The sequence below is a fragment of the Pseudomonas frederiksbergensis genome (assembly GCF_003732705.1).
GTDB classification, from domain to species: Bacteria; Pseudomonadota; Gammaproteobacteria; order Pseudomonadales; family Pseudomonadaceae; genus Aquipseudomonas; species Aquipseudomonas frederiksbergensis_F.
This window is the reverse complement of sequence record NZ_MOBR01000001.1, coordinates 1-57,221: the sequence shown is the minus strand read 5'-3', so window position 1 is coordinate 57,221 and position 57,221 is coordinate 1. Positions and strand designations below refer to the sequence as shown.

51 protein-coding genes are annotated in these 57,221 nt (G+C 59.5%); 28 read left to right on the top strand and 23 right to left on the bottom strand.

The genetic code is table 11. The features are described 5' to 3' along the window. Nucleotides 1-181 precede the first annotated feature (181 nt). Nucleotides 182-517 carry a DUF2834 domain-containing protein gene (locus BK667_RS00285; RefSeq protein WP_123596471.1) on the top strand — a complete coding sequence of 112 codons (336 nt, stop codon included), beginning with the start codon at nt 182-184 and terminating at the stop codon, nt 515-517. A gap of 130 nt (nt 518-647) precedes the next feature. Here BK667_RS00285 and BK667_RS00280 read toward each other — a convergent pair whose 3' ends face one another. Both BK667_RS00280 and BK667_RS00275 read right to left on the bottom strand, forming a co-directional pair. Then, the gene (locus BK667_RS00280) at nt 648-1,571 is read right to left on the bottom strand and encodes a magnesium transporter CorA family protein (RefSeq protein ID WP_123596470.1); all 924 of its coding nucleotides are present in this window, start codon (nt 1,569-1,571) and stop codon (nt 648-650) included. A gap of 7 nt (nt 1,572-1,578) precedes the next feature. Beyond that, on the bottom strand, nt 1,579-3,153 hold the full coding sequence (locus BK667_RS00275; RefSeq protein WP_123596469.1) for a RimK family ATP-grasp domain-containing protein: 1,575 nt from the start codon (nt 3,151-3,153) through the stop codon (nt 1,579-1,581). Between the two features lie 92 nt (nt 3,154-3,245). Here BK667_RS00275 and rimI point away from each other — a divergent pair, with 92 nt between their 5' ends. Further along, the gene (gene rimI, locus BK667_RS00270; protein ID WP_123596468.1) at nt 3,246-4,343 is read left to right on the top strand and encodes a ribosomal protein S18-alanine N-acetyltransferase; all 1,098 of its coding nucleotides are present in this window, start codon (nt 3,246-3,248) and stop codon (nt 4,341-4,343) included. Nucleotides 4,344-4,461: 118 nt separating this feature from the next. Here rimI and BK667_RS00260 read toward each other — a convergent pair whose 3' ends face one another. Together BK667_RS00260 and BK667_RS00255 are read right to left on the bottom strand one after the other, a co-directional pair. Continuing rightward, a complete protein-coding gene (locus tag BK667_RS00260; protein ID WP_123596467.1) occupies nt 4,462-5,613 on the bottom strand; it encodes a PQQ-dependent sugar dehydrogenase in 1,152 nt (383 codons plus the stop codon). 49 nt (nt 5,614-5,662) lie between these two features. Beyond that, nucleotides 5,663-5,977 carry a hypothetical protein gene (locus BK667_RS00255; protein ID WP_123596466.1) on the bottom strand — a complete coding sequence of 105 codons (315 nt, stop codon included), beginning with the start codon at nt 5,975-5,977 and terminating at the stop codon, nt 5,663-5,665. 202 nt (nt 5,978-6,179) lie between these two features. Between BK667_RS00255 and ku the strand changes: the two genes are divergently transcribed. Together ku and ligD are read left to right on the top strand one after the other, a co-directional pair. After that, complete coding sequence (ku, locus tag BK667_RS00250; protein ID WP_123596465.1) at nt 6,180-7,055, top strand: non-homologous end joining protein Ku; 876 nt, start codon at nt 6,180-6,182, stop codon at nt 7,053-7,055. Between the two features lie 33 nt (nt 7,056-7,088). After that, nucleotides 7,089-9,608, top strand: a complete 2,520-nt coding sequence (gene ligD / locus BK667_RS00245) for a DNA ligase D (RefSeq protein WP_123596464.1) — start codon at nt 7,089-7,091, stop codon at nt 9,606-9,608. Between the two features lie 114 nt (nt 9,609-9,722). On the opposite strand, the gene lpxO is transcribed toward ligD, so the two are convergent. Further along, entirely contained in the window at nt 9,723-10,622 is a 900-nt protein-coding gene (lpxO, locus tag BK667_RS00240) for a lipid A hydroxylase LpxO (RefSeq protein ID WP_123509563.1), read from the bottom strand. Nucleotides 10,623-11,104: 482 nt separating this feature from the next. On the opposite strand from lpxO, the gene BK667_RS00235 reads away from it, so the two are divergent. Both BK667_RS00235 and BK667_RS00230 read left to right on the top strand, forming a co-directional pair. Then, nucleotides 11,105-12,694 carry an ABC-F family ATPase gene (locus BK667_RS00235; RefSeq protein ID WP_123509564.1) on the top strand — a complete coding sequence of 530 codons (1,590 nt, stop codon included), beginning with the start codon at nt 11,105-11,107 and terminating at the stop codon, nt 12,692-12,694. Nucleotides 12,695-12,968: 274 nt separating this feature from the next. Beyond that, nucleotides 12,969-14,156: an MFS transporter gene (locus BK667_RS00230; RefSeq protein ID WP_123596463.1), complete on the top strand. Its 1,188-nt coding sequence runs from the start codon at nt 12,969-12,971 to the stop codon at nt 14,154-14,156. A 97-nt stretch (nt 14,157-14,253) separates the two neighbouring features. Here the strand turns inward: BK667_RS00230 and BK667_RS00225 are convergent, their stop codons facing one another. Next, the gene (locus tag BK667_RS00225) at nt 14,254-15,291 is read right to left on the bottom strand and encodes an alpha/beta hydrolase family protein (protein WP_123509566.1); all 1,038 of its coding nucleotides are present in this window, start codon (nt 15,289-15,291) and stop codon (nt 14,254-14,256) included. Nucleotides 15,292-15,555: 264 nt separating this feature from the next. Continuing rightward, on the bottom strand, nt 15,556-16,167 hold the full coding sequence (locus tag BK667_RS00220) for an FMN-dependent NADH-azoreductase (protein WP_123509567.1): 612 nt from the start codon (nt 16,165-16,167) through the stop codon (nt 15,556-15,558). 131 nt (nt 16,168-16,298) lie between these two features. Between BK667_RS00220 and BK667_RS00215 the strand changes: the two genes are divergently transcribed. Beyond that, entirely contained in the window at nt 16,299-17,207 is a 909-nt protein-coding gene (locus BK667_RS00215; protein ID WP_123509568.1) for a LysR substrate-binding domain-containing protein, read from the top strand. Continuing rightward, nucleotides 17,204-17,563, top strand: a complete 360-nt coding sequence (locus tag BK667_RS00210) for an MmcQ/YjbR family DNA-binding protein (RefSeq protein WP_123509569.1) — start codon at nt 17,204-17,206, stop codon at nt 17,561-17,563. The genes BK667_RS00215 and BK667_RS00210 overlap by 4 nt, the downstream gene beginning before the upstream one ends. On the opposite strand, the gene BK667_RS00205 is transcribed toward BK667_RS00210, so the two are convergent. After that, the gene (locus BK667_RS00205; RefSeq protein ID WP_123596462.1) at nt 17,560-17,988 is read right to left on the bottom strand and encodes a DUF1294 domain-containing protein; all 429 of its coding nucleotides are present in this window, start codon (nt 17,986-17,988) and stop codon (nt 17,560-17,562) included. The genes BK667_RS00210 and BK667_RS00205 overlap by 4 nt on opposite strands. Beyond that, nucleotides 17,985-18,815 carry an undecaprenyl-diphosphate phosphatase gene (locus tag BK667_RS00200; protein ID WP_123509571.1) on the bottom strand — a complete coding sequence of 277 codons (831 nt, stop codon included), beginning with the start codon at nt 18,813-18,815 and terminating at the stop codon, nt 17,985-17,987. Before BK667_RS00200 ends, BK667_RS00205 begins: the two co-directional genes overlap by 4 nt. Nucleotides 18,816-19,106: 291 nt before the next feature. Here BK667_RS00200 and BK667_RS00195 point away from each other — a divergent pair, with 291 nt between their 5' ends. The 9 genes from BK667_RS00195 to fapF all read left to right on the top strand — a co-directional run bounded on the left by BK667_RS00195 (nt 19,107) and on the right by fapF (nt 27,516). After that, nucleotides 19,107-20,741, top strand: a complete 1,635-nt coding sequence (locus BK667_RS00195; RefSeq protein WP_123509572.1) for a methyl-accepting chemotaxis protein — start codon at nt 19,107-19,109, stop codon at nt 20,739-20,741. Nucleotides 20,742-20,850: 109 nt separating this feature from the next. Continuing rightward, nucleotides 20,851-21,414: a nicotinamide riboside transporter PnuC gene (gene pnuC / locus BK667_RS00190; protein ID WP_123596461.1), complete on the top strand. Its 564-nt coding sequence runs from the start codon at nt 20,851-20,853 to the stop codon at nt 21,412-21,414. Beyond that, a complete protein-coding gene (locus BK667_RS00185) occupies nt 21,411-21,935 on the top strand; it encodes an AAA family ATPase (protein WP_123509574.1) in 525 nt (174 codons plus the stop codon). Before pnuC ends, BK667_RS00185 begins: the two co-directional genes overlap by 4 nt. A gap of 329 nt (nt 21,936-22,264) precedes the next feature. Next, nucleotides 22,265-22,702, top strand: coding sequence for a functional amyloid chaperone FapA (fapA, locus tag BK667_RS00180; RefSeq protein ID WP_123596460.1), 438 nt, complete (start codon nt 22,265-22,267; stop codon nt 22,700-22,702). Nucleotide 22,703: 1 nt separating this feature from the next. Further along, nucleotides 22,704-23,276, top strand: coding sequence for a fibril amyloid subunit FapB (fapB, locus tag BK667_RS00175; RefSeq protein ID WP_123596459.1), 573 nt, complete (start codon nt 22,704-22,706; stop codon nt 23,274-23,276). A 56-nt stretch (nt 23,277-23,332) separates the two neighbouring features. Then, nucleotides 23,333-24,619, top strand: coding sequence for an amyloid-like fimbrin subunit FapC (gene fapC, locus BK667_RS00170; protein ID WP_123596458.1), 1,287 nt, complete (start codon nt 23,333-23,335; stop codon nt 24,617-24,619). Between the two features lie 63 nt (nt 24,620-24,682). Beyond that, a complete protein-coding gene (gene fapD, locus BK667_RS00165; protein ID WP_123509578.1) occupies nt 24,683-25,363 on the top strand; it encodes a fibril amyloid maturation endopeptidase FapD in 681 nt (226 codons plus the stop codon). A 33-nt stretch (nt 25,364-25,396) separates the two neighbouring features. Then, on the top strand, nt 25,397-26,188 hold the full coding sequence (fapE, locus tag BK667_RS00160) for a fibril amyloid subunit FapE (RefSeq protein WP_123596457.1): 792 nt from the start codon (nt 25,397-25,399) through the stop codon (nt 26,186-26,188). Nucleotides 26,189-26,235: 47 nt separating this feature from the next. Beyond that, nucleotides 26,236-27,516: a fibril amyloid transporter FapF gene (gene fapF / locus BK667_RS00155; protein WP_123509580.1), complete on the top strand. Its 1,281-nt coding sequence runs from the start codon at nt 26,236-26,238 to the stop codon at nt 27,514-27,516. Nucleotides 27,517-27,596: 80 nt separating this feature from the next. Here the strand turns inward: fapF and BK667_RS00150 are convergent, their stop codons facing one another. After that, entirely contained in the window at nt 27,597-28,922 is a 1,326-nt protein-coding gene (locus tag BK667_RS00150) for a sigma-54 dependent transcriptional regulator (protein ID WP_123509581.1), read from the bottom strand. A 342-nt stretch (nt 28,923-29,264) separates the two neighbouring features. Here BK667_RS00150 and BK667_RS00145 point away from each other — a divergent pair, with 342 nt between their 5' ends. From BK667_RS00145 to nhaB, 3 genes are all read left to right on the top strand, one after another. Continuing rightward, a complete protein-coding gene (locus tag BK667_RS00145; protein WP_123509582.1) occupies nt 29,265-29,531 on the top strand; it encodes a hypothetical protein in 267 nt (88 codons plus the stop codon). Nucleotides 29,532-29,787: 256 nt separating this feature from the next. Beyond that, the gene (locus BK667_RS00140; protein ID WP_123596456.1) at nt 29,788-31,077 is read left to right on the top strand and encodes an NHL repeat-containing protein; all 1,290 of its coding nucleotides are present in this window, start codon (nt 29,788-29,790) and stop codon (nt 31,075-31,077) included. Between the two features lie 66 nt (nt 31,078-31,143). Further along, the gene (nhaB, locus tag BK667_RS00135; RefSeq protein ID WP_123596455.1) at nt 31,144-32,646 is read left to right on the top strand and encodes a sodium/proton antiporter NhaB; all 1,503 of its coding nucleotides are present in this window, start codon (nt 31,144-31,146) and stop codon (nt 32,644-32,646) included. Between the two features lie 115 nt (nt 32,647-32,761). Here nhaB and BK667_RS00130 read toward each other — a convergent pair whose 3' ends face one another. Genes BK667_RS00130 through gnd form a run of 3 tightly spaced genes read right to left on the bottom strand, consistent with a single transcriptional unit; the run spans nt 32,762 to nt 36,083 of the window. After that, on the bottom strand, nt 32,762-33,586 hold the full coding sequence (locus BK667_RS00130; protein WP_123596454.1) for an HAD family hydrolase: 825 nt from the start codon (nt 33,584-33,586) through the stop codon (nt 32,762-32,764). Beyond that, a complete protein-coding gene (zwf, locus tag BK667_RS00125) occupies nt 33,583-35,106 on the bottom strand; it encodes a glucose-6-phosphate dehydrogenase (RefSeq protein WP_123509586.1) in 1,524 nt (507 codons plus the stop codon). Before zwf ends, BK667_RS00130 begins: the two co-directional genes overlap by 4 nt. Beyond that, complete coding sequence (gene gnd / locus BK667_RS00120; protein WP_123509587.1) at nt 35,103-36,083, bottom strand: phosphogluconate dehydrogenase (NAD(+)-dependent, decarboxylating); 981 nt, start codon at nt 36,081-36,083, stop codon at nt 35,103-35,105. Before gnd ends, zwf begins: the two co-directional genes overlap by 4 nt. A gap of 273 nt (nt 36,084-36,356) precedes the next feature. On the opposite strand from gnd, the gene BK667_RS00115 reads away from it, so the two are divergent. The 4 genes from BK667_RS00115 to BK667_RS00080 all read left to right on the top strand — a co-directional run bounded on the left by BK667_RS00115 (nt 36,357) and on the right by BK667_RS00080 (nt 41,675). Continuing rightward, a complete protein-coding gene (locus BK667_RS00115) occupies nt 36,357-36,536 on the top strand; it encodes a DUF6026 family protein (protein WP_054614859.1) in 180 nt (59 codons plus the stop codon). Between the two features lie 370 nt (nt 36,537-36,906). After that, nucleotides 36,907-38,655, top strand: coding sequence for a phosphoethanolamine transferase CptA (locus BK667_RS00105; protein ID WP_123596452.1), 1,749 nt, complete (start codon nt 36,907-36,909; stop codon nt 38,653-38,655). A gap of 227 nt (nt 38,656-38,882) precedes the next feature. Continuing rightward, entirely contained in the window at nt 38,883-41,123 is a 2,241-nt protein-coding gene (locus tag BK667_RS00095; RefSeq protein ID WP_123596450.1) for a TonB-dependent siderophore receptor, read from the top strand. 345 nt (nt 41,124-41,468) lie between these two features. Continuing rightward, nucleotides 41,469-41,675: a hypothetical protein gene (locus tag BK667_RS00080; RefSeq protein WP_123596449.1), complete on the top strand. Its 207-nt coding sequence runs from the start codon at nt 41,469-41,471 to the stop codon at nt 41,673-41,675. 85 nt (nt 41,676-41,760) lie between these two features. Here the strand turns inward: BK667_RS00080 and BK667_RS00075 are convergent, their stop codons facing one another. From BK667_RS00075 to BK667_RS00055, 5 genes are all read right to left on the bottom strand, one after another. Beyond that, a complete protein-coding gene (locus tag BK667_RS00075) occupies nt 41,761-42,252 on the bottom strand; it encodes a GNAT family N-acetyltransferase (RefSeq protein WP_123509591.1) in 492 nt (163 codons plus the stop codon). Nucleotides 42,253-42,336: 84 nt separating this feature from the next. After that, on the bottom strand, nt 42,337-42,918 hold the full coding sequence (locus tag BK667_RS00070; protein ID WP_123596448.1) for a DinB family protein: 582 nt from the start codon (nt 42,916-42,918) through the stop codon (nt 42,337-42,339). Nucleotides 42,919-42,936: 18 nt separating this feature from the next. Then, the gene (gene zapE, locus BK667_RS00065; RefSeq protein ID WP_123509593.1) at nt 42,937-44,055 is read right to left on the bottom strand and encodes a cell division protein ZapE; all 1,119 of its coding nucleotides are present in this window, start codon (nt 44,053-44,055) and stop codon (nt 42,937-42,939) included. A 175-nt stretch (nt 44,056-44,230) separates the two neighbouring features. Continuing rightward, nucleotides 44,231-44,572 carry a nuclear transport factor 2 family protein gene (locus BK667_RS00060; protein ID WP_123509594.1) on the bottom strand — a complete coding sequence of 114 codons (342 nt, stop codon included), beginning with the start codon at nt 44,570-44,572 and terminating at the stop codon, nt 44,231-44,233. Nucleotides 44,573-44,624: 52 nt separating this feature from the next. Next, nucleotides 44,625-45,341 carry a helix-turn-helix transcriptional regulator gene (locus tag BK667_RS00055; protein ID WP_123596447.1) on the bottom strand — a complete coding sequence of 239 codons (717 nt, stop codon included), beginning with the start codon at nt 45,339-45,341 and terminating at the stop codon, nt 44,625-44,627. Between the two features lie 189 nt (nt 45,342-45,530). Here BK667_RS00055 and BK667_RS00050 point away from each other — a divergent pair, with 189 nt between their 5' ends. Beyond that, nucleotides 45,531-46,583 (top strand): aldo/keto reductase, encoded by a 1,053-nt coding sequence (locus tag BK667_RS00050; RefSeq protein WP_123596446.1) that lies wholly within the window; start codon nt 45,531-45,533, stop codon nt 46,581-46,583. A gap of 148 nt (nt 46,584-46,731) precedes the next feature. On the opposite strand, the gene speB is transcribed toward BK667_RS00050, so the two are convergent. Together speB and BK667_RS00040 are read right to left on the bottom strand one after the other, a co-directional pair. Then, the gene (gene speB, locus BK667_RS00045; RefSeq protein WP_123596445.1) at nt 46,732-47,691 is read right to left on the bottom strand and encodes an agmatinase; all 960 of its coding nucleotides are present in this window, start codon (nt 47,689-47,691) and stop codon (nt 46,732-46,734) included. Between the two features lie 13 nt (nt 47,692-47,704). Beyond that, nucleotides 47,705-48,796: a polyamine ABC transporter substrate-binding protein gene (locus BK667_RS00040; RefSeq protein ID WP_123596444.1), complete on the bottom strand. Its 1,092-nt coding sequence runs from the start codon at nt 48,794-48,796 to the stop codon at nt 47,705-47,707. A 99-nt stretch (nt 48,797-48,895) separates the two neighbouring features. On the opposite strand from BK667_RS00040, the gene BK667_RS00035 reads away from it, so the two are divergent. The 3 genes from BK667_RS00035 to BK667_RS00025 all read left to right on the top strand — a co-directional run bounded on the left by BK667_RS00035 (nt 48,896) and on the right by BK667_RS00025 (nt 52,178). Beyond that, nucleotides 48,896-49,789, top strand: a complete 894-nt coding sequence (locus tag BK667_RS00035; RefSeq protein ID WP_123596443.1) for a LysR family transcriptional regulator — start codon at nt 48,896-48,898, stop codon at nt 49,787-49,789. A 230-nt stretch (nt 49,790-50,019) separates the two neighbouring features. Further along, nucleotides 50,020-51,468, top strand: coding sequence for a nucleobase:cation symporter-2 family protein (locus BK667_RS00030; protein WP_123509600.1), 1,449 nt, complete (start codon nt 50,020-50,022; stop codon nt 51,466-51,468). A gap of 53 nt (nt 51,469-51,521) precedes the next feature. After that, a complete protein-coding gene (locus tag BK667_RS00025; protein WP_123596442.1) occupies nt 51,522-52,178 on the top strand; it encodes a TetR/AcrR family transcriptional regulator in 657 nt (218 codons plus the stop codon). A gap of 48 nt (nt 52,179-52,226) precedes the next feature. Here BK667_RS00025 and BK667_RS00020 read toward each other — a convergent pair whose 3' ends face one another. The 3 genes from BK667_RS00020 to BK667_RS00005 all read right to left on the bottom strand — a co-directional run bounded on the left by BK667_RS00020 (nt 52,227) and on the right by BK667_RS00005 (nt 57,107). Then, the gene (locus BK667_RS00020) at nt 52,227-55,793 is read right to left on the bottom strand and encodes a molybdopterin cofactor-binding domain-containing protein (RefSeq protein ID WP_375539161.1); all 3,567 of its coding nucleotides are present in this window, start codon (nt 55,791-55,793) and stop codon (nt 52,227-52,229) included. A gap of 10 nt (nt 55,794-55,803) precedes the next feature. Continuing rightward, entirely contained in the window at nt 55,804-56,280 is a 477-nt protein-coding gene (locus BK667_RS00015) for a (2Fe-2S)-binding protein (protein WP_123509602.1), read from the bottom strand. Between the two features lie 344 nt (nt 56,281-56,624). After that, nucleotides 56,625-57,107 carry a MarR family winged helix-turn-helix transcriptional regulator gene (locus tag BK667_RS00005; RefSeq protein WP_123410416.1) on the bottom strand — a complete coding sequence of 161 codons (483 nt, stop codon included), beginning with the start codon at nt 57,105-57,107 and terminating at the stop codon, nt 56,625-56,627. Between the last annotated feature and the right edge of the window lie 114 nt (nt 57,108-57,221).

The window sequence follows — 57,221 nt, the reverse complement described above, 5'->3', positions numbered from 1 at the left end:
GTGCTGCAGTCGTGAGCTAGCCCGCCAAATAAGGAATGGCGGTAATAATGCTTGGCTGGCAGCGCAATACGGTGGAAGTCATGGCTGGAAATTAGCCGGGCGCCGAGGGCAAGTCAATGGTCAATTTTCTCTGGCCTCTGTAGGCTGGCGACTCTGCTCATTGTCCCCAAGGAAGGAAACCATGAAGTCTGTCGCCCTGCCCCTCATTGCCCTGATCGCGTTTGCCGGCTACACCGTTTCGGTGATGGTGCAGGCGGAACAGTCGTTGATCGAATTCGGCATCAGCCTGATGTCGCAACCGGATACGGCGCAGGTGGTGATTGATCTTTATCTGCTGGCGACGCTGGCGGGGGTGTGGATGTACCGGGATGCTCGCCAGCGTGGGCGGACGGGGTTGTCGGTGATTCCGTATCTTTTGCTCACGGCCATTTTCGTGTCGGTGGGGCCTTTGTTGTACTTGGTGGTTCGGGGGGTTCAAAACCGTAAAGCGCTTGTCGATGCAAGCCAACAGGTTTGATCCAGGACTAACTGAGATTTTGAAATTGCTTTCGCGAGCAGGCTCGCTCCCACAGGGAGTCTTGTGAACGCCACAGATCCAGTGTGGGAGCGAGCCTGCTCGCGAAGGCGGCCTGACAGTCACCCAAAAATCACTTGGCCAACCGCCTGAGCCCCAACACCATCACCCCCGCCCCCAACATCATCGCCGTCAAAAACAACGGATAAGAAATCCACCAAGGCGTCCCCGCCGTCATCATGCTGAACTCGGACATGCCGCCAATGCTCGCAATCAGGTTCAACGGCAAAAACACCACGTTGATCAGCGTCAGTTTGCGCAGCAGGTTGTTCATGCTGTTGTTCATCAGGTTGCCCCGGGCGTCGATCAGCCCGGAGAACACCGTGGAGTAGATTTCCGCCTGTTTGTAACACTGGTTGTTTTCGATGATCAGGTCGTCGATCAGGCCGATGGCTTGCGCGCTGAAGTGTTCCTTTTCCGCGTGGTTGCGCAGTCGGGTCAGCACCGCGCCGTTGCTGTGGATCGCATTGATGTAATAGATCAGGCTCTCACTGAGGTTGAACATCTGGATCAGGTGCTGGTTTTCCATCGAGGCGTTGAATTTCTGCTGCAACTCCCGGGCAACCAGTTTGATCACCTTCAAATGGCCCAGGTAGTGATGGATGTTGTTGAACAACAAATCCAGCAACACATCCAGCGGTGTGTTGAGCCGCTGCCGAGTGCCGAGGCCATGCAGCGGCGAGTCGTCGGTGGCGATCACCAGCAAGCGGCCGGGGGAGAACAGCAGGCCGCAGGACGACACCTCAAACGCCAGGCTGCCGGCGCCGGAATAGTTTTCCGGACGTTTCCAGATCAGGAACAGGTTGTCGGGGTGAAACTCGATGCGCGATACCTCGTCGGGGTCCAGCGCCGAGGCCAGGGCGTGCTCATCGAGTTTGAAATGGCTGTGCAGCAGGTCCCGCTCGGCGGCATCGGGGTTGCTGAACAGCATCACTTCGGCGTCCAGCCGGTCGACGGTATGCAGGACGCCGTGGGTCAGTTGAAAGCTCTTGATCATCGGCCGCTCACCAGGCCTGGCCGCGGCGCTTGAGCTCGAGGCGGCGGACGAACTCTTCCAGTACCAGCGAGTACAAATCGTCCTGCAAATAGGCGTCTTCGATGCCGGCGTCCATGTTCGGGTTGTCGTTGACCTCGATCACCACCACTTTGTCGCCGGACTGCTTGAGGTCGACGCCGTAGAGGCCGTCGCCGATCAGGTTGGCGGTCTTCACGGCCAGTTCCACCACCGCGCGCGGCGCTTCGTGAACCGCCAACGTGCGACATTCGCCGTTGATGTCCTGGCCCTTGGCTTTGTGGTTGTAGATCTGCCAATGGCCCTTGGACATGAAGTACTGGCAGGCAAAGATCGGTTTGCGGTTGAGCACGCCGATGCGCCAGTCGTACTCGGTGTAGAAAAACTCCTGAGCCAGCAACAGCACCGAGTGTTCGAACAGTTCGGCGGTGGCTTCAAGCAAGGCTTGCTGGCTTTCGACCTTGATCACGCCCCGGGAGAAACAGCCGTCCGGGATCTTCAACACCAGCGGAAAGCCCAACCGTTCGCCAACCCGCTCGAAGTCTTCCGGTCGTTCCTTGTAGAGAATTTCGGTGGCGGGCATGCCCAACTGGTGGCTTTTCAGCAGATCGGTCAGGTAGACCTTGTTGGTACAGCGCAAGATCGACGTCGGGTCGTCCATCACCACCAGCCCTTCGCTCTCGGCTTTCTTGGCGAAACGGTAAGTGTGGTTGTCGACGCTGGTGGTCTCGCGAATCAGCAGCCCGTCGTATTCGGCGATACGGGCGTAGTCTTTGCGCTCGATCAGCTCGACGTCGATGCCCAGGGTTTTGCCGACCCGGACGAAGTTGTCCAACGCTTTGGCGTTAGACGGCGGCAGCGCTTCTTGCGGATCATGCAGGATGGCCAGGTCATAACGGGCCAAACGGCGGGAGCGCGGCACACGCCAGATTTTGCGACTGAAACTGTCCAGGGAGTTGGCGAACTGGTCTTCCTGATCTTCGCGCAACTTATGCAAGGCACCGGACTTTACACCTTCAATGTGCCATCCATTAGTTCGTCGAAACTCAACTAACAAAATCGGACACGGAAACACTTCAAATAACTGTCGTGCCAGATCCTGCAAGGGCTCGATATTAGTCTTGCCAAAATAAAGGGTTAGCGTAAAGCCTTCAGTGTCGCTGTAAAGATGATTACTGAGGGCTTTTTCCAGCGGCTTATCCAGATCGTCAAGCGCTAAACCGTAAAGGGATTTACGTGTCAGTTCGCTGATGGTACGCACCGACGGAATGACCTTGTGCCCCCGGGCTTCGGCCAGCAGCGAGCAGTAATAACCGTGCCCCAGGTACTTGTAGCTGCGGCACAGGTTGATCACCTGGACCCGTTTGCCCTGCTCGTTGTCGCGGGTTTGTTCCAGGTATTCCTGGGCCGTGACGATGTCTTCACTGGGAAAGTAGGACGCCCAGTCTTCCTTGCGTTCGACGATGATAATCAACTGGCTGGAAGTTCTAACCGCGTCATTTAAATAAGTTGCCGCCGGCAAAGTTTGCTCGGATACTTCGCGCCAATGACCTTGTACCGCTGACATAGTGATTGATCCGTTGGAGAACAAGACCTTTCCTATTAAGCACGAACTTTTTCGAAAGTCCCGTTTCGTTACGCAACTTTTACGGTGGTCATATGAGTCCTGTCTTTCGCTTGGCGGCAGTTGAAGACTTACCGGCGCTGCTCACACTCGAAGAGCAATGCTTCACCACGGATCGGCTTACCAGTCGCAGTTTTCAGTGGATGATCACGCGCGCTCACGGGCAGTTGTTGGTCGCCCAACACGGGGAGCAACTGGTCGGTTATGCGGTGGTGTTATTCCATCGCGGCACGTCCCTGGCGCGGCTGTATTCGATAGCCATCGCCGTCGAGGCCCGTGGCAATGGCTTGGGCAAGCAGTTGCTGGAGCGGGTCGAGGCCTGCGCCCTTGAGCACGATTGCGCCTACCTGCGGCTGGAAGTGCGCACCGACAACCCGGCGGCGATTGCCCTGTATGAGCGCAACGGTTACCGGCGGTTCGCGCTGATTCATGACTACTACGAGGATCACGCCGACGCGCTGCGACTGGAGAAGCGCATCCTCCAGCACCGCGATTCGCGCAACATCCAGGTGCCCTGGTATCGCCAGACCACTGACTTCACCTGCGGCCCGGCCTGTTTGCTGATGGCTATGGGCGCATTGCAACAAGGTCGACTGCTGGAGCGGCGTGAAGAACTGCAAATCTGGCGCGAGGCGACCACCGTGTTCATGACCTCGGGCCACGGCGGTTGCAGTCCCCAAGGCCTGGCGTTGGCGGCATGGCGCCGCGGGTTTCACGTGAGATTGCAACTGAGCATGGCGGGGCCGTTGTTTCTCGATGGTGTGCGCGATGAGCATAAAAAGGACGTAATGCGTTTGGTCCATGAGGAGTTCACCGCGCAGTTGCAGGACACCGATGTGGAGCGGGTGATCGGCGGAACGCTGGATCTGCCGACGCTGCTGGGGGATGGTGGTCAGCCGCTGGTGCTGATCAGCAGTTACCGCCTGACCCGCTCCAAGGCGCCACATTGGGTGATGGTTACGGATTGTGATGAAGAGTTTGTCTACCTGCACGACCCGGATGTGGATCACAGCCAGCATCGACAGCCCATGGATTGCCAGCATTTGCCGGTGAGTCATGGGGAGTTTGAGAAGATGTGCAGTTTTGGGCGGGGGAAGCTCCGGGCTGCGGTTGTCCTGTATGCCCGGACCTGATCGTTCCCACGCTCCTGCGTGGGAATGCCTCTTGTGACGCTCCGCGTCACGCTTTGGGACGCGGAGCGTCCCGGGCTGCATTCCCGCGCGGAGCGTGGGAACGATCAGCGCAGAGACTTTACTTCAGGCCAACCTTGTAAAGCGTCCCATCCTCCTCATCCGTCAGCACATACAAATACCCGTCCGGCCCCTGCCGCACATCGCGGATCCGCGCCTTCAACTCGCCCATCAACCGCTCTTCATGCACCACTTTGTCACCCTCGAACTGCAACCGGATCAGTTCCTGGCTGGCCAGCGCCCCGATAAACACGTTGTGTTGCCATGGCTTGAAACGATCGGCGTCGTAGAACGCCATGCCGCTGATGGCCGGAGAGACTTCCCAGACATGGTGTGGCGGCACGGTGCCTTCGGCGGTCTTGCCCTTGGCTTCCGGGATTGGCTGGCCGGAATAGTTGATGCCGTTGGTTGCCAGTGGCCAACCATAATTCTTCCCGCGCTCGATCACGTTGATCTCATCGCCGCCCTTCGGGCCATGCTCGTTTTCCCAAATCGTCCCGCTCCACGGATTGAGCGCCAGCCCCTGCGGGTTGCGATGCCCGTAGGACCAGATCTCCGGACGCACGCCGGCCTGACCGACAAAGGGGTTATCGTCCGGCACCTTGCCGTCCGGGTAGATCCGCACGACTTTGCCTTGCAGCTTGTCGAGATCCTGGGCGGTCATGCGGTCGTTGTTTTCGCCAAGGGTGATGAACAGATAGCCGTCCCGGTCAAACACCAGCCGCGAACCGAAATGATTGCCCACTGAAAGCTTCGGCTCCTGGCGGAAGATCACTTTGAAATCCTTGAGGGTCGTCAGGTCTTCGGACAAGTGCCCGCGGCCGACCGCAGTCCCGGCCTTGTCGCCCTCGCCACCGCCCTCGGCGTAGGACAGATAGACCGTGCGGTCCTGCTTGAAGTCCGGCGACAGCACCACATCGAGTAAACCGCCCTGCCCCTTGGCCCAGACCTTGGGTACGCCGCTGATGGGCGCGGAACGTTTGCCATCGACGCTGACCACTCGCAGGTTTCCCGGCCGCTCGGTTACCAGCATGCCTTGGCGATCCGGCAGAAATGCCAGGGCCCACGGGTGTTCCAGGCCCTTGGTAATCGGCGTGACCTCAAGGGTGCCTTGTTCGCTTTTCAGTTCCTGGGTGGGCGCCGCGAAAACAGGCGCCGCGGCGGTGATCAATACGCTGGCGCAGAAGGTGGCCAGGAGGGTTTTACGCAACATGCACGCTTCCTTTTGTCGTTCGAATGGCTGACAGAATCAATCCTGCCGTTCAACGGTTGCTGCTGTCCGAGTCCCGGGGTGGTGGGTTTGGAATGAATTTGGGTGGTGTGCTCGGTGCCGGTTTGTTCTGCGGATAGCGGTTGCCAATCCCGCCGTTTTCCAGGGTGGGTGGACGCGGCACGGGGACGAATGTGGGCTGCCGGGTGGCTGGCTGCGTGCCTTGCATGCTGTTGGGGTTGGCCCGGTGAATCGGGCTGTTGTAGGGATTGTTGTTGCTGCTGCCCGTCGGGCTCTGGGCCAGGGCCGCCTGGCCGAGCAATGCGCTCAAGGCCAACACGGTGCTGCCGAGCAAAAATCGATTCATGGGGAGCCTCTCTACGAATGCGGGAATAGAGTCTTCGATGCCACGCTACGCCCGACGTTCGGATTTGTTAACTGAAACCTCCTTCACAGATGTAACACCCGTTTGCCGCACCGCTGATCCCCCCGCAGGGCCTGGGCGAAAGCCGCTGAAACTTTTGCGCCGGGCCGCAGGTCACCTGATCATCACTTGCGAGTAGACGACGATGGCCCGAGCAATCTGGAAAGGCGCAATCAGTTTTGGCTTGGTGCACATCCCTGTGGCACTGGTGTCGGCAACCTCATCCCAAGGGGTGGATTTCGACTGGCTCGACAGCCGCAGCATGGACCCGGTGGGCTACAAACGCGTCAACAAGGTCACCGGCAAGGAAGTCACCAAGGAACATATCGTCAAAGGCGTCGCCTACGAAAAGGGTCGCTACGTGGTGCTCAGCGAAGAGGAAATCCGCTCGGCGCACCCACTGTCGACCCAGACCATCGACATCTTCGCCTTTGTCGACAGCGAGCAGATCCCGCTGCAAAACATCGACACACCCTATTACTTGGCGCCGGACAAACGCGGTGGCAAGGTCTACGCACTTTTGCGTGAAACCCTGAGCAAAACCAACAAGGTCGCCCTTGCCCATGTCGTGCTGCATACCCGCCAGCATTTGGCAGCGCTGATGCCGCTGGAATCGGCGATGGTGCTGGTGATGCTGCGTTGGCCGGCGGAAGTGCGCAGCCTGGATGAATTGGCCCTGGGCAGTGAAGTGACCAAACCCGAACTGGCTAAAGGAGAGCTGGAGATGGCCAAGCGCCTGGTGGAAGACATGAGCGCCGACTGGAAACCCGAGGATTACCGCGACAGCTTCGAAGACAAGATCATGGCCCTGGTGGAGAAAAAGGCCCACGAAGGCAAAATCGAGGACGTCGAGAGCACCACCGGCGAAGAGGAACGTAAAACGGCGGATGTCATTGACCTGACCGAACTGCTCAAGCGCAGCCTCGGTGGCAAGGCAGCCAGCAAACCGGCGGCCAAGCCGCGCAAAGCCGCCGCCAAACCGACCCCGGCGAAAAAAGCCACAAAGAGTTCTCGCGGCTGACGGCCCGGGATTCGCAGCACAAGGTAGTCCGCCATGGCTAAACCGGTGAGTGAATACACGCGCAAACGCAATTTCGAGATCACCTCGGAACCACCCGAGTCAGCGCCGGCCAAACGCGGCAAGAAAGCGCCTTCGGCCTTGCGTTTCGTGATCCAGAAGCATGATGCGCGCAACCTGCATTACGACTTTCGCCTGGAGCTCGACGGCACCCTGAAAAGCTGGGCCGTGCCCAAGGGCCCGAGCCTGGACCCAACGCAAAAGCGCCTGGCGGTGCACGTTGAAGACCATCCCATCAGTTACGGCACCTTTGAAGGCAGCATTCCCGAAGGCCAGTACGGTGCCGGGGATGTGATTGTCTGGGATCACGGCGTCTGGCAGCCGATTGGTGATCCGCAGGAAACCTACAAGGCCGGCAAACTGAAATTCACGTTGATTGGCGAAAAGCTCTCCGGCGACTGGGCACTGGTGCGTACCCATCTACGCGGCAGTGGCGACAAGGAACAATGGCTGCTGATCAAGGAAAAGGACCAACAGGCACGCCCGATCAGTGAGTTTGACGTGGTCGCCGAGCTGCCCAAAAGCGTATTGAGCGATGCCACTGTGGGCGACAAAACCACCAAGACCACGAAGAAAGCCGTCAAAAAACCCAAAACGGTCAAACCCAAACCGACCACCCTGCCCGAACAGTTCAGCCCGCAACTGGCCACGCTGATGGATAAAGCCCCGGCCGGCGATTGGCGCTATGAAATCAAGTTCGACGGTTATCGCATCCTGGCTCGCATCGACAACGGCGAAGTGCGGTTGCTGACCCGCAACGGCCACGACTGGACCGCCAAACTACCGTTGCAGGCTAAGGCCTTGGCGCAGATGAAACTCGACGGCAGTTGGCTCGATGGCGAAGTGGTGGTGCTCAACGAAAAAGGCTTCCCTGACTTCCAGGGGTTGCAGAACGCGTTCGAGATCGGCCGTTCCGTGGACATCATTTATTTCCTGTTCGATGCGCCGTTCCTGCAAGGCGTCGATCAGCGTGAAATGCCCGTTGAAGACCGGCGCGCCGCGTTGAAAAAAGCCCTGGGACGCAAGTCCCGCCAGATCGTGCGCTTCTCCGAGGCCTTTACGGCTAAACATCAAGACATCATCGAGAGTGCTTGTGCGCTGTCGCTCGAAGGCGTCATCGGCAAACGCGCGGGCAGTCCTTATGTTTCGCGGCGAAGCCCGGACTGGATCAAGCTGAAATGCCGTTTGCGTCAGGAGTTTGTGATCATCGGCTACACGGCACCGCAAGGTTCGCGCAGCGGTTTCGGCGCGCTGCTGCTGGGGGTCTACGACGATAAGGGGCTGATTTACGCCGGGCGCGTCGGCACCGGGTTCAATCAGGCCAACCTCAAGTTGTTTCATGGGCAATTGCAGGAGATCGAACGCAAAATTTCACCGCTGGCCAAGCCATTGACCGCCGCCCAGGCTCGAGGCGTGCACTGGGTCGAACCGACGCTGGTGTGCGAAGCCGAATTTGCCGAGTGGACCCGTGAAGGTGTGGTCCGGCAAGCGGCGTTCATCGCCATGCGTACCGATAAGCCGGCGACTGAGATTGTTCGTGAACAGCCACAATCCCCCAAAGCGAGCAAACCCGTGAGCGAGAAGAAAACCAGCAGCAAGGACAGCACCGTCGCCGGGGTCAAGATCACTCATCCCGAGCGTGTCATCGATAAGGACAGCGGCACGCAGAAACTTGAACTGGTGCAGTTCTACGACAGTATCAGCCAGTGGATCCTGCCGTTCTTGCGTGACCGGCCGGTGTCGCTGTTGAGGGCGCCGGATGGTGTCGAGGGCGAACAGTTTTTCCAGAAACACGCTGAACGCCTGGCCATCCCCAATATCAAGCACCTGGACCCGAACATCGACCTTGGCCACGCGCGATTGATGGAAATCGACAGCGTCCAGGCGCTGATCGGAGCTGCGCAAATGGGCACGATCGAGTTGCATACCTGGGGCGCCACCCATGACCGGATCGAAACCCCGGACCTGTTTGTCCTCGACCTTGACCCTGATCCGGCGTTGCCCTGGAAGAGCATGGTTGAGGCAACACAACTGACCCTGTCGGTGCTCGACGAAATCGGCCTGGAGGCCTTCCTGAAAACCAGCGGCGGCAAAGGTATGCACATCATCGTGCCGCTGGCGCGCAAGGATGACTGGGATACAGTCAAGGCGTTCGCCAAGGCCATCGCGCAGTTTATGGCGCAGCAATTGCCGGAACGGATCACCGCGACCATGGGCCCGAAAAACCGGGTCGGCAAGATTTTCGTCGATTACCTGCGCAATACACGCGGTGCGAGCACGGTGTCGGCGTATTCGGTGCGGGCACGGCCGGGGTTACCGGTTTCGGTGCCCATCAGTCGAGATGAGTTGACCCAATTGCACGGTTCGCAGGAATGGACGGTGGCTAATCTGCTGGGGCGATTGGAGGGGTTGAAGGGGGACCCGTGGAAGGGATATGCCAATCGGCAGAAGATCACGGCGAAGATGTGGAAGCAGTTGGGAGCCAAGAAGCCGTAGGTGATGTGGTGAATTTACCGGCCTCTTCGCGGGCAAGCCTCGCTCCTACAGGTCACACGATACCTGTAGCAGCGAGGCTTGCCCGCGAAGGCGTCAGCCGCCCTGATACAAAACTCAGATCAGCACGAAAACCGCCAACAACCCACCAAAAATCGCCCATTTCTCAAGGTAGTAACGCGCCCGGTTACGCTTTTTCAGCTCCTTGCCCCGCAACCGAACCTTGTAGATTCTGGTAAACAAACGGTTGATGCCACCCGTCTTGTCGCCCGCATCATTCGGCGCGCCCGCCGCCGACATCACATTACGGCTGAACCAGGCGTTGAACGCCGCCGCCCAACGGTACTTCATCGGCCGTTCGACATCGCAAAACAGGATGATGCGGTTCTGATCCGTGGTGTTTTCCGCGTAATGAATGAACGTTTCGTCGAACATCACCGCCTCACCGTCGCGCCAATGGTAGTTCTCGCCGTCGACGTTGATGTAGCAACCGGCATCGTTCGGTGTTTCCAGGCCCAGGTGATAACGGTAGGAACCGGCGTATGGATCACGGTGGCGTACCAGTTTGGAGCCCGGTGGCAGTTCGGCGAACATCGCAGCCTTGATCGAGCCGATGCTCTGCACCAGTTCGGTGGTGCGCGGGCAGAGCTTTTCGGCCGAAGGATGGCTGTCGCCGTACCACTTCAGGTAGAAACGCTTCCAGCCGCTTTTGAAAAACGAGTTGAAACCCACATCGTCGTACTGGTTCGAGCGCTTGATCTCCCCGGCCCGCAGCAGATTCTGACCCTCGGCGCGGATTTCCTCCCAGTGGGCCTGTAACGGGCTCAGGTCCGGGAAGTCGGCCGGGTTAAGGTAAGGCTTGCTCGGAATTTTGGAGAACATATAAAGGAAGCAATTGATCGGCGCCAAAAACGTCGAGTGATCGCTCAGTTGGCGGCCCAATTTGTGGCGCACGCGGCCGCGCAGGTGAACATAGGCGATCGAGACAACATAAATAGCGGCAATGATGATTTTCACGGCAATCGTCACACGTCAGAAGTGAACAAACTGCGCTGCCGGCCAAGCGGTCTTGCACAGTGTCTGTATACGAATCAGCGGTCCCGGTGGCACGTCCTTGAGCCCCTGCCTGCAGTGGCGTGGGTTGAATAGATGGCATTTTAGCCACGGTTTGTAACAAATAGTTAGCATCCAGATGTGAAAATCTGTCCGCTGATGCAGCCAAAGTGACCGCGCAGGCTCAACGCCCTATCGTTTAAAGAGCCAGACCAGTACAATCGCCGCCAAACATTACGCGCCCCCCTTGGTTGATGACGGGAATGAACCCCGCCTCAGCGCACTTCGACTCGGGCCAAGCGCTCCATTGCTGCTGTCCACTTATTGCCAGATGGACCTTCCGCTTCTGACCGGGATGTATTTCCCGTGGTTTGAATACCGGAACCAGGTACTGAATCGGTACTGCCGCACCCCTAGCTACTCTGAATGCTTCGCAGGAAAAACCTTTGATTTCTACAGCTAACATCACGATGCAGTTCGGCGCCAAGCCGTTGTTCGAGAACGTTTCGGTCAAATTCGCGGCGGGCAACCGCTACGGCCTGATCGGCGCCAACGGTTGCGGCAAGTCGACCTTCATGAAAATCCTCGGTGACGATCTCGAGCCGTCCGGCGGCCAGGTCATGCTCGAGCCGAACGTGCGTCTGGGTAAATTGCGCCAGGACCAGTTCGCCTACGAAGAATTCACCGTGATCGACACCGTGATCATGGGTCACGAAGAGCTGTGGAAGGTCAAGGCCGAGCGCGATCGCATCTATTCGCTGCCGGAAATGACCGAAGAAGACGGCATGGCTGTGGCTGAACTGGAAACCGAGTTCGCCGAAATGGACGGCTACACCGCCGAATCCCGTGCCGGCGAATTGTTGCTGGGCCTGGGTATCGGCATCGAGCAGCACTTCGGCCCGATGAGCGAAGTGTCCCCAGGCTGGAAACTGCGCGTGTTGCTGGCCCAAGCGCTGTTCTCCGATCCTGAAGTGCTGTTGCTCGACGAACCGACCAACCACTTGGACATCAACACCATCCGCTGGCTGGAAAACATTCTGACCCAGCGCTCCAGCCTGATGATCATCATCTCTCACGACCGTCACTTCCTGAACAGCGTGTGCACCCACATGGCTGACCTGGATTACGGCGAGTTGCGTCTGTTCCCGGGCAACTACGACGAGTACATGACCGTGGCGACCCAGTCCCGCGAGCAACTGCTGTCGGACAACGCCAAGAAGAAAGCGCAGATCTCCGAACTGCAATCGTTCGTCAGCCGCTTCTCGGCCAACGCCTCGAAAGCCAAGCAAGCGACCTCCCGTGCCAAGGCGATCGACAAGATCCAACTGGCCGAGGTCAAGCCTTCGAGCCGTGTGAGCCCGTTCATCCGTTTCGAACAGAACAAGAAGCTGCACCGTCAGGCGGTCATCGTCGAGCGCATGGCCAAAGGCTTTGACGGCAAGCCGCTGTTCAAGGACTTCAGCTTCCAGGTTGAAGCTGGCGAGCGCGTAGCGATCATCGGCCCGAACGGTATTGGTAAAACCACCCTGCTGCGCACCCTGGTCAACGAACTGACCCCGGACGCCGGCACCGTGAAGTGGACCGACGCCGCGGAACTGGGCTACTACGCCCAGGACCACGCGCACGACTTCGAAGACGACTGCAACCTGTTCGACTGGATGGGCCAATGGACCCAGGGCGGCGAGCAAATCGTTCGCGGCACCCTCGGCCGGATGCTGTTCTCCAACGACGAGATCCTCAAGTCGGTCAAGGTCATCTCCGGTGGTGAGCAAGGTCGCATGCTGTTCGGCAAGCTGATCCTGCAAAAGCCGAACGTGTTGATCATGGACGAACCAACCAACCACTTGGACATGGAATCCATCGAGGCGCTGAACCTGGCGCTGGAAAACTACCCGGGCACGCTGATCTTCGTCAGCCATGACCGTGAGTTTGTATCGTCGTTGGCCACGCGCATTATCGAACTCAGCCCTAGCGGCGTGATCGACTTTAGCGGTACTTACGATGATTACCTGCGTAGCCAAGGCGTGGTGTTTTAAGGGCAGCGATTAGTTTCAAGCTGCAAGCGGCAAGTAAAAGCCCTGTCCTGGTGACGGGGCTTTTTGCGTTCGGGCTTTTGATCGTTCCCACGCTCTGCGTGGGAATGCCTCAAGGGACGCTCCGCGTTCCAATGGGACGCGGAGCGTCCCGGGCTGCATTCCCACGCGGAGCATGGGAACGATCTGCGTTGAGAATATAGTTAGCCTGCTTCCTTTTATTCCCAGCCCACGCCATGATGCAGGTCTCCCACCGCCGCCCGCGAACGAGCCCTTCATGTCTGCGCAGCAACTGCCCCCGCAAAGCTCCATGGCGATCACACTGCAGATCGTCTCCATCGTTTTTTATACCTTTATTGCCTTCCTCTGCATCGGCCTGCCGATTGCGGTGATTCCGGGGTATGTCCACGAACAGCTGGGTTTCAGCGCGATCATCGCGGGGCTGACCATCGGCTGCCAATACCTGGCCACTCTGCTCAGCCGCCCGATGGCCGGGCGCATGTCGGACAGCGTCGGCACCAAGCGGGCGATTGTCTACGGCCTGTCGGGGATTGTGTTGAGCGGTCTTCTGACCTTGCTCTCGACCTTGCTGCAAAGCTTTCCGTTGCTGAGTCTGTTGATCCTGATCGCCGGCCGGCTGTTGTTGGGGATCGCCCAAGGCTTGATCGGCGTCGGCACCATCAGTTGGTGCATGGGCCAGGTCGGCGCCGAACATACCGCGCGTTCGATTTCCTGGAACGGCATCGCCTCTTACGGCGCCATCGCCATCGGCGCACCGCTAGGGGTGGTGATGGTCGCCGAGTACGGCTTTGAAAGCCTGGGGGTTGTCCTGTCAGTGCTGGCGCTGGGGGCGTTGCTGTTGATCCGCAACAAACCGTCGGTGCCGGTGATTCGCGGGGAACGCCTGCCGTTCTGGAACGTGTTCGGGCGTATTGCCCCGTTTGGCGCGAGCCTGAGCCTGGCGTCCATCGGCTATGGCACCCTGACCACGTTTATTACCTTGTATTACCTCAACCGTGGCTGGACCGGCGCCGCCTATTGCCTGACGGTATTCGGGGTGTGTTTCATTCTGTCGCGGCTGTTATTCATTTCTGCCATCAGCCGTTTTGGCGGCTTCACCTCCGCCATCGCCTGCATGACGATCGAGACCATGGGCCTGGTGCTGCTGTGGCTGGCGCCGTCCACCGGTTATGCGTTGATCGGCGCCGGGCTCACCGGGTTTGGCCTGTCGCTGGTGTATCCGGCGCTGGGGGTCGAGGCGATCAAGCAGGTGCCCAACTCCAGTCGCGGCGCGGGGCTGAGTGCTTATGCGGTGTTTTTCGATCTGGCACTGGCGATTGCCGGACCGCTGATGGGCGCGGTGGCGTTGAACTTGGGGTATTCGTGGATTTTCTTTAGTGCGGCGTTGTTATCGGTGACCGGGTTGGGGCTGACATTAATGCTGAAACGCCGCGCAATGGCCTGATAGACGCGATATCTGTAGGAGCAAGGCTTGCCCGCGATGGCGTCCGTGAGATCGCTATCGCGAGCAAGCTTTGCTCCTACAAGGGGTTGCGTCAGTCTTATTGATCAGCGGTTTGCATCCCCGCCCGACTCGGTTTGCCCAAGGCGTGGGAGAAGAACCGCCCCGCTTCGGAGATCAGGTTGCGGTGGATGTCTTCACGATCGACACCATCCGCATCGGTGCACAGCGCCGGCATGGCGATGATCTGTTCTTCATTGCAAGGCGCCATGAACACGAAGTGCCCTGCCCCGGCCAGTAACTTGAAGTCCGGCGCGATCGGCAGTTTGCGCGCCAGCGCTGCGGCGTTTTTGTCGAACGCCACCAGTTTGTCGCCGTCACCGCTGTAAAGCAGCACCGGCACATGCACATCCGCCAGGGTATGGCGGCCGAACTTCAGACTCAGCGGCGCCATCAGCAGCAAGGCATGAACCCGCGGGTCGGCCACTGGCTGCAAATCGTCACGATCGACAATCAGCTCGCCCTGAGTGTTGCAGGCGTCGCGGTCATCCGGGCGCTCCTGGCAATAGCGGCGCAGGCGATCCAGATCAGGCGTGGCGCCGGACAGGATCAACGCCGTCTCGCCACCCGCCGAGTAGCCAATCACCCCGACTTGATCGGCATTGACGAAAGGCGCCAGCATCGCATCGCCCAAGGTGGCGGTAATCGCTTCGGAAATTTGCAGGGGACGACCGTACAGGTTGCTCAACGTGCCGAGACGGCTGTGATCCTTGGAGTTGTCACCGGGATGGATCACCGCGACCACTACAAAACCCTTACGGGCCAGCGAGGTGGCAAGATCGTGCAAGGCCAGCGGAGTGCCGACGTTGCCGTGGGACAGCATCAACATCGGAAAACGGCCGATGGCGACCCGGGCGTCTTCACCCGCTTCGACGGTGTAGCCCTCAAGTTTGCTGGTGCGATCCTTGTCGCTGGACGGATAAAAGGCGATGGCACGCATCGGCTGCAAATCCAGCGGATCGAGGAACGTCATCTCGTGATAACCGACGCTCCAGTGCGCATGCAGGCCGGGCGCAGCGTGCACTGAAATCAGGCTGCTGAGCAGGCATATCAGTAACGTTGCACAAAGACGCACCATGGGATGCCCTACCTTTGTTACTTGACTGAAAAGCCCGTAGTACTCCGCCAGGCGGAGGACGCGGCCTTGTGCCAGTGTTTGCGGCCACCAAGGTCGTTGCGCAACGGGGACGTTAAACCCTCGACTGCATAACCTGGGCCACAACATGAAAAGCCATCAAAAACAAAAAAACTCTGTAACTGATCATTACCATGATCAGAATACAGAGTTTTTCAGGTATTGCCTGAGCTGTTTAGAATTCTTTACGCAACGCTTACGAAAGCATTACGCAGCGGCGAACAATTGCTCGCTGATTTGCGTGTGGGCATCGGTCAGGGCTTTGGTGCGCACTTCGTCACCGTAAGCCAGGCCATGGGCGCGAACGAACTCAATATCAGTGATGCCCAGGAAACCGAACAGAACCTTCAAGTAGTCTTCGTGGGCAACGCCGGTTGCCTGACCTACGTGGAGGCCACCCGAAGTCGAAACGATCACCAGTTTCTTGCCACCGCACAGGCCTTCAGGGCCGGCTTCGGTGTAGCGGAAAGTCTGGCCGGCAACGGCGATGCGGTCGATCCAGGCCTTGAGTTGGGTCGGGATGGTGAAGTTGTACATTGGCGCGGCAATCACGATGGCGTCAGCTGCGATGAATTCAGCCAGGGTCGAAGCGCTCAGTTCGGCTTCGTGCTGTTGCGCGGCGTTGCGCAGCTCAGCGGTGGTGCCGGCAGCGACCAGGGTCGTGGCGGAGAAATGGCTGATGGCATCAGCGGCCAGGTCACGGTAAGTCACGACGGCCGAAGCGTCAGCGGCTTGCCAGGCTTTGACCACTTCGCCGCTCAACTGACGGGAAGCGGAGTTGTCACCCAAAATGCTCGAATCGATATGCAACAGTTTCATAGAAGGATCTCCAGGTGAGGATCGCCACCGGGCGATCTGATGGAGAGGATCCTACAGATGAATCTAATAGCTGATTAGCCCGCAACAATGCGATAGTTCGTCTCACTGATAGAACAGTCGAGTTTCAAATCATGCAAGACCTGAACGACCTCTACTATTTCGCCAAAGTCGTCGAAGCCGGTGGTTTCGCGGCGGCTGGGCGGTTGCTGGGGATTCCCAAGTCGCGGCTGTCGCGGCGCATCGCCGAGCTGGAAGAACGCCTGGGCGCGCGTCTGCTGCAACGCACCACCCGCCAACTCAAGCTGACCGCCGTCGGTGAACGTTATCTGCGCCACTGTCAGGCGATGCTGCTGGAGGCCGAGATGGCTGACGAAGCGGTGGCCAGCATGTCCAGTGAACCCCGAGGCCGACTCAGGGTGTCCTGTCCGGTGGGTTTGGCCAATCAGATGTTGCCGACGATCATCAGCGACTTTCTCGAGAAATACCCGCAGGTCCAGCTGGAGGTCATGCTGGTCAACCGTCGGGTCGATCTGGTCACCGAAGGCGTCGATGTCGCCCTGCGCGTCCGTGAATTGGGGGATGAAGATCCGTTGCTGGTCACCCGACGCCTGCGTCAGGCGCAAACACTGATGGTTGCCAGTCCTGCCTTCCTGCACGGTCGCGAGATCAATCACCTGGAAGACCTCAAGGGCTTGCCGGTACTCGGCGCCCTGGAGCCCGACCGCATGGTGCATATCCGCATGCTCGATCAACAGGGCAAAAGCCATGATCTGGCGCTGGAGGCACGGCTGGGCATCGACGACTTTATTGTGCGCCGGGCCTGCGCCCTCGCCGGCCAGGGCTTTACGGTGCTGCCGATGATGTATTGCGAACAGGAAATCGCCGACGGCTCGCTGATCCAGTTATTGCCGGACTGGGCATTGCCTGGCGGCTGGCTGCAAGCGGTCTACCCTCATCGACGCGGGGTAATGCCGGCGGTGCGCGCCTGGCTCGACCATTTGATCGAATCATTCAATGCTTGTGGGGACCGATTGATATGAAGGCTGGACGCATGAGCGAAGCGGACGTCGCACAATTTTGCCTGGGGCTGCCCGGTGCCCGGGAAGACTACAAATGGGGTGGCGTGCGGGTGTTTTCGATTGCCGGCAACAAGATGTTCGCGCTACAGAACCTGCGGGGCGATTCCCTGGCGTTCAAGGTCGACAAGGACTTGTTTCTCGGTCATTGCGACCGCCCGGGCATTCACCCGGCGCCGTACCTGGCCCGGGCGCAATGGATCATCATGCAGGTGCCCTACCCGCTGGGCGCCGAAGAACTGCAAGCCTTGCTGCAACGCTCCCACCAACTGGTGGTGAGCAAATTGCCCAAGCGCACCCAGGTCGGATTGCTTCTTTAGAAGAACGCCAGCAAATGCGCGCCAAGGAACAACTGGTCGATCCAGAACACCTGATGCAACAACACGATGAGCCAGAACACCAGTTGAAACGAGACTTTGCGGGTCTTGTGTCGAAACACTTGCTGGGCCAACAACGCACCCGGCCAGCCACCGGCCAGTTCCACCGCGTGCAGGACGTTTTCCGGGGTGCGCCAGGTGTCGGCGCGGGCCTTGCGCTTGTCAGCCCAGTACAGGAAAAACGCCACCACACTGACCAGGCCGTAGGCCGCCAGCGGAATCACCGAAACCGCGCGCAGCCACAACGCCAGCGAGCCATACAGTGGCAGCGCGCAGAGGGCGACGAACACCAGCAGCTTCAAGCGAGGCTGCTGGATCTGCCCACCGGACGGGCGTCCGGGGTTGTACCGCGCGCCGGAGTCACTCATGGCTTGGCAGCGGCCCAGTCAACCCAACCGAACTGCCAGGTCGCCAGGATCACCAGACCGAACGCAATGCGATACCAGGCAAACGCCGCATAGCTGTGGCTGGCGATGAACTTGAGCAACGCCTTGACCGCGATCATCGCGAAGATAAATGCAGTGATGAAGCCCACGGCGAACACCGGAAAGTCTGCCGGCACGAACAAATGACGGTACTTGAACCCCGAATACACCGCCGCCGCCACCATGGTCGGCATGGCCAGGAAGAACGAGAACTCGGTCGCGGTCTTGCGCGACAGCCCGAACAGCAGGCCACCGATGATCGTCGAGCCGGAGCGCGAGGTCCCCGGAATCATCGCCAGGCACTGGGCGAAACCGACTTTCAGCGCATCTTTCCAAGTGATTTCGTCGACCGTTTCGGCATGCACTTCATGCTGACGCTTCTCGGCCCACAACATGATGATCCCGCCCACCACCAACGCCGCTGCCACCGTAATCGGGTTGAACAGGTATTCGTGAATCAAGTCGGAAAAGATCACACCCAGCACCACGGCTGGCATAAAGGCGATCAGCAGGTTTGCGGTGAAGCGACGTGCACTCGGTTGGGTCGGCAAGCCAGTCACCACATCGAGGATCTTGCGGCGAAACTCCCAGACCACCGCCAAAATTGCGCCCAACTGAATAATGATGTTGAACGCAATAGCGCGCTCGCCACCGAAGTTGAGCAAGTCCGCGACGATAATCTGGTGTCCGGTACTCGAAATGGGCAAAAACTCCGTCAGCCCTTCTACAACGCCAAGAATCAGTGCCTGAAAGGCGGTCCAAAGATCCATCAATCCCCCAAGAAGCGATGCGAAAGGCATGCCCCGTTAATATTTTTTAGAACGTTCACTGCCGGTCAGCGTAGCTGAAGTCGCGCGCACAGGATCTACACGAAACGGTAAAAATTCCGTGAAAAATCAACTTGGATTCAGGTTTTCCCGTGCGAGGCCGAAATCCTATCAGAGATGCCTGATTAACGCCGCTGCGTAATTGGACTTGCGTCGCATAGTTCCGGCCGGCAAAGCGTGGTTGGATGCTGGCGGTCGTTTATGACAAGAATAAGAATCTGGAGTGACAGCGTTATGAACAGCTTGCGCAGTGTGTCGATCAGCCGACGCTTGTGGCTCATCTTGATCGTGGCCATCGTGATGTTATTGACGTTGGGCATGCTGATGCTCAAACAGATTCACGATGACCTGTACCACGCCAAGGCGCAGAAAACCCAGCATGTGGTGCAGACCGCCAGTGGCATTCTGAATTACTACCATGACCTGGAAACCGCCGGCACCCTCACCCGCGAGGCCGCGCAAAAACAGGCGCTGACCGTGGTTCGCGGCCTGCGTTATGACCAGAACGACTACTTCTGGATCAACGACCTGACGCCGGTGATGATCATGCACCCGGCGAATCCGAAACTCGAAGGCCAGAACCTGTCGGCGATCCGCGACCCGGATGGTTTTGCGCTGTTCAACGAAATGGTGGTCATCGCCAAGGCCAAAGGCGCCGGCATGGTCGATTACCGTTGGCCGAAACCCGGTGCCAGTGCGCCGGTGGAAAAAACCTCCTATGTCAAACTGTTTGAGCCGTGGGGCTGGATCATCGGTTCCGGGGTGTACATCGATGACATGCAAGCCGAGTTCTACGGTCAGGTGTGGGAAGCATCGTTTATCGGTGTGGCGATTGCGCTGATCATGGCGCTGCTGGTGATCATGATTGCCCGCAGCATCGTGCGGCCGTTGCAGGAAACCGTGAACGCCATGGCCAACATCGCCAGCGGCGAAAGCGACCTGACCCGCAGTCTCGATACCCACGGTCAGGACGAAGTCACGCAACTGGCGCACCACTTCAATGCCTTTACCGCCAAGCTGCGTCTGGTGATCAGCCAGTTGCAAGTGTCTGCCAGCGCGTTGGGTCAGTCCTCCAGCGACTTGGGCAACGACGCTGTGCAGGCCCAGCAACGCAGTCAGCAGCAGTCCCAGCAAATGGAACTGGTGGCGACCGCGATCAATGAAGTGACTTACGGCGTGCAGGATGTGGCCAAGAACGCCGAACATGCCGCCAGCGAAATGCGCGATGCCGAGTCTCAGGCCCAGCAAGGCCAGGTCAACATTGATGGCAGCTTGCAGCAGATCGACAAACTCTCCGGGACCATTGATCAAGCGGTCGAAGTGATTCGCACCCTGGCGGCCGAAAGCACTCAGATCGGCAGCGTCCTGGAAGTGATCCGCTCGATTGCCGAACAAACCAACCTGTTGGCACTCAACGCGGCCATTGAAGCGGCTCGGGCCGGCGAGCAAGGTCGCGGGTTTGCGGTGGTGGCCGATGAAGTGCGCCTGTTGGCGCAGCGTACCCAGAAGTCCACGGCGGAAATCCAGGCGATGATCGAACGCCTGCAAAACCATTCCGAAGCGGCGGTCAAGGTGATCGGCGACAGCAGCCGCGCTTCACAATTGACCATCGAACAGGCCGGCCTGGCTGGCGCAAGCCTGAGCGCCATCGGCCAGGCGTTGCGCAACCTCAACGGGTTGAACGCTTCGATCGCCAGCGCCACCCTGCAACAAGCCCATGTGGTGGAAGACATCAACCAGAACGTCACCCAGGCCGCCGGTTTGTCCCATAGCACGGCATTGGCGGCAGAACAGTCGAGTCTGGCCAGTGTGCATCTCAAGGAATTGAGCGAACAATTGAACGGGTTGCTCAAGCAGTTCCGCGTTTAATGGATATGTAGCAGCTGCCTCGCGCTGCCCGGCAGCTGCTACATGGGTTTGCGCTAGCCGGTCCTGCCGCTACAATCGCCCCCTCTTCGACTTCCCCCAAGGTACCGCCATGTCCGGGCTTGAACTGTTTGCCGCCGCCCTCGGCGTCATTGCCGTCTGGTTGACGGTCAAACAGAATCCCTGGTGCTGGCCGATCGGCCTGGTCATGGTGCTGCTTTATAGCTGGATCTTCTTCGAAGTGAAGCTCTATTCGGACATGTTGCTGCAGGTGGTCTACGCCGCATTGCAAGTCTATGGCTGGTGGCAATGGACTCGCGCGGGCGATGCCCATGACGGTCGGCAAGTGAGTGAACTGGATGCGCGTTCAATCCTGCTCGGGCTGGCGGCGGGCGCCATCGGCAGTCTGCTGCTGGGCGCGGCCATGGCCCACTGGACCGACGCCGCCCAGCCCTGGCTCGATGCCGCGCTGACCGGTTTCAGCCTGGTGGCGCAGTTATGGATGGCGCAAAAACGCGTGCAATGTTGGCCATTGTGGATCGTCCTGGATGTGATCTTCGTCAGCCTGTTCATCTACAAAGGCCTGTACCTGACCGCGACCCTCTACGGATTGTTCACCGTGATTGCTGTGCAAGGCTGGCGTGAATGGCGGGCCGATCCGGCACTGCACGCATGAAAGTACTGGTACTCACCGGCCCGGAATCCAGCGGCAAAAGCTGGCTTTCGAGTGAGATTCAAGCCAGATTTGGCGGCCTGTTGGTGGGCGAGTACGTTCGGCACTTTATCGACAGCGAAGCCCGCGACACCCGCTACGACGACATTCCATCCATCGCACTCGGCCAACTGGCCTGGGAAGATGAAGCACGGGCCAAACTGCCGCCCTTGTTGATTCTCGACACGCACCTGTTGAGCAATATCCTGTGGAGTCGCACGTTGTTTGGCGCTTGCCCGACGTGGATCGAGCAAGCCTTGCTGGCGCGCCGCTACGACCTGCATTTGCTGCTAAGCCCCGAAACCGTGGCCTGGCATGACGACGGGCAGCGTTGCCAACCGCAACTGGCGCAACGCCAGGCTTTTTTCCAGGCCAGCCGCGAATGGCTTGAGCTGCACCGCCAGCCTTTTGAGGTACTGCAAGGTGACTGGCAACAGCGCAAGGACGCGGCATTCGAGCTTGTGAAGCATTTGCTCATGGCCTGACAGGGCTCCCCGCCCTGCCGCAAGTGTCCATTTCTGAAACACCCCCTCCTGAGAAAACCCGCGAACTAAAGCGGTTTGGGTGCTTGAAAAAGAAACTGTTACGCCACTGATACAACCGGGGTTTCCGCGTCCCGGCAAGCAGCGCCGCCCGCATGGACGGCGAATTTGCCTGGCTCTGTCTCAGTGGCGTTACACAGTTTTTTTGACTCGCTCGAAAATTTTCGCCAACGCACTGTTTTCAAACGAAAAGCAAAAAGCGGCACACCTTCTGCTCTCTTCCTCGCAACGCTGATAAGGGCCAGCGTTTCATCACAGAAGGAATTGCCGCCGTGGGGAAATTTGATAACAGCATCTACAGCTTCCTGCTAATCGGATGCGCATTGGGCTCGATTGTCTGCCTGCCTGTTCAGGCTGACAACGGCATCATTACCATCAAACGTGATGTCCAGACCCGCAACGCAACGATTCCGCCGCTGATCCCGGACCCTCACCCAACTACCGTCAATGCCAACCCGTCCCAGCACATCCTCAATCAAACAAATGAGTTGAGCGACGGCGACTTTGCCGGTGTCGCCAGTGGTGCAGGCATCAGCAACCTGGTCACTCAAAACACCAACAACCTGGGTGGCAATATCAGCAACCAGACCCAACTTTCCAACCTGCCCGGTGGGCGTTCAGGCAATTCGGGCAGCGGCATCGCCAACATGGTCAATTCGAACGTCCAGCAAGGTCTGGGTGCTCTGAAAATCATAACGGGAGACCGGTAGCATGAATCGTTCGCTGCTGATTATCGCCATGTTTTGCAGTGCATCGTCCTTCGCCCAGTCTCCCGTCATCGATAACGCTGACATCGACAGTTCGGGCTCGCAGTACCAGGGCAATCTCGGGGTCAACCAGGCCGCCGGCGATCAGCAACAACAGGTCAACGCCCGGGCCATCGCGATTGGCACCAACGCCAATGCATCCACCCAGATTCGCCAACGGCTGCATTCACCCGCAGACCCCAGAATCGACGCCAGCTCCACCATTCAAGGTAACGCCTTCAGCCACGGTAACGGCGTGCTGGGCGTCAACCAGAGCTCGGGCGCCAACAACCAGCAGGCCAATGCCCTGCGGATAAGCATCAGTGCACAGCCGCAAAGTATCGACGACAGCGTCCTCCTTCAACAGAACGTGGCGCTGCTCAACAACTCCGATCCAACTGACTCCGCACCAGGCTATCGCCGGGTCGCTACCAGCGATCAGGCCTTCACCGGTAGCCGTGGAGTAATTCAGTTGAATCAGAGCGCCGGGGTGGGAAACCGAACGGCCAACACCGTGAGCGTACGGGTCGCGGATTGACCCAAAACAGGTAAAAAAAACAACACTTAACCTATAAATCAGTACGGAGAATCACCATGAAACCTTCGATGGCAATCAAGCCTCTGGTTTTCGCAATTGCTGCGGTCATGGCTGTTGCTGTACAAGCTGGACAAAGTGACGACCACCATAATGGCCACCACAATGGCCATAATAACAACGGTCAGCACACCCCTCCTCCAACCAAAATCCCTGTCTACGCCACGGCGAATGCGTGGGATACCCAAAGTAGTACCGATAACCGCATTAGCAACGCCGGGACTGTCAACAGTGCCGAGATGAACAACTCTGCCACAGGCACCAGCGGCAACGTCGGCGTCAACGTGGCTGGCGGCGACGGTAACCAACAAGACAACGCAGCTGCGATTGCCAACGCCGCCGCTGCTGCGCCTGATAATGCGTTCGTGTTCGGCAACGCCAGTGCCACGGCTTCCGTCACCCAAACCAGCCGCAACAACCGGGTCGACAACTACGGCAGCCAAGCTACTGCTTCTATGAGCGGTTCGGCTAATGGCGGCAGCGGCAACATGGGTGTCAACGTTGCGGCCGGCGACCTGAACCAACAGAAAAACACCATGGCCATTGCTAACACCAATGCTCCACTGGGTAACGCAACAGCCACCGCCTCTGCCGAACAAACAGGTCCTGGCCTGACTGTCAATAACAGCGCCGATCGTACCTATCGCGTGGATACGCTGACCTTCACCACCTCGGCCAGCGGCAGTGCCGACTACGCCAAGGCCAGTGCAGCGAGCGGCAGTAAAAGCTCTTCATCGAGCTTTGACGTGAGCGGTTCGAAAAGCTTCGATGCCAGTGGTTCAAAAAGCTTCGAGAAGAGCAGTTCCTCTAGCTCTAATTTGAATGCTTCGTTGAACGCTACGCTGGATGCTTCGGCTGCGGCTGCTCAAAATGCTTCCTGGGATAATGGCTATCACCATTCGGGTAGCAGCAGTTCGTCATCCGACGCTTCTCTGACCGCATCGCTTGATGCAACGCTGGACGTATCGGTCGATAAATCGCACAACAAATCGGGCAGCTCCTCGTTCGATAAGTCGTTCGATTCCTCGTTCGAAAAATCCGGCAGCAAATCCCATCAGTCCGAGTATGACAAACAGAAAGCCTACGCTGAGAGCAGTTCATATGATCTGAGCAACTCCGTTTCCTATCAAGTGCTGACTCCAACCGGCTGGGCCAACCCTGTAACCAACACTGCAACCCTGAGCGGTTCGGTGAATGGCGGCAGCGGCAACCTCGGCGTCAACGTGGCTGCTGGTGTGGGCAACCAACAAAGCAACTCGCTGGCCATTTCCAACAACTCGTTCTAATGGCTGTCTTTGGGGCCCCCTCACGGGGGCCCTTTTTCAACAACAACCAGAAGGCATCCCACCATGCGCATTATCGCCTTGGTATTTTTGCTTTGCGTGGCCAGTGTGATCGAGGCTGCACAGATGCCGCTTTCCGTCCTGCCGGGCGGCGCGGTGGTGTACAAGCCGATCCAGAGCGTACGCGAGCGTAAATTTGCCGACCTGGTGCAACAGAAAACCGACTTCAGTTGCGGCGCCGCGGCGCTGGCGACCATCTTGCGCCAGGCCTATTGGCTGGACGTGAGTGAGAATCAGATCATTGAAGGCATGCTGGCCCACTCGGATCAAAATCTTGTCCGCGTCCAGGGCTTCTCCATGCTCGACATGAAGCACTACGTGGAAAGTATCGGCATGCGGGCCCGTGGCTACCGGGTAGCAACGGAAACGCTGAATGAAATCAAAATTCCGGTGGTGGTACTCATGGACATCCGTGGCTACAAGCATTTTGTAGTCCTGCAAAAAGTGCAAAAAGACTGGGTCTATATCGGCGATCCGGTACTCGGACATAAACGCTACAAAATCGATGATTTTGTCAAAGGCTGGAACGGCATCATCTTTGCCGTCATCGGCCAGGGCTACGACAAAACCAATGCGCTGCTCGACCCACCCATACCACTGACGGCCAAGAGCCGTATCAACGCATTCAGCCCGGTGCAAGACGCGGAGTTGATGGATTTCGGATTCATCCAAAGCGACTTCTTCTAATAACAAGGGAGCACGAAGCTCCGGGAGCATCCAATGAAAACTTCAACCTGGCTGGCCGTGGTTTGCCTGGCCGCCAGCCTGCCAACCCAGGCAGCGACGTTCAAACCCATTGAACTGAAGGATCAGGAATTGGCGACCCTGCGCGGCCGATTTGTCATGCCGGGACGGATCGTCAGTTTCGGCATTGTCATGACCAGCACTTGGCAGAATGCCGAAGGTCAGTTGATCGGGGCGACGTCCGCGATGAAAATTCAACAATCGACCATCAAACCCCAGTTCTATGTGTCGATGATCGACGAAAAACCTGCTGGCCAAACGAGTTCGCAAGGCTCCGGCTCCGGCTCCGGCGCAGGCACAGGTTCCGTCACAGGTACAGGCACCGTCACTGGCGGTAGCGGCCTCAACACCACTGAAGGCGTCACTCAAGTCGTGCGTGCCGCCGGCGACAACAACACCGCCTACAACAACGTTGATATCAACGTCGCAAAAGCCAGCCAGGTCGACCAGGCTCCAGCAACGCCACCGCAGGGCCAGGCATTGGCCCCAGGCCAGACGTTGGTGGGCAACAATGGCGCGGGCTCGCTCAGCGTTTCCTCAACCGGTAGTGGAGTGCAACTCAACATCGTGGCAAACAACAACCAGGGCAGCACCGTACAACGCCTGGCCCAGGGTGGACTGATGCAGAACACGACTTTGCTTGGCAGTAGCAACCAGGTTCGCAACCTCACGTCCTTGAATGTCGTGCTGCGGGACACCGTGCCGACAGCCGGATCGCTCAACGGCAACCTGGATCAGCTTAAAGGTCTTCGCACTATCGGATTCTGATCTACGCTCAGTCTCATTCAGATCTAATCAGAAGGGACGGCTTACCCATGCACCGATCGTTAACGTTCAGAGCTATCGTCTGTTTGAGTAGCCTGACCCCGGCCACACTGCTATACGCAGCACCGGATCCTCAGGTCGAAGCATTAAAACAAGAACTCACGGAGTTGAAACAGCGTTACGAAGCACAACAGAACGCGCTGATGGTACTTGAGCAGCGTGTTCGCCAAGTCGAACAAGCACCTGCGACACCGGCGCCCAAACGCCTGACCAAATCCCCCGCCGAGCCGGCCAAGGGCGGCCAGACGGTGGCCACCGGTGCGCCAGGCACCTCCGGCAGCTCATACGGCCAATCGCTCAAGGACGATTCGGAGCCTGCGCAAAGCGTCTCCAACCTGTATGACGAGGCCAGCGGCTTCTTCGGTGGCGGCAAGTTCAGCCTCGAAACCGGCGTAACCTACACGCACTACGATACCCGGGCGTTAACGCTCAACGGCTTCCTGGCACTGGATTCGATTTTCCTCGGCAACATCAACCTCGACCGCATCAAGGCCGACAACTGGACCCTGGACCTGACCGCCCGCTATAACGTGGCGCAACGCTGGCAGTTCGACATAAACGTCCCGATTGTTTATCGCGAATCGACGTATTCCTCCGGTGGCGCGGGTGGCGCAGGTCCGGTGACGTCAGACGCAACCGTTACACGGGACCCGACCATCGGCGATGTGAACGTCGGTGTGGCTTACAAGTTTCTGGATGAGTCGGACAATTGGCCCGACGCGGTCGCGACCCTGCGCGTCAAGGCACCGACCGGCAAGGACCCTTACGGCATCAAGCTGGTCAGTGACCCGACCAACGATAACCTCTCGGTACCCCAAGACTTGCCTACCGGCAATGGTGTCTGGGCGATCACCCCGGGGCTCTCGCTGGTCAAGACCTTCGACCCTGCCGTGCTGTTCGGCACGCTGTCCTACACCTACAACATGCAAGACTCTTTCAGCGACATCAGCCCTCAGGTCGGCTCCAAGGTCAAGGGTGACGTGAAACTGGGTGATTCCTGGCAGGTCGGCGCCGGCATAGCATTCGCCTTGAACGAGAAGATGAGTATGTCGTTTTCGTTCACCGATCAGTTCGCCCGCAAGAGCAAGATCAAACCGGACGGTGGTGATTGGCAATCGATTTCCAACAGCGATTACAACGCCGCCAACTTCAACATCGGCATGACCCTGGCGGCTACGAATAACCTGACGATCGTGCCCAACCTGGCTATTGGCCTGACCGAAGACTCACCGGACTTTTCCTTCAGCCTGAAATTCCCGTACTACTTCTGATCCACTACAACGGCAAAGCCCCGCTGCGACTTCCATCGCAGCGGGGCTTTTTTGTATGGACCATTAAAAGATCTTTTGCGTTAACGGATCTGATGCTTGTGCAACAAACGGTAGAAGGTCGGCCTGGAGATCCCCAGCACTTTGGCGGCGATGCTCAAATTGTCGCTGTGGCGGTTAAGTACATCGCACAAGGCCTGGCGTTCAGCGCGGGTCTTGTAGTCTTCCAGGGTGCCCATCGGCGCGGCAATGGTCTGCTGGCTGATCAGCCCCAGATCTCGCGCTTCGATCTGGCGCCCTTCGGCCAGTACCAACCCGCGACGCACCCGGTTGGCCAGCTCGCGAACATTGCCCGGCCAGTCATGCTTGCCCATGGCGATCAGCGCGTCTTCGCTGAAACTACGCGGGCGGCGACCGGTTTCATGGCTATAGAAATGGGAAAAGTGGTTGGCCAGCATCGATAGATCACCGTGGCGTTCACGTAGCGGCGCGGTGACCACCTGCAAAACGTTGAGGCGGTAGTACAAATCTTCGCGAAAGCGTTTTTTCTCGATTGCCGCCTCAAGGTCGACGTGAGTCGCCGCCAGCACCCGCACATCCACCGGGATCGGCGTACTGCCGCCGACATGCTCGATGTGTTTTTCCTGGAGGAAGCGCAGCAGATTGGCTTGCAGCTCCAATGGCAGGTCGCCGATCTCATCGAGAAACAGCGTACCGCCATTCGCCGCTTCGATCCGCCCGATCTTGCGTTGATGCGCGCCGGTGAAGGCGCCTTTCTCGTGACCAAACAGCTCGGACTGGATCAGGTGTTCGGGAATTGCGCCGCAGTTGATCGCCACGAAAGGCTTGCTGTGGCGCTGGGATTGTCGATGCAGGGTGCGGGCCACCAGCTCCTTGCCGGTGCCGCTTTCGCCGCGGATCAATACCGGCGACTCGGTCGGCGCCAGTTTGCTTAACAACTTGCGCAGCTCGCGGATCGGTTTGCTGTCACCCAGCAACTCGTGCTCCGGCTGGTCGATGTGAATCGTGCCCTGCCCGCGCAGCCGCGCCATGCCGAATGCGCGGCCAAGGGTCACCTGGACCCGGGAGACATCGAACGGCAAGGTGTGGAAGTCAAAAAACCATTCACACACAAAATCCCCGACATTTTGCAGGCGCAGGACTTCCTGGTTAAGCACGGCAATCCACTCGGTGCCGCTGCGGCTGATCAATTCTTTGACGGCTTCAGGACGTTCCAGGTGGAACGGCTGCAATCGCAGGAGCCCGACATCGCAGGTGCGGTCGGCGGCGTTTTCCAGCGTACAGCTGTCAACATCCCACCCCACAGAACGCAAACCCGGCAAAAGACGATGGCAATCGTCGCAAGGATCAACCACTAACAGACGTCGTAAGGCAGGCGCTTCGATCATGACTGTTCCTTGGCGCCAAATTTAAGGAAATATTATTAAAAACAGTCATTTGGCGGACCTGGCTGTAACATTAGCAAGAATTTGACGGGGCCTTGTATCGTTTGACTATAGGAGTCTTAACTAATTAGTTATAAGAAGGAACTTTGTTAGTTGCCTAACGACTGAACCTTTCACCCAGCTTTCAAAAACTACCTGAATATTGAGTATATGAAAGAAAGTTGAATTTTCTTTGGATTGTGTGTGACCCAACCCCCTATTGAGCGCATCAGTACAAGTAACCAGCCGAACGGTAAGCCCAACCGACGGCCTATCACTTGATTGGGCATACAGAGAGAAGATCCCATGACCGCCCCGCTCCGTATCAACGAAGCTCTTTTGATTGCCGACCGCGCGTTCAAGCCATTTCAATGCGTCGCCTGGGCCCCACAAGACGGCAACGGCGAACTCAGCCTGAGCGTTATCGACCGCACCAACAACCGCATCGGCCGCGCGCAGATTCCGTGCAGTGCTTATTCCGATCCGGTACAACTTGAACATCTGCTGGAACAGGCGCGTGCTGCACTCAGCGAAGATGGCTACACCTTGCAATCGTGGTCCATGCCTCATTAATTAAAGATCAAAAGATCGCGGGGGAATAAACATCTCCCTGTAGGAGCAAAGCTTGCTCGCGATGGCGTTTTCAAGATCGCTATCGCGAGCAAGTTTTGCTGGTACTGGTTCCAAAAGACACTGTTCTGGCACAAAGCGACCCTCCACCTGTTAGTTATGACAGTTGTGCGGCCATGCATTCAGGGATTGAATGTTTCGCACGCGCAGTCACCCTTCCGGTTACCGGGATGAGGTCGACTGGCAAGGAGATGCGTGCATGTCAAACCAGACCGCTTTCGCCTGCCCCGCCACAGTCCATTCAGGTGGCCAGCTCGACCCGGATTTTGCCGCCGCCGGCAAAACCCAAGTGTATTTCGCCGGCAGTTCCTCAAGCATGGCCAACGGTGTCGCCATCGACCCGCAAGGCCGTTTGCTGGTCGCCGCCAAGGTCGGCACCCATGGCGGCAGCCGTTTTGGCCTGGCCCGCTTGTTGGAGGATGGCTCGGCAGATCTAAGCTTTGGCAATCAAGGCAGCCTGATCGGCCAATTCGCCCTGGGCTTCGAGGCCATGGCCAGCAAGGTGCATGTCCTGCCCAGCGGTGCCATTCTGCTGGCCGGCCTGCACTACGAAAACGCTCACCGCACCCTGCCCGCCCTGGCGCTGTTCGATCCCTATGGCCAGCCGGTTCGAAGCTTTGGCGACAACGGCCGCCAAGTGGTGCGGCTACCCGGTGATCTGTCCCAGGGATTGCGCGACGACTGGCTGCCACCGGGCGTGCCGGGCGCCGAAGCCTGCGATATCGCGGTACAGGAAGACGGTCGAATCCTGTTGCTGGCCAATCATCATTTCGAACTCGCCGACCACGTCGGCCTGCTGATCCGCCTCAATGCCAACGGCACCCTGGACAGCGATTTCAACGGTCGCGGCTTCGTGGTGGTCCGGCATCTGCTGATGAACACCTGGCTCGCCAGCCTCATGGTGCAACGGGACGGGCGAATCCTGGCGGGTGGCTCGATCAATTTCCCGGCGGAAGGATTGCTCGCGCGCTATCACGCCGATGGCCGACTGGACGACAGCTTCGCCGTGGACGGATTCATGACGTTCAAGGCACAGGGGCACAGCGCTCAAGTCAGCCAGATCATCCAGCAGGACAATGGTGACTTGCACTGTTTTGGCAGCAGTCGCGACCCGATGCACTGCCTGTCGCTGAAAATACACAGCAACGGTCGCCCGGATAATCATTGCAACGGCGGCCAGCCGCAACGCCTGGAAATTGGCCACAGCGGCTGCCAATGGACCGCCGCCCAGGCTCAACCGGACGGCAGCGTGATGGCCGTTGGCGCCACGATCGGTGGGGTCGAAGCCGATTTCATTCTGGCCCGGTACCTGCCGCAAGGGCATCTGGATCGTAGCTTTGCCAATGGCATCGGCTGGGTTCGCACGCGGTTGGGCCGCAGCCTGGACACCGCCACTTCCCTGGCCGTGCAGGACAACGGACGGATCGTCGTCGGCGGCTACTCACTGGACGGTAACTTCCGGGCGGTCGTGGCGCGATACCTGAACTAGCCGCTGCCCTTGATCTTCCCTGCCGCATCCGGCAAGTTGCGCGCTTCTTAATACAAGGAGTAGCCGATGTCCGGTTCGATGGCCCAGGCGTTCGCGCACAACTTTCTCGGGCACTCTCCCCGTTGGTACAAAGCGAGCATCGTCGGCTTCCTGATACTCAACGCCCTGGTGCTGTGGGCAGTGGGACCGGTGGCCGCTGGCTGGTTGTTGGTGCTGGAGTTCATTTTCACCCTGGCCATGGCGCTCAAGTGTTATCCGCTGATGCCCGGCGGGCTGCTGCTGATCGAAGCGCTGCTGTTGAAGATGACTACGCCCCAGGCGCTGTATGACGAACTGGTGCACAACTTCCCGGTGATCCTGCTGCTGATGTTTATGGTGGCGGGCATCTACTTCATGAAAGACCTGCTGCTGTTTTTGTTCTCGCGCCTGTTGCTCGGGGTGCGTTCCAAAGCGTTGCTGGCCTTGATGTTCTGTTTTCTGTCGGCGTTTCTGTCGGCGTTTCTCGACGCCTTGACCGTCACGGCGGTGATCATCAGCGCGGCGGTGGGGTTTTACTCGGTGTATCACCGCGTCGCCTCGGGCAACGATCCCCGTCAGGACAGCGGGTTCAGCGACGATCAGCATCTGCCCACACTGCACCATGAAGACCTGGAACAATTCCGCGCCTTTCTGCGCAGCCTGCTGATGCATGGCGCCGTGGGCACGGCACTGGGTGGTGTGTGTACGCTGGTTGGCGAGCCGCAGAACCTGTTGATCGGCCACGAGATGGGTTGGCATTTCGCCGAGTTCTTCTTGAAGATCGCCCCGGTGTCATTGCCGGTGCTGGCCGCCGGCCTGGTGACCTGCGTGCTGCTGGAGAAGTTGCGCTGGTTCGGTTACGGCACGCTGCTGCCAGACACGGTGCGCTCGGTGCTGGCCAACTACGCCGCCGAAGACAACGCCGAACGCACCTCGCGCCAGCGTGCGGCGTTGCTGGTCCAGGGCGCAGCGGCGTTAATCCTGATTGCCGGACTGGCGTTTCACATCGCCGAAGTCGGGCTGATCGGTTTGATGGTGATCGTGTTGATCACCGCATTCACCGGCATCACTGACGAACACCGCATCGGCAACGCCTTTAAAGACGCCATGCCGTTCACCGCGCTGCTGGTGGTGTTCTTCGCCGTGGTGGCGGTGATTCACGATCAGCAACTGTTCACGCCGCTGATTCAATGGGTGCTGGCCCTGCCGGCGGATCAACAACCGGGCATGCTGTTCATTGCCAACGGGTTGTTGTCGGCGATCAGCGACAACGTGTTTGTGGCGACGATTTACATCACGGAAGTGAAACAGGCATTCCTCTCCGGCCACATGAGCCGCGAGCATTTCGAAACCCTGGCGATTGCCATCAATACCGGGACCAATTTGCCGAGCGTGGCGACGCCCAATGGTCAGGCTGCGTTTCTGTTTTTGCTGACCTCGGCGATTGCGCCGCTGATTCGTCTGTCGTATGGACGGATGGTGTGGATGGCGTTGCCGTATACGGTGGTGATGGGGGTTTTGGGTTGGTATGCCGTGAGTTTCTGGCTGTAACCCCGCGCTGATCGTTCCACCACTCTGCGTGGGAATGCCTCAAGGGACGCTCCGCGTTCCAATGGGACGCGGAGCGTCCCGGGCTGCATTCCCACGCAGAGCGTGGGAACGATCATTACGCGTGAAGGAGGATGTATTGCTCGATGGCTTGCGCCGCGCCGTCTTCGGTGTTGGCGCCGGTGACCACATCGGCCTGGCGCCTTACCGCTTCCTCCGCCTGCCCCATGGCAATCGATAATCCGGCGCGATGGAACATCGCCGGGTCATTGCCGCCGTCGCCCAGTGCAGCCGTCTGCTCCAGCGGTACGCCGAGAAACTCCGCCAGTGTCGCCAGCGCCGCGCCCTTGTTGGCTTGCATCGCGGTCACGTCCAGGTAAATCGGCTGTGAACGGGAGACTTGGGCCTGGCCTTCCACTTTCGGCAGCAGCAGCGCTTCCAGTTCGATCAACAACTGCGCGTTGTTGCTGGTGGCGACGATCTTGTCGATGCGTTCCAGGTACGGCTCAAAACTCTCGACCACCACCGGCGGATAGCCCAAGCCGTGTTGTTCACGGGGAACCATCGGGCCGTTCGGATCCTTCAACAACCAGTCGCCACCGCTGAATACCCAGATTTCGATGTCCGGCCGGTCGGCAAACAGCGCCAGCGCGGTCAGGGCCGCGGTGGCCGGCAAGTAATGGGCGACCAGCAAACTGCCGTCCGGGTTGACGATGGTGCCGCCATTGAAAGCGGCGGTCGGCAGGTCGACGCCCAGGGCTTCGATCTGCTGCAGCATGGCTTTCGGTGGCCGGCCAGTGGCCAGGCTGAAGAAAACACCGGCCTCGCGCAATGCGCGGACCGCTTCGATCGTGCGCTGGCTGAGGCTGTGATCGGGCAGCAGCAAGGTGCCGTCCATGTCGCTGAGCAGAAAACGGATGGGGTGTTTCGCGGCGTCACTCATCCGAGACCGTGCCAGACGCGACCATCACGGGTCAGCAGGTCCTCGGCGGCCTGCGGGCCGTCCTCACCCGCCGCGTAGCCCTGCACGCTTGCATCCTGCTGCCAGGCGTCGAGGAACGGCTGCACGGCGCGCCAGCCGTTCTCGATGTTGTCGGCGCGCTGGAACAGCGTCTGATCGCCGGTCAGGCAATCGTAGATCAGGGTTTCGTAGCCGGTGGACGGCTGCATCTCGAAGAAGTCCTTGTAGGCGAACCCCAACTCGATGTTGGCCATCTTCAGCGCCGGCCCCGGCCGTTTGGCCAGCAGGTCGAACCACATGCCTTCGTTGGGCTGGATCTGGATCCGCAGGTAAGTCGGCTGCAACTCATCGACTTCGGTGTCGCGGAACTGCGCGTACGGCGCAGGCTTGAAGCAGATGACGATTTCGGTGTCGCGCACGCTCATGCGCTTGCCGGTGCGCAGGTAGAACGGCACGCCGACCCAACGCCAGTTGTCGATCATCACTTTCAGCGCGACGTAGGTTTCGGTGGTGCTGTCCGGCGCCACGTTGTTTTCCTGGCGATAGCCGGTCAACGGCTTGCCATCGACTTCGCCTGCGGCGTATTGGCCGCGTACCGAGTTGGCCCGCGCCTCTTCAACGGACCACGGCCGGATCGCGCCGACCACTTTGGCTTTCTCGCCACGGACCGCATCGGCGCCAAACGCGGCCGGCGGTTCCATGGCCACCATCGCCAGCAACTGGAACAGGTGATTAGGCACCATGTCCCGCAAGGCGCCGGTGTGTTCGTAAAAACTGCCACGGGTTTCCACGCCGACGGTTTCCGCGGCGGTGATCTGTACGTGGTCGATGTAATGGTTGTTCCAGAACGCTTCGAACAGGCTGTTGGAGAACCGGCTGACCAGAATGTTCTGCACGGTTTCCTTGCCCAGGTAATGGTCGATCCGGTAGATCTGCTTCTCCGACATCACCTTGAGCAAACAGGCGTTCAAGGCTTCGGCGGTTTGCAGGTCGGAGCCGAACGGTTTTTCGATCACCACCCTTCTGAAGGCTTCGGGCGTCTCTTCCAGCAAACCGGCGCTGCCGAGGCGGCGCACCACTTCACTGAAGAAACGTGGCGCGGTGGCCAGGTAGAACACCGCGTTGCCGGTGCCGCTGTCGGCGATTTTTGCCGCCAGGGCTTGATAGGTGCTGTCGTCCAGGAAGTCGCCCTGGACGTAGCTGATGCCTTTGGCCAGTTTGGCCCACAAGGCCGGGTCGAGGGCGTCATCGCCCTTCCCCACCTTGGCGGCTGCTTCGGTGCGAATGAAGTCTTCGAGCTTTTGCGCGAAGGCTTCATCGCTGATGGCGTTGTGGTCAACGCCGATGATCCGCAGTCCATTGCCAAGCAGGCCGTCGCGACTGAGGTTGTACAGGGCCGGCATCAACAGACGCTTGACCAGATCACCATGGGCACCGAACAGGAACAGCGTGGTCGGTGGTGCGGGTTCTGCCTTGGATTTCCTGCGGATCGTATTGGTCATTTTTTCGAAGTCTCCACATGGCCGCCGAAGCCGAAGCGCTGGGCCGAGAGAATTTTGTCGCCAAAGGTGCCTTGGCCACGGGAACGGTAGCGCGAGAACAGAGAGTTCGACAGCACCGGTACGGGCACCGACTGCTCCATGGCGGCTTCGATGGTCCAGCGACCTTCGCCGCTGTCAGCCACCGAGCCGGAGTAACCGTCGAGTTTCGGATCGCTGGCCAGGGCATCGGCGGTCAGGTCGAGCAACCACGACGACACCACGCTGCCACGGCGCCAGACTTCGGCGATGTCGCCGACGTTCAGGTCGAAGCGCTGATCTTCAGGCAAGTTCTCGCTGGATTTGGTTTTGAGAATATCGAAGCCTTCAGCGAAGGCCTGCATCATGCCGTACTCGATGCCGTTGTGGATCATCTTGACGAAGTGGCCAGAGCCCGCCGGACCGGCGTGGATGTAGCCGCGTTCGGCACGATCGTCATCGGACTTGCGGTCCTTGGTGCGCGGGATGTCACCCAGGCCCGGCGCCAGGCTTTCGAACAGCGGATCGAGGCGAGTCACGGTTTCGGCGTCGCCGCCGATCATCATGCAGTAACCGCGCTCCAGGCCCCAGACGCCGCCGGAGGTGCCGACGTCGATGTAGTGCAGGCCTTTTTCCTTCAGGGTCTTGGCCCGGCGGATGTCGTCTTTATAGAAGGTGTTGCCGCCGTCGATGATGGTGTCGCCGGCTTCGAGCAGGTTGCTCAGGGTTTCGATGGTGTCTTCGGTCGGTGCGCCGGCCGGTAGCATGACCCAGATCGCACGCGGTTTGGCCAGGCCTGCGACCAGCGCCGGCAGGTCGGCGACACCGGTGGAGCCTTCTTTGGCCAGGTTCTCGACGAAGGCGGTATTGCGGTCGTAAACAACGGTGGTATGCCCATTGAGCATCAGGCGGCGCGCAATATTACCGCCCATGCGGCCCAGTCCAATAATCCCGAGTTGCATGTGCTGATGCTCCTTACTACAAATAAAGTGTGTCAAAGGTTATAGCCCAACGCGACCAATGTGGGTTAGTCCAGAGCATTGGGATGAAGTTTCCGGGCATTGTGCCCGATTCACATTGATAACGTCGGGAATCGTGCCGAAGACACACCGACCATGAAAAATAAAAAAGTTCCCTTCAGGGGCAAAAGAAATCAAAATCGGCGCCGATAGTGAAGGTGTCGCTTGAAAGAACGACACAATCACAGTTGATGCAGGCCATTTGCGAGGTGAGCAATGGACACAATCGTTACCGCACGTCCCCCACAAACTCTCTACGTCACGATTCGTCGTGATGAACTGCGCCAATTGAAAGACGAGCGTGACACCTTGAAGACCCAGGTGGCCCAGCTCCGGCAATTGTTGCAGCAACAGGCTCAGCTGTCGGGGCAACCGATGCCCTCACTAAGCGCCTGATTCCTCCCGGATCTCTTCAAGCCCCTGCAAACGAGCTTTTTTGTGGTGAGGGGGCTTGCTGTGGCGAGGGGGCTTGCCCCCGTTGGGGTGCGAAGCGCCCCCCGCTTTTCCCAAGCCCCCCCCAAAAAAGAAAGAGACTGCTGCGCAGTCCAACGGGGGCAAGTCCCCTCGCCACAAAACCCGCTCCCACAATGAAAAGCCATTCGTGCCAAAGCTTCCTGTCGCGCTCCTGAACGAAACTCACAAAGTTTTCACATTCGTCTAGCGATACTCCCGATCCTTGTGGCTGTTCGGTTCTCGTGCAGCGTTTTCTCATAGGTTCGTTTGATGACGCCGGTGAATCCATGACGCCGGTGGGAGTACGTACTTAATGGCTTTGTTCAAACGCAGCAAACCGTCTGCGACAGGTTTCGATTGGGCCGGGTTGATCTGGCTATTTGTCTTCTTCTGGTACTTCTCCGGCATTACCCAGCTGCTAATCCAGTTGACCGGCACATCCGGTTTCAGCGGGTTTCGCCAAGCCTTTGTGATGAGTGCCGTGTGGCTGGCGCCAATGCTGTTGTTCCCCAAGCGCACCCGTCTGCTGGCTGCGCTGATCGGCGTCGTGCTGTGGGCCTGCTCGATGGCCAGCCTGGGTTACTTCTTCATCTATCAGCAGGAGTTTTCCCAGAGCGTCATCTTCATCATGTTCGAGTCGAACGTCTCTGAAGCTGGCGAGTACATGACCCAGTACTTTGCCTGGTGGATGGTGCTGGCGTTCCTCGCTCACACGGCGTTCGCCTACTTCCTGTGGACGCGTTTGCGTCCGGTGTACATGCCCCGCGGACGTGCGCTGGTGGCTGCGACCGCCATCCTGATCGCGGTGGTCGGTTACCCGCTGATCAAGCAAACCGCCCGTACCGGCAGTTTCGCCGGCGGTTTCGAGAAGTTCGAAACCCGGATCGAGCCGGCAGTGCCGTGGCAGATGGCCGTGGCGTATCACCGTTACCTCGACACCCTGGCTGGCATGCAAGACATGCTCGACAGTGCGAGCAAGATCGCGCCGCTGAAAAACCTCAAGAACACCATGGCCGACCAGCCTTCGACCCTGGTGCTGGTGATCGGCGAGTCCACCAACCGTCAGCGCATGAGCCTGTACGGCTACAACCGCCAAACCACCCCGGAACTGGACAAGCTCAAGGATCAACTGGCGGTCTTCAATAACGTCATCACCCCGCGCCCCTACACCATCGAGGCGTTGCAACAGGTGCTGACCTTCGCCGACGAAGAGAACCCGGACCTGTACCTGACGACCCCGTCGCTGGTCAGCATGATGAAACAGGCGGGCTACAAGACCTTCTGGATCACCAACCAGCAGACCATGACCAAGCGCAACACCATGCTCACCACGTTCTCTGAACAGGCTGACGAGCAGGTGTACCTGAACAACAACCGCAACCAGAACGCCGCCCAGTACGATGGCGACGTGATCGAGCCGTTCAACAAGGCCCTGAGTGATCCGGCGGCGCACAAGCTGATCGTTGTGCATTTGCTCGGTACGCACATGAGCTACCAGTACCGTTACCCGCCGACCTTCGACAAGTTCAAGGACCGCACCGGGGTTCCGGCCGGCGTGCGCGACGACGAAGTGCCGACCTACAACAGCTACGACAACGCGGTGCTGTACAACGACTTCGTGGTGTCGAGCCTGATCAAGGATTACGCAAAGGTCGATCCGAACGGTTTCCTGCTGTACCTCTCCGACCACGGCGAAGACGTGTTCGACTCTCCTGGCCACAACACCCTGGGGCGTAACGAGAACAAACCGACGGCGCCGATGTACACCATTCCGTTCATGGCCTGGGCCTCGCCGAAATGGCGCGACACCCACGACTGGAGTTTTGCCGCCGACCTGAGCCGCCCTTACAGCAGCTCGCAGTTGATCCACACCTGGGCCGACCTCGCGGGCCTGAGCTTCGATGAACTGGACCGCAGCAAGAGCCTGGTGAGTGACAGCTTCAAGCCGCGCCCGTTGTTGATCGGCAACCCTTACGAGCGTGAGCAACGCCCGCTGATCGACTTCAGCCTGATGAAACCCAAAGCCGCCGTGACGGAAGTGCCATCGGTCGTCAAGCAGTAACACCGCAATACCCCATGTGGGAGCGAGCCTGCTCGCGAAGGTGCCAGTACATTCAACATTGATGTTGAAGCTGCCAACCTCTTCGCGAGCAGGCTCGCTCCCACATTTTTTTTGCGCGTTGAAACATCCATAGATGACAATTATTCTCGTTTAAAGCTAAATCCCCCCTCTCCCCTTCGTCTTTGAGCAAACGGAATTTTTCCCTCGAAGACAAGGAGTCGGCTGCGATGTTCGCGCCTATCACCCGTTCCATGACCTTGACCCTTGGGCTGTGCAGTGCAGCCCTGAGCCCGGATTTGCTGGCAGAAACCGAACCCGACAAGGACCCTGCCGCCAACGCCCTGGAACTCGCCAGCACCCGCGTGACCGCCGAAGGATTGGGCAGCACCACCGAACACACCGAGTCCTACACCACCGGCGCCATGAGCACCGCCACGCGGCTGAACCTGTCGATCAAGCAAACACCCCAGTCAGTGTCCGTGATCACCCGCCAGCAAATGGACGACTTCAAGCTCGGCACCCTCTCCGAAGCCATGAGCCAGACCACCGGCGTGGTGGTCCAGCACAATGACTCGGATCGGGTGAGCTATTCGTCCCGTGGCTACGAGATCAACAACTTCCAGATTGACGGGATGCTCAACACCTTCGGCCGCATGAAGTCCGACGCCGACACCATCATCTACGACCGCATCGAAGTGGTTCGCGGCGCCACCGGGTTGACCACCGGCGCGGGCGACCCGTCGGCCACCATCAACATGGTGCGCAAACGCCCGACGGCGCAATGGCAGGCCCAGACCGGCGTCAGTGGCGGCAGCTATGACGATTACTACAGTTACATGGATGTCGGTGGCCCGCTGGCGTTCGACGGACGTTTGCGCGGGCGCAGCGTGCTGGCCTATCGCGACAGCCAGTCGTTTCGCGACCATTACCAATTGCAACGGGAAGTCGGCTACGGAGTGCTGGAGGCCGATCTCACCGACGACACGCTGCTGGCGGTGGGTTACGACTACCAGGACAAACAGGTCCAGGGCACATCCTGGGGCACGGTGCCCTATTGGAATTCGTCCGGCGGCAAGGCCGACCTGGGCCGTTCCACCCACATGACGACGTCGTGGAGTTCCTGGCCGCTGAAGGACAAGACCGCCTTCGCCAACCTCGACCAGCAATTGGGCGGCGGCTGGCATCTGAAGGCGGCCTACACCCACCGCGAGAGCGATACCGACGGCAAGGTTTACTACGGCGGCGGTGGCTTCCCGAACGAGGATCGCAGCGGCATGAGTGCCTACCGTGGTCACATGCTCGGCACACAGAAAATGAAAACCTATGACATCAACGTGGCCGGACCTTACGCGTTGTTGGGCCGCGAGCACGAACTGATGTTCGGCTATGGCGAAGCCGAGCGCAGCGCCGAGTCGCCCTACACCGTGGGCGGGGCCGTCCCTGCGGGCTACGGCAACATCCCCGACTGGAAATACATGGGCGGCATCGCCAAGTTTCCCGACACGGTCACCGGCCTCACGGGCGCTTCGGATAGCACCCGCCAGAAGGCCGGTTACCTGGCCACGCGCCTGAACCTGAGCGACCGCTTTCACGCAGTACTCGGCAGCCGCTACGGCAGCTGGAAAGCCTCGAAAATAAGCAACCGTTACGATAAAAACCTGCAACTGACCGGCGTCGAAACCACCAGCCAGCAACAAAGCGATATCTGGACGCCCTACGCCGGACTGCTATACGACCTCACGCCCGAGTACACCGTCTACGCCAGCTATACCGACATTTTCAAACCCCAGGACAATCGCGATGCCAATCGCCAATACCTGGAACCGGTGGTCGGCAGCAACTATGAACTCGGCCTCAAGGGCAGCCTCTTGGACGAACGCCTGAACGTCGCCACGGCGTTGTTCTGGAGCAAGCAGGATAACGTCGCCGAACTGGACGACTCGGTCCCACAGGACCCGTTGACGAGTGAGCAGTTCTATAAATCCGGGGGCAAGGGGCAGAAGGTCCAGGGCTTCGAAGTCGAAGTCTCCGGTGAAGTCATGACCGACTGGAACATGACCGCCGGTTACACCTACACCCACGCGGCCAACGGCGACAAACAGCGGGCCAACACGGCGGAACCGTTGAACCTGTTGCGCCTGTCCACGGCCTATCGCCTGCCTGGTGAATGGCATGGGTTGACGGTGGGCGGCGCAGTGAACTGGCAAAGCGATATCTGGGGCAAATCCGAACGCCCGGTCGGTCGGGACGCCCAGGGCGACTTGATCACCGAGAGCGCGAAGATCCGCCAGGAGGCCTACACCGTAGTCAAATTGATGTCGCGCTATGAGTTCGACCGGCACCTGTCGGCCTCGTTGAACGTCGATAACCTGTTCGATAAAAAGTATTACGACAACGTCGGTTTTTATAACGGCGTGTTCTGGGGCGACCCACGGACCGTGACGCTGAGCCTGGACTGGAAACTCTGAGGCTTGCGCGCAATCTACCGTGGGAGCGAGCTTGCTCGCGAAGGCTATGTCCCATTCTCCATGGATGGTGCCTGACACACCGCTTTCGCGAGCAAGCTCGCTCCCACAGGGATCTGCGTCGAACGCAATACCCGGTACACCACAGATCCACTGTGGGAGCGGGCTTGCTCGCGAAAGCGGTGTGACATTCAGCATAGATATTGCCTGACACACCGCCTTCGCGAGCAAGCCCGCTCCCACATTTTGATCTCGGTTAATTCAGACTTAATTGGGTCTGCCGATACTGCGCCCACGCCCTTGAATCACGGATGAAAGGCCCCCGTCATTCTTAGTGGGAGATACACCATGAAACCAGTCAACCTGATCTTCGCCGGCCTGCTTCTTGTCGGTTCCGCCAGCGCATTTGCCGAAGGCGGCGCAGAGCGGATGAAGCATCACTGGGACAACTTTCCGGTCCACACGGCGCAAAGCCAGACCGATCAGCGACCAAGCGGTGAACTCCGGGTCCCGGACGATCAAACCGCGCAAGTGACCGAATATTACAAACCCTGAACCATGAACCTCTGACGGCCCCTGCTCCGCCGTCAGAGCTGACACCTTGGGCGTCCTGATGGACGCCCTTTTTTATGCCCGGGATTTACAGCGCCTTGATCCAGAACTGCATGCGGCCATGGGCCGGGTCAAACATGCCGGCGGCAAAGCCGAACTTGGCATAGGACGCCTGGGCGATGTCATTGCCTTCCAGGACTTCGAGGGTGATTTTGCAGCAACCGCGCTGGCGGGCGATGTCTTCGACCTTTTGCAGCATCTTCTGGCTCAACCCCAGGCCGCGGAACTTCGCCACCACCGCCACATCGTGCACGTTGACCAACGGGCGGCAGGCGAAGGTCGAAAAGCCTTCAAAGCAATTGACCAGCCCCGCCGGCTCGCCGCCGACGAACGCCAAAACGCTGAACGCAAATGAACGCTTGGCCAGCTCCGCCGGCAGTTGCTGCAGCACGTCGGCGGGCAGCGATTCGCCGCCACCCATCGGGTCTTCAGCGTAGTGATTCAACACCAGACAAATGGCCTCGGCATGCACCGGGTTGGTGTAGCTGGCTTGAAGCACAAGTATTTCTGCGGATTCCATTTCCACCCTCGAACACAACATCAAATTGGCTGCGGACATTAGCGCGGGGGCTGGAGTGGATCAAGATCAAAAGATCGCTGGCTCTTAGTGCCCCCAAATCAACTCTTCAGTCCAACCCAACTCAGCAAAATCCCCGGCCCGCAACCCCGCCTCCCCGGCGCAAAAAAACTCGTCCAGTTGCGGCGGTTTAACGGTAGTGCCACTGAGCATGCCGTGAACCTGTCCGCGATGATGGATCTGGTGTTCGAACAAATGGGAAAGCATGCGCAACCGACTGTCGTGCTGTGGCGTGTCACGGGCGATGGTCACCAGACGCCCGAGGTCGGCGTCACGCAATTGTTCGCAATAAGCGATCAACCGTCGGTCAACGCTGGCCTGTTCGTGCTTGAGGTCCCCAGCGTCGGTGAAGGGTTGTTCATCCTTGAAAAACACATAGCAATCAGGATGCGGCACATCACCGCGCAACTCGCGCTCCAGGGCATCCACATAAAACCAGTCACAGGTCAGGATGTGGTTGAGGGTCGCACAAAGGCTCGGGAAAAAACTGACCCGCGTCGCGGTCAGTTCCGACGCGCTCAATTGACCCCAGGCCTTGGCCAGTCGGTGGTTGGCCCAGGCGTTCTGGTAGGCCATGGTCAGCAAATGGTGAGACAGAGGCTGATTCATCGTCGTTCCTCCTGATGCTCAAGTGTCGGCAAAGCGTTGCAGCTGCATTTCCTGCAAGCGACTGAGGGTGCGGCGGAACGGGAATTCCAGGTAACCCTCGGTGTACAAGGCATCCATCGGCACCTGGGCTTCGAGGTACAGCGGCACCTTGCGGTCGTAGCACTCGTCCACCAGCGCAATGAAGCGGCGCACGCCGTCGTCATGCACCGACAACTGGGGCAACTCGCGGTCACCGGCCACAACCCGTTCCACGCCGTCTTCAGTGCCCCGGGCGATGCGCCCTGCGCGTTTTTGCGCGCTGAGGTTGGGCACTTCGCTCATCAGAATAGCGCTGTAGGTGTCGCACAGGGCCATGAAGTCCATGGCGGCAAAAGGCTGCTCACAGAGATCGGCGTAGCGACACCAAAGCACCGTGGCGCTGGCCTGCACCACATGGACGCTGCGGTAGCCGACCTGAATCGGATCAGCGGACACCGACTGGCCAGCGGTCAGGGCCTTGAACGCGTCGGCCAATCCGCTGGGCTGATCGAGTGCCCCCACCCAATAACGCTGCAACGCCGTGCCGGGGTGCAAGCGATGGTCTTCGCCGCCATCCACTGCGATCACCTGCATGTGCTGCTTGATCGCCTCGATGGCCGGGGTAAAACGGTCGCGATTGAAACCATCGGCATACAGCTGATCCGGCGGCTGGTTGGAGGTACTGACCACCACCACGCCTTCCTCGAACATCACCTGGAACAAACGGCCGAGAATGATCGCGTCGCCGATGTCGTTGACGAACAGTTCATCGAAACACAACACCCGGACTTCCTGGGCCAACTCACGGGCCAGAGCTTTGAGCGGGTCAGCGGTGCCCGTCAATTGAAACGAACGCTGGTGCACCCACCCCATGAAATGGTGGAAATGCTGGCGCCGGGCCGGCACCCGCAGGCTTTCGTAGAACTGATCCATTAACCAGGTCTTGCCCCGACCCACCGGGCCCCAGAGGTAAACACCGGTGATCGACTTGCGCCCTTCGTGCAAGGCTTCGTGGCACTTTTGCAGGGCCCAGACAGCATGTTCCTGGGCCTCGTCCTGGACGAAGCCCTTGTGTTCGACGGCGTATTGCCACGCGCTTAACGGGGAATCGAAAGTCATAGGGCCGCGCTTCAGGTTTGAAGCTGAGCAGTATGCCAGTCAATAACTCATTTAAAACACTGTGATCCCTTGTGGGAGCGAGCCTGCTCGCGAAAGCGGTGTGTCAGTTACTGAATATGCTGGCTGACAGAACGCCTTCGCGAGCAGGCTCGCTCCCACAGGGGAGATTGTGGTGTTAGAGGGAGATGTCGAGCCGGGCAATCTTGCCCTGTTCATTCAGGCGAAAGGTGTAGCGCAGTTCCAGTGGGCTACCGGGAAAGGTCCCGGAGATCAGATTGTGGACCAGCACCTTGCCGGTACGCAGCTGCACGTCAAGCACTTCGACCCGAGGCTGGTAGCGTTGCGCGGTGTCTTGCATCCATTGGGCGATGGCCTGGGTGCCGATCTGATGTTCGCCTTCATCGAAGACGTTGGCATCTTCAGCAAAAAAACTGGCGACCCGCGAGGTGTCACGGGCATTGGCGGCGGCGATGTAATCGGCGATGGCTGGTGCCAGTGAAGAGGCTGGGTTAGACATGGTGAAGGCTCCTTGTTGTTTGATTCTGGAGCCATGCTAAAGCACTGCTGTGTCAGTTCTTGTCAGGAGTGAATCGCCCGGCCTCGTCCAGTTGCATCTGCTTGCGCCAGGTGCGCAGCAAGTCACTGCGACGACCCGGATAACGTTCGCCCTGCTCGCTCGCGGCGGATATCCGGTCGGTGCGAAAGGTCCGGTAGGCGCTGCGCAATTCGCACCAGGCGACGATGATCCGCACCTCGTTGAGAAACCCCAGGGCCAACGGCCAGATCAGGCGTTGAGTCGGCACTTGATTGGCATCGGCGTAATCGATGTGCAACTTAGCCTGATCGCGAATCGCCTGGCGAAATACATTCAAGGGCACGGCGTTTTGCGCAAAGCCGAAACCGGGCGGGCCGGGCAAGACGGTGGGGTTGTGCAACGCGTCCAGTGCCTCGGGCGCCAACACCGCAGCAATCTTGGCCAGCGCATCCGCCGCCGCTTTGCTCAACACCTCGTCTCCGCGCTGATCGACATAACGCAAACCCAGCACGATGGCTTCGGTTTCGTCGGCGTTGAGCATCAATGGCGGCAGGAACAGGCCGCTACGCAACACGTAGCCGATCCCGGCCTCGCCGTAGATCGGCGCGCCAAGGGCCGTGAGTTCGGCGATGTCGCGATAGAGCGTGCGTTCGGAAATCTCCAGTTCGCTGGCCAGGGTCGCGGCGGTCGCCGGACGGCTCTTACCCCGCAGCACTTGCAGCAAGGTCAGTAAACGAGTGGTTCGCGACACGATCGGCACCCAGTGCGGAAAAGTTGTCGCAGCTTAGCAAAGGCTGGTGTCAGAAACTGGCAGGAGTGAAACGCCCAATGGTCGCCCCTTGGAAAAGCATATTGACGTTGGATATTACTCGCATCATATTAAATACATGTTGCTGAACATTTAAACCCAACCCTCACGTCTTTCTTCAGGAGTCATCCCATGCATTACAAAGTCTTCGGCCGCAAAACCGGCCTGCGGGTTTCGGAACTGGCGTTAGGCGGTGGCAACTTCGGCACCGGTTGGGGCCACGGCGCGGAGCGCGATGAAGCCAAGCGGATTTTCGACGGTTACCTGGAAGCCGGCGGCAATTTCATCGACACCGCCAACGGTTATCAGAATGGCCAGTCCGAGGTCATGCTCAGCGAGTTCATCGCCGCAGAACGGGATCGCCTGGTCATCGCCACCAAATTCACGATGGGGACTGATCGAGTTGCCAATATTTCCTTCACCGGCAACAACCGCAAGAACATGGTCCGCTCCGTGGAAGAGAGCCTGAAACGGCTTAAAACCGATCACATCGATCTGTTCTGGGCGCACATCACCGATGGCGTCACGCCGATGGAAGAAATCCTGCGTGGCTTCGATGATCTGGTGCGCGCCGGCAAGATTCACTACGCCGGGCTGTCGAACTTCCCGGCCTGGCGCATCGCTCGCGCTGACGTATTGGCCGAAGTGCGCGGATTCTCCCCGATTGCCGCGATCCAGACCGAATACAGCCTGGCCGAGCGCACCGCTGAACGTGAATTGCTGCCGATGGCCGAAGCCCTTGGCCTGGCCGCAACCTTATGGTCACCGCTGGGCGGTGGCTTTCTGACCGGCAAATACCGCACCGGTGACGATAACAACCGCGCGGCCAAACTCGGCATGTTGATCCACGCCGAGAAAAGCGCCCGGGAAACCGCCCTGCTCGACACCTTGCTGGCGGTGGCGGCGGAACTGGAATCGACCCCGACTCACGTGGCGATTGCCTGGTTGCGTGAGAAAGCCAAGCGTTCGACCACGGCACTGATTCCGATTCTGGGATCACGGACCCGTGAGCAACTGGACGCAACGCTGGGCGCGCTGAATGTGCATTTGAGTGATGAGCAATTGGCGCGGCTGGATGGCTCCAGCGCTGTGGAACCGGGCGTGCCACACGCGATGATCGCCGGGTCGGCGGCGCGGTATACCGGGGTTGAGACGCTGGATTTGCCGAAGATTCCGGTGGCCTGAAAAAGCTTCGCGGGCAAGCCTCGCTCCTACAGGATTTCCACAATCCCTGTGGGAGCGAGCCTGCTCGCGAATGCGGTTTTACATTCAACAGGGATGTTGGCTGATTCACCGCTTTCGCGAGCAGGCTCGCTCCCACATTGGTTTTTTGTTACTTGTCGACTTTGTGTCTGGCCGCATACAGGCACAGCATTTCCATCGCCAACGTCGCCGCCGCCAGTGAGGTGATGTCCGCACTGTCATAGGCCGGCGCCACTTCCACCACATCCATCCCCACCAGATTGATCCCGCGCAAGCCGCCAAGAATCTCCAGCGCCTGCACCGTGCTCAAACCGCCGCACACCGGGGTCCCGGTGCCGGGGGCGAACGCCGGGTCCAGGCAATCAATATCAAACGTCAGGTACACCGGGTTATCGCCGACCCGCGCCCGAATGGCCTCGACAATCGCCTCGCAACCCTGGCGATGCACCTGCCGTGCGTCCAATACTTGAAAACCCATGTGATCGTCGTTGGTGGTGCGCAAACCGATCTGCACCGAACGCGACGGATCCACCAGCCCTTCCCTGGCCGCGTGCCAGAACATCGTGCCGTGATCGACGCGCTTGCCCTCCTCGTCCGGCCAGGTGTCGCTGTGGGCGTCGAAGTGGATCAGCGACAACGTTCCATGTTTGCGGGCATGGGCCTTGAGCAGCGGATAGGTAATGAAGTGATCGCCACCCAACGTGAGCATCGCGCTGCCGGCGTTCAGGATGTGCTCGGCGTGGGCTTCGATGCTTTCCGGGATCGAGTGCGGCGAGCCGTAATCAAAGTCGCAATCGCCGTAATCAATCACCGCCAAGTGATCAAACGGGTCGAAAGTCCACGGCCAGTGGCGTTCCCAGGCGATCCCGGTGGACGCGGCACGAATACCCCGCGGCCCAAAACGCGCACCCGGACGGTTGCTGGTGGCGGTGTCGAACGGTACACCGCTGACCGCCACATCGACCCCGCGCAAATCGCGGCTGTAGCGCCGGCGCATGAAACTGGTGATACCGGCGTAGGTGCTTTCGGCGGCAGTCCCGTAGAGGCTGTCGCGGGTCATGGCCTGGTCGTTTTGCACAGGGACATCCATGGTGAGTTCCTTATTATTGGCGGCTACGGAAAGTGGTCCACAGGCGGGTGCGCTGGCGCATGTCCTTTAGGCTCATGCTGCGGTCGGCGTACAACCGATCGCGAACGTCGGCCAGTGGGTAGATATCCGGATCGGTGCGCACCGCTTCATCCACCAGCGGAGTGGCAGCGGAGTTGGCGGTGGCGAAAAACAGGGTGTTGGTCAGCGCGGCGACGGATTCAGGGCGCAGCATGAATTCGATGAAGGCACGAGCGGCTTCGGGGTGTGGCGCGTCCTTGGGGATGGCGAGGTTGTCCTGCCACACCAGCGTGCCTTCCTTGGGAATCCGGTACGCCACTTCATACGGCTTGTTGGCCTTGCGCGCCTGATCGGCGGCCATGCTCGCGTCACCGTTGTAGGTCAGGGCCAGGCACACGCTGCCGTTGGCCAGGTCGCTGATCTGCCGGCCGGTGGCGACGTACAACACATTCGGCTGTAGCTGATGCAACAGCGCTTCGGCGGCTGACAGATCTTTCTGATCGGTGCTGTAGGGATCTTTACCGAGGTAATGCAGCGCCAGACCGATCACCTCTTGCGGCGAATCGAGAATGGCGATGCCGCAGTCTTTCAGTTTGCTGGCGTACTCAGGCTTGAACAGCAAATCCAGGCTGTTGAGCGGCACGTCCGGCAAACGCTGTTTCACCGCTTCGACATTCATCCCCAGGCCCAGCGTGCCCCAGGTATAGGGCACGCCGTAGCGGTTGCCGGGATCCACCGCCGCGAGTTTTTCCAGCAAGTCCGGGTCAAGGTTGGCGTAGCCCTTGAGGCCCTCATGGGGAATGGCCTTCAATGCGCCGGCCGCCAGGCCACGGGCCAACACGCTGGAGGACGGCACCACCACGTCATAGCCACTGCCGCCGGTGAGCAATTTGGTTTCCAGCACTTCCGACGAATCAAACGTGTCGTAACGCACGTGAATGCCGGTTTCCTTTTCGAAGCGCTGCAAGGTTTCAGGGGCCACGTAATCGGCCCAACTGTAGAGGTTGACGACTTTTTCCTCAGCCTGGGCGGACACGGCCATGGCGAGTAACAGTGCGGGAAAACACAGCTTGAAGAGAGGAGCCATGACAAACACCTGACCAGTTGGAGTGGTTGCAGCGTGCGCCCTCGGATACATTGGAAAAATATCAAGTTTGTTAACCTGACTTTATCCAGGAGTAATGTGATGCTCGGTCAACTCCACGATCTGGACCTGCAACTGCTGCGCCTGTTTGTCAGCGTGGTCGAGTGCGGCGGTTTCAGTGCGGCCCAAGGCGAATTGGGTTTGAGCCAGTCGAGCATCAGCCAGCAAATGGCCAAGCTGGAAACCCGCCTCGGTTATCGGCTATGCAGTCGCGGCAAGGGTGGTTTCCGGGTCACGCCCAAGGGTGAGCAACTGCTGATCGCCATTCGCGGACTGTTCGAGTCCATCGAAGCCTTCCGACATCAATCCAACGGCGTGGCCGGGCGTTTGATTGGCGAAGTGCGCCTGGGGTTGTCTGAAGCACTCGATCAATCGGTGCTGCAACGGGTGGCGGACGCGATCCGGCGTTTTCGCGAGCGGGATGAGTCGGTGCGCATCGAACTGATCAGCGCCATGCCCGGGGAAATGGAGCGGCTGATGCTGCAACAACGGCTGGACCTGGCGATCGGCTATTTCTCACAAGTGCAAAGTGCGTTTGATTACCGCGAGCTGTTCAGTGAGACGCAGCATTTGTATTGCGCGCAGGGGCATCCGTTGTTCGCCAACGACGCACCGGATGATCAAGCGCTTCAGGCCTGTGACCGGGTGGATCATCCTTATCGGTTTCTGCGCAGTGACGAGCCGTTTCAGGGGAATCTGTGTTCGGCGCGTTCGGAACAGGTTGAAGGCACCCTCGCCTTTATTCTGTCTGGCAAACATGTCGGGTATTTGCCGAATCACTTTGCCCGGAGCTGGGAGGACAAGGGGTTGCTACGGGCAGTTCGTGTAGGGGAAATGAGTTTTGATGTGGGATTTCACCTTGCGCGGCATCGGGCGCAAGTGCCGGGGGATGCGCAGAAGGCGTTTGAAGAGGATTTGCTGGCGGCGTTTGCCTAACCTGATCGTTCCCACGCTCCGCGTGGGAATGCCGCCCGGGACGCTCCGCGTCCCATTGGAACGCAGAGCGTCCCTTGAGGCATTCCCACGCAGAGCGTGGGAACGATCGGTAGGGTGACTGACACGACGCCTTCGCGAGCAGGCTCGCTCCCACAGGGTTTTGTGTAAGTCGACAGGTTTTCTGGCATCCTGCGCCTCCTTTTTCTGACCTGGCCCCTGGCGCTTTCCTCGTGACCCCATCCGAACACGCAAAACCCCAGCCCCGCTCCGACCTGATCTACGGCCTCAACGACCGCCCGCACCTGACCGCCACGGTCTTCGCCGCCCTGCAACATGTGCTGGCCAGTTTCGTCGGCATCATCACCCCGACCCTGATCATGGGCGGCGCGCTGGGTCTGCAAAGCGAAATCCCCTACCTAATCAGCATGGCGCTGTTCGTTTCCGGCCTGGGCACGTTTGTTCAGGCGCGGCGGTTCGGGCCGGTGGGTTCCGGGTTGTTGTGCCTGCAAGGCACCAGTTTTTCCTTTATCAGCGTGATCCTCAGCGCCGGGTTCATGGTCAAGGCCCGGGGCGGCGGCACCGATGAGATTCTGTCGACAATCTTCGGCGTGTGTTTTTTCGCCGCGTTTATCGAAGTGGTCCTGAGCCAGTTCATCGGCAAGCTGCGGATGCTGATTACTCCGGTGGTCACCGGGACCATCATCACGTTGATGGGCCTGTCGCTGATCAAAGTCGCGATGACCGACATTGCCGGCGGCTTCGGCGTGGCCGATCTCGGCGCCAGTCATCATCTGGCGTTGGCGGCGCTGGTACTGGGGACCATCGTGGTGCTGAACCGGGTCGATGTGCCGTTCCTGCGCCTCGGCGCGATTGTGATTGGCCTGACCCTCGGCTACGTCGTTGCGTGGCTGATGGGCGATGTGAATTTTGCCAGCCTGCCTGCCGTGCCGTTGGTGAGCGTGCCGGTGCCGTTCAAGTACGGTTTCAATTTCGATTGGGTCGCGTTTGTGCCAGTGGCGGTGATTTTCCTGGTGTCACCGCTGGAAGCCGCCGGCGACCTGACGGCCAACTCGATGATTTCCAAACAACCGGTCAAAGGCCCGATCTACATTCGGCGGATCAAGTCCGGCCTGCTCGCCGACGGCCTCAACTCGGCCATGGCCGCCGTGTTCAACAGCATGCCAATGGTGACCTTCGCCCAGAACAACGGCGTGATCCAACTCACCGGCGTGGCCAGCCGCTACGTGGCGTTCTTCATTGCCGGTTTGTTGGTACTGCTGGGGTTGTTCCCGATGATCGGCGCGGTGCTGCAACTGATGCCTAAACCGGTGCTCGGCGGCGCGGAGCTGGTGATGTTCGGCACCGTCGCGGTGGCCGGAATCAAGATCCTCGCCGAAGCCGGCCTGCATCGACGCAACATGTTGATCGTGTCGATTTCCCTGGGGATGGGCCTCGGGATCGCGGCCGTGCCGCAAGTGTTGCGCGAGTTGCCGCTGGCCCTGCACAACATCTTCGAATCGCCGATTACCGTGGGTGCGTTGTGCGCGATCATCCTCAACATGTTCCTGCCCGAGGAATTCATGGAGCTGGAAGAGGATGATTTCGACCCGGAAGCGTCGATCCTGCAGGTCATGGAAAACCCGCCGGCCAGCGAATCGGCCCCAAGCCTGAACCGCTGAAAGGACCGTGCTACATTCGATGCGACTCTGTCTGGCACAAGGTTGACCGCACGTTGAACAAGAAAACCGGTATCCGGGCCGCCCAGGCCCAGCAGACCCGCACACGGATCCTCGAAGCGGCGGTGAAAGTGTTCACCCGCGACGGCTATTCCGGGGGGCGGGTCGAGAGTATCTCCCGGGAAGCCGAGTCCAACGACCGCATGCTTTATTACTACTTCGGCAGTAAGGAGCAGCTGTTTATCTGCGTGCTGGAACACACCTACGAGCAGTTCAACAAGGCCGAAAGCCGATTAAAGCTCGACCTGAGCCAGCCGCTGGTGGCGTTGCAGGATCTGGTGGCGTTCGTCTGGCATTACTACGTCAAGCACCCGGAATTCGTGGCGATCCTGAGCAATGAAAACCTCCACGGCGGCAAGCATGCGCAGCAGTCCAGCGAGTTGCGGCGGTTGTCGGGGGAAGCGGTTGGGGTGTTGAAGCCGATTATTGAGGCCGGCCAGGAACAAGGGTTGTTTCGTGAGGTGCTGGACATCAAGCATGTGTATTTGATGATTGCCTCGCTGTGTTATTTCTATAACTCCAACCGGCATACCTTGAGTTCGTTTTTGGGGGAGGATTTGGCGGACAAGGGGCAGCAGCAGGATTGGTTGGGGTTTATTCAGGATTTGGTGGTGCGGGGGGTGATGAGATTGCCCCCGCAGGATCTCGGTTGATAGGGCCGGCCCCTTCGCGGGCAAGCCTCGCTCCTACACGCGATGCTTTTAATGGCTGCCGGGATTCGCCCGCAGGTACGCCACCTTCGATTCCAACCCTTCCCACCCCGGCGCATTCCCCGCAAACCGGTTGCGCAAATACGCCGCCAATTCCGCCACCTGCGTATTCGACAAACTGTCCTTGAATGCCGGCATGTACCCCAGATCCTTGGTCGCTGGCGTGTCGATGCCTTGCAGAATGACTTTGATCAGATTGTCCGGCAGATCGCTGTGCACATTGGTATTGGTGGCCAGCGACGGACTCACGCCAAACAGCTTCGGCCCCAGGCCATCGGCATGACAGGCCTTGCACGAACCTTCAAATACGCGCTGGCCGTTACTCAGCGACAAACTAGGCGCTGGACGCGTGACCTTCTCCACCACTTGCGCCTCAGCCTGCGCGCCATTGAGTGACGCCAGATACACCGCCATCGCCCGGATATCATCCTTGGGCAGCTTCGCCAGTTCCGTGACCACCGGCCCCATCGGCCCGGTCGCCACCCCGTGTTCGGCGGAATAACCGCTGCTCAGGTACCCGAACAGTTGATCCTCAGTCCACGTCGTCGGCGACTTGGACAAACCGTTCAGCGCCGGCGCCTCCCAGCCATCGACCATCCCGCCCGCGAGGAACGACGCACCGCCCTTTTCCGCCCCCATCAAATTGCGCGGCGAATGGCACGCCGCGCAGTGGCCCAAACCGTTGACCAGGTACGCGCCGCGATTCCACTGCTCACTGCGTTCAGGTTTGACACTGATTTCGCCCTTGCGCAGAAACAACGCATTCCACCCCGCCATCAATGGCCGCAGGTTGAACGGGAAACGCATGTCGTTGGCCTGCGCCGCTTGGCTGACCGGGGTTTGCGACATCAGGTACGCGTACAACGCCTGCATGTCCGCGTCGTTGATATTGCGAAACGCCGTATAGGGAAACGCCGGATACAGATTGCGCCCATCGCGGCCAATGCCGTCGCGCATCGCCCGTTCGAACGCCGGATAGGACCAACTGCCAATCCCGGTTTTCACGTCGGGCGTGATGTTGCTGCTGTACAGCGTGCCGAACGGTGTCTGCATCGCCAAACCACCGGCATTGGTCGCGCCGCCGGGCGCGGTGTGACACACCGCGCAATCGCCGACCGCCGCCAGCAATCGCCCACGTTCCAGGGTGGCGGTGGACCAAGTGCCGGCGCTCGGCGGTGCAATCGGCGCGATTTCGCCGTGAAATGGCCACGCGGTCGCCGCCATGCCGAGCACCGCGCCGAATGCGGCAAACAGCGAACCGAACAGCCACTTGGAACGCTTGGCCGGGGACTTCGGCGGTTCATCACAAGTGCCGGCATTCAGCGCGGCCAAGACCCGCTCGGGAGTGATCGGCAATTCGCGAAAACGAATCCCGGTGGCGTCATAAATCGCATTGGCAATTGCCGCCGCGCTCGGCACCGAAGCCGATTCACCAGCGCCCATCGGTGGCTGGTCCTGACGCGGCATCATCAGCACGTCGATCTGCGGCACTTCCGGGAAAGTCAGGATCGGATAACCGCCCCACTCCTTGCTCGCCACCGTCGATTCTTCGAAGGTCACCCGTTCCTTGAGCACGCGGCTGGTGGACTGGATGACATTGCCGTGAATCTGATGCTGTACGCCGGCCGGGTTAATCATCATCCCCGAGTCATGGCCGATCACCACCCGCGTGACCGAGACATCGCCGGTCTGGCGGTCAATCGCCACGTCCGCGACCCACGCCGCCCACGCCGCGCCGAAACCGGGAAACTTGCTGTGGATGTAGCGCGCATAGGCGAAGCCGCGACCGCGCAGCAGTTGATCGTCGTTCGGGGTTTGCATCGGCGCGGTGCGCGGGGTCCAGGCGGCGCGTTCGGCGGTGGATTTCACCAGCTCGATGGCGCGTTCGTCGTTTAGATAACGAAGCCGGTATTCCACCGGATCGACGCCGGCCGCGAAGGCCAGTTCATCGATGTACGACTCGTGGGCGAAGGTGTTGGGCAGCGCTGAAACCCCACGCATCCACGACGCGCGGACAATTGGCGCCATGTCGTTGATGGTCACGCGCATGTTTTCAAAGTCATACGGTGGGATCGACGTGCGGTCGCCCATTTCGAACATCGCCGCCACCGGCTCGACCCGGCCGGTCAACAGCAAGGCCAACGTTGGCGCGCCGTTGGACGGGTAGCTTGTCTGAAAGTCATAGGCGGCGACGCTGCCATCGGCGTTCAAACCGCCGTCGACGTCCATCAGTTGCGCGGTGCCTTTGGGTTCCCACAAATGCTCTTGCTCGCGGGTCAATTGCACCCGCACCGGTTTGCCCACGGCGCGGGACAACAGCAAGGCATCGGCGCACACATCGTCCGCGCAATTGCGCCCGTAACAGCCGGAGGCTTCCATGCGAATGATCTCGATGGATTCTTCCGCGCACTCCAGCAGCCAGGCCAGATCGGCCCGCAGCAAGTGCGGATTCTGGCTGCCGGACCACACGCGACTGCCGGACGCCTGATAGTCCGCCACCCCACAGGACGGGCCGATGGAACCGTGCATCTGATACGGCCACAGGTAAGTGCGCGGCATGCGCTGACTGGCGTTGGCCAGGGCTTCGTCGACGTTGCCTTGATCGAGAACGACCCGTTGCACCCGAGGGTTGTCGCGGATCGCCTGCTCGACATCAGTCAAATCCGGCAACCCCTGATTCCAGGTTTTCCAGGTGATTTTCAACGCCTGGGCCGCCTTGATCGCTTGCTCTTCGCGCAGCGCCACCACGCCGACGAAATCGCGGATCACCACCACAGCAACGATCCCGGCGATATGCGCGATGGACGATTCATCGACTTCCAGCAGGCTGTTGCCGACAAAGTCGCCGCAATCGAGCCCGGCATAGGGCGGGCGAATCACCCGGCCGTGGAGCATGTCCGGCACGCGCATGTCGTGGACGTAGGTCAATTCGCCAGTGGCTTTGGCCGGAATATCCACCCGGGCGGCGCCCTTGCCCACCAGTCGGTAATCTTCGGCAGGTTTGAGCGGTGCGGTGCCGGAGATGCGCAGTTCGACGTGTTCGCCGCTGATCAGTTCGGCGTAGGTTGCGCTGCGGCCATCTTCGGTGCGAATGACCCCGGCTTCGATTTTCAGGCCACCGACGTCGAGCGACCAACGCTGCGCCGCCGTTTCCAGCAGATAACGCCGGGCTTCAGCGGCAGCATTGCGCAGCGGAATCGCAGAAATCTGCAACGTCGCACTGGCAATCGTCGCGCCCTGATTCGGCGCACGCTCGGTGTCGCCGAGCACCATGCACACCTGATCCAGGTTCAGGTCGAGTTCTTCGGCGACGATTTGCGCCAGCGAGGTGCGAATGCCGGTGCCGAGATCGACGTGCCCGTTGAACCCATACACGCGCCCGTCATCGCTGATGGCAATGAACAGCCCCAGCTCCTTGGGTTTGATCAGCGGGGTACCGCCCTTCGCCACCGGGCCGGAGGGCGGCAGGATGTCGTCGACGATCAGCAGCACGCCAGTCTTGGCCAGCAGTTGGTCGCGGGTCGGGATGGAAAGCGGGATGGAGTCAGTCATGGTCATTGATCCACCTTCAAGGCATTTGACGGGCGGCACGCAGCACCGCGCGGAGGATTTCGATATGGGTGCCGCAACGGCAGAGGTTGGCCGAGAGTTCGTTGCGGATCTGGGTTTCGCTGGGGTGCGGGATGCGGTCGAGCAAGGCCTTGGTGGTCATGATCATGCCGTTGAGGCAATAGCCGCACTGCGCCGCTTGCTCGTCGATAAAGGCTTGCTGCACCAGGTGCGGCTCGGCGCGGGTGCCGAGGCCTTCGAGGGTGACGATCTGCCGATCCACGGCGCCGGCCAGGGGAAACACGCAGGAGCGCGCCGCCACGCCGTCGATGATCACCGTGCACGCCCCGCACTCGCCCAGGCCGCAGCCGTATTTGGGGCCGTTGAGTTGCAGGTCATTGCGCAAAATCAGCAATAACGGCGTGTCCGCCATGGCTGTGACGGTGGTGACGAGGCCGTTGACCTCAAGCGCTACGGTGATTTCCTGGCTGCTCATTCGCTTCGCCTGCTTCGTTTGATGAAGTGGCTACTACACCAAAAGGTCGAAAAAAACGTCGCGGGCCATGTTGGATTGTGGCGACGCGACACACTCGACTGGTGAAGTGGCTACTACATGAAACAGGAGCAAAAACGATGCCAGACGCAAAAAACTGTAGAAGCAAAAAACCTGTGGGAGCGGGCTTGCTCGCGAAGGCGTCGTGCCAGTCAGCATTTTTATTGACTGACTCACCGCATTCGCGAGCAAGCTCGCTCCCACAGGGTTTGGGGTGGGTCAGTCGGATTGATTTGACTGAACCACCGCCTTCGCGAGCAGGCTCGCTCCCACAGGTTCTGTGCTAATCAGTCCTGCGGGTCGTCGATCATTTTGCGCAGCAGGAACAGCACGGCGACCCGTTCTGCCGGGTTGAGGTTGCTCAGGGTCAGTTCGGTGATTTTCCCCGCGCAGGGCACGGTTTGCTGCACCAGGCGATCGCCCGCTTCGGACAAACCGACGATGACTTTGCGCCGGTCTTGCGGATCGGGTTCGAGGGTAATCAGTTCCCGGGCCTTGAGCCGCTCGACGATGCCACGAATGGTCGCCTGGTCCACGGCGGTGGCCTTGACCAGTTCGGTCAGGGAACTGGGACCGTGATCGCGCACGGCGCACAGGGTCACGAACTGCACGGCGGTGAGTTGGGAATCACCGACGTTCTGCTGAAAAATCGCCATGTGCCGCTGATAGGCCTTGCGCAGCAAATGCCCGACTTGTTCGGAAAAAACGTAGGAAGCATCAGGAGTTTCAGGCACGGCAGACTCGAAAGGCGATGAGTGGTGGGGAGGCATGATGGACAGGTTGGGTGGCGGACTCAAGAGCGGTTTTGGGGCAAACACCGGAACCGCTTTTCGTAGGAGCAAGGCTTGCCCGCGATGGCGCCCGTGAGATTGCCATCGCGGGCA

Excerpts from the sequence above, each read along its gene's own strand:
- BK667_RS00285 (WP_123596471.1), top strand. The coding sequence starts at position 182 with ATGAAGTCTGTCGCCCTGCCCCTCATTGCCCTGATCGCGTTTGCCGGC.
- BK667_RS00280 (WP_123596470.1), bottom strand. The coding sequence starts at position 1,571 with ATGATCAAGAGCTTTCAACTGACCCACGGCGTCCTGCATACCGTCGAC.
- BK667_RS00275 (WP_123596469.1), bottom strand. The coding sequence starts at position 3,153 with ATGTCAGCGGTACAAGGTCATTGGCGCGAAGTATCCGAGCAAACTTTG.
- rimI (WP_123596468.1), top strand. The coding sequence starts at position 3,246 with ATGAGTCCTGTCTTTCGCTTGGCGGCAGTTGAAGACTTACCGGCGCTG.
- BK667_RS00260 (WP_123596467.1), bottom strand. The coding sequence starts at position 5,613 with ATGTTGCGTAAAACCCTCCTGGCCACCTTCTGCGCCAGCGTATTGATC.
- BK667_RS00255 (WP_123596466.1), bottom strand. The coding sequence starts at position 5,977 with ATGAATCGATTTTTGCTCGGCAGCACCGTGTTGGCCTTGAGCGCATTG.
- ku (WP_123596465.1), top strand. The coding sequence starts at position 6,180 with ATGGCCCGAGCAATCTGGAAAGGCGCAATCAGTTTTGGCTTGGTGCAC.
- ligD (WP_123596464.1), top strand. The coding sequence starts at position 7,089 with ATGGCTAAACCGGTGAGTGAATACACGCGCAAACGCAATTTCGAGATC.
- BK667_RS00230 (WP_123596463.1), top strand. The coding sequence starts at position 12,969 with ATGTCTGCGCAGCAACTGCCCCCGCAAAGCTCCATGGCGATCACACTG.
- BK667_RS00225 (WP_123509566.1), bottom strand. The coding sequence starts at position 15,291 with ATGGTGCGTCTTTGTGCAACGTTACTGATATGCCTGCTCAGCAGCCTG.
- BK667_RS00220 (WP_123509567.1), bottom strand. The coding sequence starts at position 16,167 with ATGAAACTGTTGCATATCGATTCGAGCATTTTGGGTGACAACTCCGCT.
- BK667_RS00215 (WP_123509568.1), top strand. The coding sequence starts at position 16,299 with ATGCAAGACCTGAACGACCTCTACTATTTCGCCAAAGTCGTCGAAGCC.
- BK667_RS00210 (WP_123509569.1), top strand. The coding sequence starts at position 17,204 with ATGAAGGCTGGACGCATGAGCGAAGCGGACGTCGCACAATTTTGCCTG.
- BK667_RS00205 (WP_123596462.1), bottom strand. The coding sequence starts at position 17,988 with ATGAGTGACTCCGGCGCGCGGTACAACCCCGGACGCCCGTCCGGTGGG.
- BK667_RS00200 (WP_123509571.1), bottom strand. The coding sequence starts at position 18,815 with ATGGATCTTTGGACCGCCTTTCAGGCACTGATTCTTGGCGTTGTAGAA.
- BK667_RS00195 (WP_123509572.1), top strand. The coding sequence starts at position 19,107 with ATGAACAGCTTGCGCAGTGTGTCGATCAGCCGACGCTTGTGGCTCATC.
- pnuC (WP_123596461.1), top strand. The coding sequence starts at position 20,851 with ATGTCCGGGCTTGAACTGTTTGCCGCCGCCCTCGGCGTCATTGCCGTC.
- BK667_RS00185 (WP_123509574.1), top strand. The coding sequence starts at position 21,411 with ATGAAAGTACTGGTACTCACCGGCCCGGAATCCAGCGGCAAAAGCTGG.
- fapB (WP_123596459.1), top strand. The coding sequence starts at position 22,704 with ATGAATCGTTCGCTGCTGATTATCGCCATGTTTTGCAGTGCATCGTCC.
- fapC (WP_123596458.1), top strand. The coding sequence starts at position 23,333 with ATGAAACCTTCGATGGCAATCAAGCCTCTGGTTTTCGCAATTGCTGCG.
- fapD (WP_123509578.1), top strand. The coding sequence starts at position 24,683 with ATGCGCATTATCGCCTTGGTATTTTTGCTTTGCGTGGCCAGTGTGATC.
- fapE (WP_123596457.1), top strand. The coding sequence starts at position 25,397 with ATGAAAACTTCAACCTGGCTGGCCGTGGTTTGCCTGGCCGCCAGCCTG.
- fapF (WP_123509580.1), top strand. The coding sequence starts at position 26,236 with ATGCACCGATCGTTAACGTTCAGAGCTATCGTCTGTTTGAGTAGCCTG.
- BK667_RS00150 (WP_123509581.1), bottom strand. The coding sequence starts at position 28,922 with ATGATCGAAGCGCCTGCCTTACGACGTCTGTTAGTGGTTGATCCTTGC.
- BK667_RS00145 (WP_123509582.1), top strand. The coding sequence starts at position 29,265 with ATGACCGCCCCGCTCCGTATCAACGAAGCTCTTTTGATTGCCGACCGC.
- BK667_RS00140 (WP_123596456.1), top strand. The coding sequence starts at position 29,788 with ATGTCAAACCAGACCGCTTTCGCCTGCCCCGCCACAGTCCATTCAGGT.
- nhaB (WP_123596455.1), top strand. The coding sequence starts at position 31,144 with ATGTCCGGTTCGATGGCCCAGGCGTTCGCGCACAACTTTCTCGGGCAC.
- BK667_RS00130 (WP_123596454.1), bottom strand. The coding sequence starts at position 33,586 with ATGAGTGACGCCGCGAAACACCCCATCCGTTTTCTGCTCAGCGACATG.
- zwf (WP_123509586.1), bottom strand. The coding sequence starts at position 35,106 with ATGACCAATACGATCCGCAGGAAATCCAAGGCAGAACCCGCACCACCG.
- gnd (WP_123509587.1), bottom strand. The coding sequence starts at position 36,083 with ATGCAACTCGGGATTATTGGACTGGGCCGCATGGGCGGTAATATTGCG.
- BK667_RS00115 (WP_054614859.1), top strand. The coding sequence starts at position 36,357 with ATGGACACAATCGTTACCGCACGTCCCCCACAAACTCTCTACGTCACG.
- BK667_RS00105 (WP_123596452.1), top strand. The coding sequence starts at position 36,907 with ATGGCTTTGTTCAAACGCAGCAAACCGTCTGCGACAGGTTTCGATTGG.
- BK667_RS00095 (WP_123596450.1), top strand. The coding sequence starts at position 38,883 with ATGTTCGCGCCTATCACCCGTTCCATGACCTTGACCCTTGGGCTGTGC.
- BK667_RS00080 (WP_123596449.1), top strand. The coding sequence starts at position 41,469 with ATGAAACCAGTCAACCTGATCTTCGCCGGCCTGCTTCTTGTCGGTTCC.
- BK667_RS00075 (WP_123509591.1), bottom strand. The coding sequence starts at position 42,252 with ATGGAATCCGCAGAAATACTTGTGCTTCAAGCCAGCTACACCAACCCG.
- BK667_RS00070 (WP_123596448.1), bottom strand. The coding sequence starts at position 42,918 with ATGAATCAGCCTCTGTCTCACCATTTGCTGACCATGGCCTACCAGAAC.
- zapE (WP_123509593.1), bottom strand. The coding sequence starts at position 44,055 with ATGACTTTCGATTCCCCGTTAAGCGCGTGGCAATACGCCGTCGAACAC.
- BK667_RS00060 (WP_123509594.1), bottom strand. The coding sequence starts at position 44,572 with ATGTCTAACCCAGCCTCTTCACTGGCACCAGCCATCGCCGATTACATC.
- BK667_RS00050 (WP_123596446.1), top strand. The coding sequence starts at position 45,531 with ATGCATTACAAAGTCTTCGGCCGCAAAACCGGCCTGCGGGTTTCGGAA.
- speB (WP_123596445.1), bottom strand. The coding sequence starts at position 47,691 with ATGGATGTCCCTGTGCAAAACGACCAGGCCATGACCCGCGACAGCCTC.
- BK667_RS00040 (WP_123596444.1), bottom strand. The coding sequence starts at position 48,796 with ATGGCTCCTCTCTTCAAGCTGTGTTTTCCCGCACTGTTACTCGCCATG.
- BK667_RS00035 (WP_123596443.1), top strand. The coding sequence starts at position 48,896 with ATGCTCGGTCAACTCCACGATCTGGACCTGCAACTGCTGCGCCTGTTT.
- BK667_RS00020 (WP_375539161.1), bottom strand. The coding sequence starts at position 55,793 with ATGACCATGACTGACTCCATCCCGCTTTCCATCCCGACCCGCGACCAA.
- BK667_RS00015 (WP_123509602.1), bottom strand. The coding sequence starts at position 56,280 with ATGAGCAGCCAGGAAATCACCGTAGCGCTTGAGGTCAACGGCCTCGTC.
- BK667_RS00005 (WP_123410416.1), bottom strand. The coding sequence starts at position 57,107 with ATGCCTCCCCACCACTCATCGCCTTTCGAGTCTGCCGTGCCTGAAACT.